At 64.0% G+C, this 55,501-nt stretch carries 57 protein-coding genes (1 of these 57 cut by a window edge); 31 read left to right on the top strand and 26 right to left on the bottom strand.

Features of this window, described 5'->3' with window-relative positions; all coding sequences use genetic code 11:
• A protein-coding gene (locus VF769_RS03020; protein ID WP_331006885.1) for an acyl-CoA synthetase crosses the window boundary here: on the top strand, positions 1-1,021 show its 3' portion. 518 nt of this gene lie to the left of the window's left edge; only the last 1,021 of its 1,539 coding nucleotides appear in the window; its start codon lies off the left edge, out of view; the stop codon is at positions 1,019-1,021.
• 351 nt (positions 1,022-1,372) lie between these two features.
• Positions 1,373-1,741, top strand: coding sequence for a hypothetical protein (locus VF769_RS03015; protein ID WP_331006884.1), 369 nt, complete (start codon positions 1,373-1,375; stop codon positions 1,739-1,741).
• Positions 1,742-2,411: 670 nt separating this feature from the next.
• On the opposite strand, the gene radA is transcribed toward VF769_RS03015, so the two are convergent.
• The gene (gene radA / locus VF769_RS03010; protein WP_331006883.1) at positions 2,412-3,779 is read right to left on the bottom strand and encodes a DNA repair protein RadA; all 1,368 of its coding nucleotides are present in this window, start codon (positions 3,777-3,779) and stop codon (positions 2,412-2,414) included.
• Positions 3,780-3,833: 54 nt separating this feature from the next.
• On the opposite strand from radA, the gene VF769_RS03005 reads away from it, so the two are divergent.
• From VF769_RS03005 to VF769_RS02995, 3 genes are read left to right on the top strand one after another with little or no spacing between them, the layout of a single operon-like run.
• Entirely contained in the window at positions 3,834-4,571 is a 738-nt protein-coding gene (locus VF769_RS03005) for a TMEM175 family protein (RefSeq protein WP_331006882.1), read from the top strand.
• Positions 4,572-4,577: 6 nt separating this feature from the next.
• Positions 4,578-5,057 carry a glutathione peroxidase gene (locus VF769_RS03000; RefSeq protein ID WP_331006881.1) on the top strand — a complete coding sequence of 160 codons (480 nt, stop codon included), beginning with the start codon at positions 4,578-4,580 and terminating at the stop codon, positions 5,055-5,057.
• Positions 5,054-5,461 carry an NUDIX hydrolase gene (locus VF769_RS02995; protein WP_331006880.1) on the top strand — a complete coding sequence of 136 codons (408 nt, stop codon included), beginning with the start codon at positions 5,054-5,056 and terminating at the stop codon, positions 5,459-5,461. The genes VF769_RS03000 and VF769_RS02995 overlap by 4 nt, the downstream gene beginning before the upstream one ends.
• Here VF769_RS02995 and VF769_RS02990 read toward each other — a convergent pair.
• The 11 genes from VF769_RS02990 to VF769_RS02940 all read right to left on the bottom strand — a co-directional run bounded on the left by VF769_RS02990 (position 5,458) and on the right by VF769_RS02940 (position 16,152).
• Entirely contained in the window at positions 5,458-5,940 is a 483-nt protein-coding gene (locus tag VF769_RS02990) for a hypothetical protein (RefSeq protein WP_331006879.1), read from the bottom strand. The two genes, VF769_RS02995 and VF769_RS02990, sit on opposite strands and share 4 nt — an antisense overlap.
• Positions 5,937-6,698, bottom strand: a complete 762-nt coding sequence (locus VF769_RS02985) for an ABC transporter ATP-binding protein (RefSeq protein WP_331006878.1) — start codon at positions 6,696-6,698, stop codon at positions 5,937-5,939. Before VF769_RS02985 ends, VF769_RS02990 begins: the two co-directional genes overlap by 4 nt.
• A gap of 6 nt (positions 6,699-6,704) precedes the next feature.
• Positions 6,705-7,478 (bottom strand): ABC transporter permease, encoded by a 774-nt coding sequence (locus tag VF769_RS02980; RefSeq protein ID WP_331006877.1) that lies wholly within the window; start codon positions 7,476-7,478, stop codon positions 6,705-6,707.
• A 109-nt stretch (positions 7,479-7,587) separates the two neighbouring features.
• The gene (gene alr / locus VF769_RS02975) at positions 7,588-8,625 is read right to left on the bottom strand and encodes an alanine racemase (protein ID WP_331006963.1); all 1,038 of its coding nucleotides are present in this window, start codon (positions 8,623-8,625) and stop codon (positions 7,588-7,590) included.
• Positions 8,626-8,644: 19 nt separating this feature from the next.
• Positions 8,645-10,108, bottom strand: coding sequence for a replicative DNA helicase (locus VF769_RS02970; protein ID WP_331006876.1), 1,464 nt, complete (start codon positions 10,106-10,108; stop codon positions 8,645-8,647).
• Between the two features lie 259 nt (positions 10,109-10,367).
• Complete coding sequence (locus VF769_RS02965) at positions 10,368-12,284, bottom strand: S9 family peptidase (RefSeq protein WP_331006875.1); 1,917 nt, start codon at positions 12,282-12,284, stop codon at positions 10,368-10,370.
• A 112-nt stretch (positions 12,285-12,396) separates the two neighbouring features.
• Positions 12,397-12,978, bottom strand: a complete 582-nt coding sequence (gene rplI, locus VF769_RS02960) for a 50S ribosomal protein L9 (RefSeq protein ID WP_331006874.1) — start codon at positions 12,976-12,978, stop codon at positions 12,397-12,399.
• A gap of 14 nt (positions 12,979-12,992) precedes the next feature.
• Positions 12,993-13,271, bottom strand: coding sequence for a 30S ribosomal protein S18 (rpsR, locus tag VF769_RS02955; RefSeq protein ID WP_331006873.1), 279 nt, complete (start codon positions 13,269-13,271; stop codon positions 12,993-12,995).
• 3 nt (positions 13,272-13,274) lie between these two features.
• Entirely contained in the window at positions 13,275-13,679 is a 405-nt protein-coding gene (gene rpsF / locus VF769_RS02950) for a 30S ribosomal protein S6 (protein WP_331006872.1), read from the bottom strand.
• A 148-nt stretch (positions 13,680-13,827) separates the two neighbouring features.
• Entirely contained in the window at positions 13,828-15,321 is a 1,494-nt protein-coding gene (locus VF769_RS02945; RefSeq protein ID WP_331006871.1) for a serine hydrolase domain-containing protein, read from the bottom strand.
• Between the two features lie 60 nt (positions 15,322-15,381).
• Positions 15,382-16,152 (bottom strand): helix-turn-helix transcriptional regulator, encoded by a 771-nt coding sequence (locus tag VF769_RS02940; RefSeq protein ID WP_331006870.1) that lies wholly within the window; start codon positions 16,150-16,152, stop codon positions 15,382-15,384.
• A gap of 117 nt (positions 16,153-16,269) precedes the next feature.
• On the opposite strand from VF769_RS02940, the gene VF769_RS02935 reads away from it, so the two are divergent.
• From VF769_RS02935 to mltG, 7 genes are all read left to right on the top strand, one after another.
• On the top strand, positions 16,270-16,977 hold the full coding sequence (locus VF769_RS02935; protein ID WP_331006869.1) for a hypothetical protein: 708 nt from the start codon (positions 16,270-16,272) through the stop codon (positions 16,975-16,977).
• A 523-nt stretch (positions 16,978-17,500) separates the two neighbouring features.
• Positions 17,501-18,442, top strand: coding sequence for an ACP S-malonyltransferase (gene fabD / locus VF769_RS02930; RefSeq protein WP_331006868.1), 942 nt, complete (start codon positions 17,501-17,503; stop codon positions 18,440-18,442).
• Positions 18,442-18,954, top strand: coding sequence for a DUF1697 domain-containing protein (locus tag VF769_RS02925; protein WP_331006867.1), 513 nt, complete (start codon positions 18,442-18,444; stop codon positions 18,952-18,954). The genes fabD and VF769_RS02925 overlap by 1 nt, the downstream gene beginning before the upstream one ends.
• Before the next feature lie 23 nt (positions 18,955-18,977).
• Positions 18,978-19,718 (top strand): 3-oxoacyl-[acyl-carrier-protein] reductase, encoded by a 741-nt coding sequence (gene fabG, locus VF769_RS02920; protein ID WP_331006866.1) that lies wholly within the window; start codon positions 18,978-18,980, stop codon positions 19,716-19,718.
• A gap of 129 nt (positions 19,719-19,847) precedes the next feature.
• Positions 19,848-20,084 carry an acyl carrier protein gene (locus tag VF769_RS02915; protein WP_135210639.1) on the top strand — a complete coding sequence of 79 codons (237 nt, stop codon included), beginning with the start codon at positions 19,848-19,850 and terminating at the stop codon, positions 20,082-20,084.
• Between the two features lie 16 nt (positions 20,085-20,100).
• Entirely contained in the window at positions 20,101-21,381 is a 1,281-nt protein-coding gene (gene fabF / locus VF769_RS02910; protein ID WP_331006865.1) for a beta-ketoacyl-ACP synthase II, read from the top strand.
• Entirely contained in the window at positions 21,381-22,442 is a 1,062-nt protein-coding gene (gene mltG, locus VF769_RS02905) for an endolytic transglycosylase MltG (RefSeq protein WP_331006864.1), read from the top strand. Before fabF ends, mltG begins: the two co-directional genes overlap by 1 nt.
• A gap of 78 nt (positions 22,443-22,520) precedes the next feature.
• On the opposite strand, the gene VF769_RS02900 is transcribed toward mltG, so the two are convergent.
• Positions 22,521-22,796, bottom strand: coding sequence for a hypothetical protein (locus VF769_RS02900; protein WP_331006863.1), 276 nt, complete (start codon positions 22,794-22,796; stop codon positions 22,521-22,523).
• Positions 22,797-22,901: 105 nt separating this feature from the next.
• Between VF769_RS02900 and VF769_RS02895 the strand changes: the two genes are divergently transcribed.
• The 4 genes from VF769_RS02895 to VF769_RS02880 all read left to right on the top strand — a co-directional run bounded on the left by VF769_RS02895 (position 22,902) and on the right by VF769_RS02880 (position 25,067).
• The gene (locus tag VF769_RS02895) at positions 22,902-23,771 is read left to right on the top strand and encodes a YicC/YloC family endoribonuclease (protein ID WP_331006862.1); all 870 of its coding nucleotides are present in this window, start codon (positions 22,902-22,904) and stop codon (positions 23,769-23,771) included.
• Positions 23,761-24,399 carry a guanylate kinase gene (gene gmk, locus VF769_RS02890; RefSeq protein WP_135210634.1) on the top strand — a complete coding sequence of 213 codons (639 nt, stop codon included), beginning with the start codon at positions 23,761-23,763 and terminating at the stop codon, positions 24,397-24,399. The genes VF769_RS02895 and gmk overlap by 11 nt, the downstream gene beginning before the upstream one ends.
• Positions 24,400-24,445: 46 nt before the next feature.
• Positions 24,446-24,727: a ribbon-helix-helix domain-containing protein gene (locus VF769_RS02885; protein ID WP_331006861.1), complete on the top strand. Its 282-nt coding sequence runs from the start codon at positions 24,446-24,448 to the stop codon at positions 24,725-24,727.
• 139 nt (positions 24,728-24,866) lie between these two features.
• Positions 24,867-25,067 (top strand): hypothetical protein, encoded by a 201-nt coding sequence (locus VF769_RS02880; protein WP_331006860.1) that lies wholly within the window; start codon positions 24,867-24,869, stop codon positions 25,065-25,067.
• Here the strand turns inward: VF769_RS02880 and VF769_RS02875 are convergent, their stop codons facing one another.
• Complete coding sequence (locus tag VF769_RS02875) at positions 25,068-26,528, bottom strand: M48 family metalloprotease (protein WP_331006859.1); 1,461 nt, start codon at positions 26,526-26,528, stop codon at positions 25,068-25,070.
• A 128-nt stretch (positions 26,529-26,656) separates the two neighbouring features.
• Here VF769_RS02875 and VF769_RS02870 point away from each other — a divergent pair, with 128 nt between their 5' ends.
• Positions 26,657-27,343: a YceI family protein gene (locus tag VF769_RS02870; protein ID WP_331006858.1), complete on the top strand. Its 687-nt coding sequence runs from the start codon at positions 26,657-26,659 to the stop codon at positions 27,341-27,343.
• Here VF769_RS02870 and VF769_RS02865 read toward each other — a convergent pair.
• The 6 genes from VF769_RS02865 to VF769_RS02840 all read right to left on the bottom strand — a co-directional run bounded on the left by VF769_RS02865 (position 27,327) and on the right by VF769_RS02840 (position 35,096).
• A complete protein-coding gene (locus VF769_RS02865; RefSeq protein ID WP_331006857.1) occupies positions 27,327-28,265 on the bottom strand; it encodes an rRNA adenine dimethyltransferase family protein in 939 nt (312 codons plus the stop codon). The two genes, VF769_RS02870 and VF769_RS02865, sit on opposite strands and share 17 nt — an antisense overlap.
• Positions 28,262-29,266, bottom strand: coding sequence for a 4-hydroxythreonine-4-phosphate dehydrogenase PdxA (gene pdxA, locus VF769_RS02860; RefSeq protein WP_331006856.1), 1,005 nt, complete (start codon positions 29,264-29,266; stop codon positions 28,262-28,264). Before pdxA ends, VF769_RS02865 begins: the two co-directional genes overlap by 4 nt.
• Positions 29,267-29,270: 4 nt before the next feature.
• Positions 29,271-30,503 (bottom strand): peptidylprolyl isomerase, encoded by a 1,233-nt coding sequence (locus tag VF769_RS02855; RefSeq protein ID WP_331006855.1) that lies wholly within the window; start codon positions 30,501-30,503, stop codon positions 29,271-29,273.
• Positions 30,504-30,519: 16 nt separating this feature from the next.
• Positions 30,520-32,763, bottom strand: coding sequence for an LPS-assembly protein LptD (locus VF769_RS02850; protein ID WP_331006854.1), 2,244 nt, complete (start codon positions 32,761-32,763; stop codon positions 30,520-30,522).
• A gap of 105 nt (positions 32,764-32,868) precedes the next feature.
• Positions 32,869-33,969 carry an LPS export ABC transporter permease LptG gene (gene lptG, locus VF769_RS02845; RefSeq protein ID WP_331006853.1) on the bottom strand — a complete coding sequence of 367 codons (1,101 nt, stop codon included), beginning with the start codon at positions 33,967-33,969 and terminating at the stop codon, positions 32,869-32,871.
• Positions 33,966-35,096 carry an LptF/LptG family permease gene (locus VF769_RS02840; RefSeq protein WP_331006852.1) on the bottom strand — a complete coding sequence of 377 codons (1,131 nt, stop codon included), beginning with the start codon at positions 35,094-35,096 and terminating at the stop codon, positions 33,966-33,968. Before VF769_RS02840 ends, lptG begins: the two co-directional genes overlap by 4 nt.
• A 170-nt stretch (positions 35,097-35,266) precedes the next feature.
• Between VF769_RS02840 and VF769_RS02835 the strand changes: the two genes are divergently transcribed.
• The 6 genes from VF769_RS02835 (at position 35,267) to ndk (ending at position 38,695) form a co-directional block, all read left to right on the top strand.
• The gene (locus VF769_RS02835; RefSeq protein WP_331006851.1) at positions 35,267-36,757 is read left to right on the top strand and encodes a leucyl aminopeptidase; all 1,491 of its coding nucleotides are present in this window, start codon (positions 35,267-35,269) and stop codon (positions 36,755-36,757) included.
• The gene (locus VF769_RS02830; protein ID WP_331006850.1) at positions 36,757-37,200 is read left to right on the top strand and encodes a DNA polymerase III subunit chi; all 444 of its coding nucleotides are present in this window, start codon (positions 36,757-36,759) and stop codon (positions 37,198-37,200) included. Before VF769_RS02835 ends, VF769_RS02830 begins: the two co-directional genes overlap by 1 nt.
• Positions 37,197-37,514, top strand: a complete 318-nt coding sequence (locus tag VF769_RS02825) for an I78 family peptidase inhibitor (protein WP_331006849.1) — start codon at positions 37,197-37,199, stop codon at positions 37,512-37,514. Before VF769_RS02830 ends, VF769_RS02825 begins: the two co-directional genes overlap by 4 nt.
• A gap of 21 nt (positions 37,515-37,535) precedes the next feature.
• Positions 37,536-37,856, top strand: coding sequence for an I78 family peptidase inhibitor (locus VF769_RS02820; RefSeq protein WP_331006848.1), 321 nt, complete (start codon positions 37,536-37,538; stop codon positions 37,854-37,856).
• On the top strand, positions 37,856-38,155 hold the full coding sequence (locus VF769_RS02815; protein ID WP_331006847.1) for an I78 family peptidase inhibitor: 300 nt from the start codon (positions 37,856-37,858) through the stop codon (positions 38,153-38,155). Before VF769_RS02820 ends, VF769_RS02815 begins: the two co-directional genes overlap by 1 nt.
• A gap of 117 nt (positions 38,156-38,272) precedes the next feature.
• Positions 38,273-38,695 (top strand): nucleoside-diphosphate kinase, encoded by a 423-nt coding sequence (ndk, locus tag VF769_RS02810; protein ID WP_331006846.1) that lies wholly within the window; start codon positions 38,273-38,275, stop codon positions 38,693-38,695.
• Between the two features lie 59 nt (positions 38,696-38,754).
• Here the strand turns inward: ndk and VF769_RS02805 are convergent, their stop codons facing one another.
• The 5 genes from VF769_RS02805 to purM form a co-directional block, all read right to left on the bottom strand.
• Entirely contained in the window at positions 38,755-38,886 is a 132-nt protein-coding gene (locus VF769_RS02805; protein ID WP_331006845.1) for a hypothetical protein, read from the bottom strand.
• A 66-nt stretch (positions 38,887-38,952) separates the two neighbouring features.
• Positions 38,953-39,762 carry a methyltransferase domain-containing protein gene (locus VF769_RS02800; protein WP_331006844.1) on the bottom strand — a complete coding sequence of 270 codons (810 nt, stop codon included), beginning with the start codon at positions 39,760-39,762 and terminating at the stop codon, positions 38,953-38,955.
• Positions 39,763-39,824: 62 nt separating this feature from the next.
• Positions 39,825-40,745, bottom strand: coding sequence for a tartrate-resistant acid phosphatase type 5 family protein (locus tag VF769_RS02795; protein ID WP_331006843.1), 921 nt, complete (start codon positions 40,743-40,745; stop codon positions 39,825-39,827).
• Between the two features lie 57 nt (positions 40,746-40,802).
• The gene (gene purN, locus VF769_RS02790) at positions 40,803-41,372 is read right to left on the bottom strand and encodes a phosphoribosylglycinamide formyltransferase (RefSeq protein WP_331006842.1); all 570 of its coding nucleotides are present in this window, start codon (positions 41,370-41,372) and stop codon (positions 40,803-40,805) included.
• Positions 41,372-42,403 (bottom strand): phosphoribosylformylglycinamidine cyclo-ligase, encoded by a 1,032-nt coding sequence (gene purM, locus VF769_RS02785; protein WP_331006841.1) that lies wholly within the window; start codon positions 42,401-42,403, stop codon positions 41,372-41,374. Before purM ends, purN begins: the two co-directional genes overlap by 1 nt.
• Before the next feature lie 84 nt (positions 42,404-42,487).
• On the opposite strand from purM, the gene VF769_RS02780 reads away from it, so the two are divergent.
• The 7 genes from VF769_RS02780 to VF769_RS02750 all read left to right on the top strand — a co-directional run bounded on the left by VF769_RS02780 (position 42,488) and on the right by VF769_RS02750 (position 52,728).
• Positions 42,488-43,558, top strand: coding sequence for a DUF2066 domain-containing protein (locus VF769_RS02780; protein WP_331006840.1), 1,071 nt, complete (start codon positions 42,488-42,490; stop codon positions 43,556-43,558).
• Positions 43,559-44,251 carry a hypothetical protein gene (locus VF769_RS02775; RefSeq protein ID WP_331006839.1) on the top strand — a complete coding sequence of 231 codons (693 nt, stop codon included), beginning with the start codon at positions 43,559-43,561 and terminating at the stop codon, positions 44,249-44,251.
• Between the two features lie 3 nt (positions 44,252-44,254).
• On the top strand, positions 44,255-46,462 hold the full coding sequence (locus tag VF769_RS02770; RefSeq protein WP_331006838.1) for an RNA degradosome polyphosphate kinase: 2,208 nt from the start codon (positions 44,255-44,257) through the stop codon (positions 46,460-46,462).
• Positions 46,463-46,474: 12 nt separating this feature from the next.
• Positions 46,475-47,971: a Ppx/GppA family phosphatase gene (locus VF769_RS02765; RefSeq protein ID WP_331006837.1), complete on the top strand. Its 1,497-nt coding sequence runs from the start codon at positions 46,475-46,477 to the stop codon at positions 47,969-47,971.
• Positions 47,968-48,219, top strand: coding sequence for a DUF3297 family protein (locus VF769_RS02760; protein WP_331006836.1), 252 nt, complete (start codon positions 47,968-47,970; stop codon positions 48,217-48,219). Before VF769_RS02765 ends, VF769_RS02760 begins: the two co-directional genes overlap by 4 nt.
• Positions 48,220-48,315: 96 nt before the next feature.
• Positions 48,316-50,310, top strand: coding sequence for a hypothetical protein (locus tag VF769_RS02755; protein ID WP_331006835.1), 1,995 nt, complete (start codon positions 48,316-48,318; stop codon positions 50,308-50,310).
• 108 nt (positions 50,311-50,418) lie between these two features.
• Positions 50,419-52,728 carry a TonB-dependent receptor plug domain-containing protein gene (locus VF769_RS02750; protein WP_331006834.1) on the top strand — a complete coding sequence of 770 codons (2,310 nt, stop codon included), beginning with the start codon at positions 50,419-50,421 and terminating at the stop codon, positions 52,726-52,728.
• 120 nt (positions 52,729-52,848) lie between these two features.
• Here VF769_RS02750 and rnd read toward each other — a convergent pair whose 3' ends face one another.
• A complete protein-coding gene (gene rnd / locus VF769_RS02745) occupies positions 52,849-53,997 on the bottom strand; it encodes a ribonuclease D (protein WP_331006833.1) in 1,149 nt (382 codons plus the stop codon).
• 169 nt (positions 53,998-54,166) lie between these two features.
• On the opposite strand from rnd, the gene murA reads away from it, so the two are divergent.
• Positions 54,167-55,444, top strand: a complete 1,278-nt coding sequence (gene murA / locus VF769_RS02740; protein ID WP_331006832.1) for a UDP-N-acetylglucosamine 1-carboxyvinyltransferase — start codon at positions 54,167-54,169, stop codon at positions 55,442-55,444.
• Positions 55,445-55,501 lie beyond the last annotated feature (57 nt).

Genomic DNA, 55,501 nt, shown 5'->3' with positions numbered 1-55,501 from the left:
GCGCGGCGTCGATATCGATGTCGCCGATGCGCTGACGGTGCTGCCGAAAGCGTTCTTCAATTTTCCGGATCAGAGCCGGTATCTCTCGCCCGCGCCGCTCTATCATGCGGCGCCCTTGCGTTGGTGCATGAGCGTGCAGCGTTTGGGCGGCACGGTTGTGGTGATGGAGAAATTCGATCCCGAACAGGCGCTGGCGCTGATCGAGAAACACAAGATCCAAACCGCGCAATTCGTGCCGACGCATTTCGTGCGCATGCTGAAACTGCCTGAAGACGTGCGCGCGAAATATGATGTGTCGAGCCTGGTGTCCGCCGTGCACGCCGCAGCACCCTGTCCGATCCCGGTGAAGGAGCAAATGATCGCCTGGTGGGGCCCGGTGATTTACGAATATTACGCCGGCACCGAGGGCAATGGCTTTTGCTATATCGGGCCGCAAGCGTGGCTGGAGCGCAAAGGCTCGGTCGGCAAGGCTGTCATCGGCGAAGTGCGCATTTGCAATGATGAGAACGAGCAAGTGCCGCCGCGCACCGAAGGCGTGGTCTATTTCGCGAACGGCCCGCCGCTCGCGTATCACAACGACCCCGGTAAAGCGGCGGAGAATACCAACCAGCATGGTTGGACGACGTTGGGCGATGTGGGTTGGGTCGATGAGGATGGCTATCTTTATCTGACCGACCGCAAGAGCTTCATGATCATTTCCGGCGGCGTGAACATCTATCCGCAAGAGATCGAGAATTTGCTGGTCACGCACCCGAAGGTGACGGATGTCGCCGTGGTCGGCGCGCCGGATGAAGAGATGGGCGAGAAGGTCGTGGCTGTGATCCAGCCGGCGGATTGGAATGAAGCGGGCGATGCGTTGCGCGAGGAATTGCTGGCCTATGCGCGGGCGAATTTGAGTCACGTGAAGGCGCCGCGCGTGTTGGACTTCATGGAAGAACTGCCAAGGCATCCGACGGGGAAATTGTACAAAAGGCTGATACGCGATGCGTATTGGGGGAAGACAGATTCGAAGATTGTGTAGCTCGGAAACCCTCTCCCTTGCGGAGAGGGTCGCGCGCAGCAGTTTTAGCGAAGGCGGGCGGGGTCAGGGGCGTTCAGCTGGCGCGCTCTTCACAGAATTAGCGCAACGCAGGCTCCCAAACTCTGAGCGAGCGGAACGCCCGTCACCCCTTGGCCCCCTCTCCGCAAGGGAGAGGGGGAATATGGAGCGTTGGCGTTCTCGCCCGCGATTTTTGTTACGCGCAACATTTTTGGCCGCATGACGCCTGGCTTCTCACGATCGGCTTGGCGTTTTCTAGACATTGCCAAGCGGACTCGCGGGCCGCAATTTGGGATAGGCGACCCGTGTTGGCCGCATATTTCGGGGCTTGGCATGAAGCGAATTGGCGCGTCCGCTTTTGTTTTCGTCTTGGCGTTGTGCGGCGCAAGCGAAGCTTTGGCGCAATTGGCGGATCGTCCGGCGCTCGATTTTTCCGAACGCGGGTCGGCTTCAGGTAACGGCGAAGGCAGCGCTTTCGCGCGCTCGGTGCATGCGCGCTATGCGGCGGGTGTCACGCGTGCGCAATTGCTGGCGGACCTTCGCGCGCAGGGCTTCAGCTGCGAGACGTCCGGCGCGTCGTGCACGCATGTGGCGATGCAGGAGGCGTGCGCTGATGTACGCACGGTGGATGTCGCGCCGGATGGCGCGATCAGCGCCAGCCAGGCCTTACGCTGCATGGGCGCATTGGCGGACGATGAATAGAGACGTTTGAGCGGCTGTTACTCGCCGGGAGCGGCCTTCCCCCTCCTGTCAGCTCTTTGCCGTTGTGGTCCCCACGCCACGCCACGCCAAGCCAATCCAAGAAGTCTCGCTGACTCTCAGCAAGCATTGACCTAGCAAGAAATTGGCGTGACGGCAGATCGCAGATCACGCCCGAAGACACCGCTCTCTGAAAGGCTTGCCGATCGCGCGGGTAGGTTCTGACAATGTTCAAATAGGGCGCGAGCGCCTGCGTGAGGCCGTGGCTCACATCGCTGCGCTCGATCCATGCTGAGTCCCGTAAAGTTGGGAAGTTGGCTGAGAAAGCGCAAAAAACGCCCAAACTTTCTCGTGTGATCGCATCTCGACCGCGAAGCCGCTCAAACTCCTGATCCACGAAAGAGAGCATAGCGTTGAGTTGGAGCGCCCCATACGCAAGGCGAAAGTACGGGGCAATCACGAGCGATATCTGCCCCGCAGCTACAAACGCATCGATCTTGCGAGGAGCTCCGCCCACTCTCACAAGTTCGCAGCTTTCATTCGCGAATGCATCTCGCGTCGCCTGAATTGCGATCTTGCGCGCGTCGGGGCCGTTCAACGCCATGCTTTACGCTAAACTATTTCAGATCGGTGTGTCACGTCGGCTCCGGGCCAAAAGGGGAAATTCTGCCAATCAATCCTCAACACCCAACGCCGCGGCTAGATCGGCGATGTGATTTAACTCGCGCAACTTTACGCCGCCTGCGCTGCCGCTCTTTTTTTGCGGGGGCGCGAAGGCGGATTGGAAGCCGAGCTTCGCGGCTTCTTTCAAACGCAAATCCGTACGGCCGGCGGGGCGGATTTCGCCGGAGAGAGCGACTTCGCCGAAGACGACGCTGTGTGTCGGCAAGGGGCGATCGACGAGCGCGGAGATGAGCGCTGCGGCGACGGCGAGGTCGGCGGCGGGTTCGGTGATGCGGAGGCCCCCGGCGACGGAGAGATAGACGTCGCGGCCCGAAAAGGAGAGGCCGCAGCGCGTTTCCAACACGGCGAGGATCATGGCGAGGCGCGCGCTATCCCAGCCGACGACGGCGCGGCGCGGCGTGCCATAGGCGGCGGGTGCGGCGAGCGCTTGGATTTCGACAAGCACGGGACGCGAGCCTTCAACGCCGGCGAACACGGCCGCGCCTGATGGGCGATCGCCAGCGCCGCCCATGAAGAGCGCGGACGGGTTTGGTGTTTCGACCAAGCCTTGCTCGACCATTTCGAACACGCCGATTTCGTCGGTGGGGCCGAAGCGATTTTTGACGGCGCGGAGAATGCGGAACGGCAGCCCGCGCTCGCCTTCGAAATAGATGACGGCGTCGACCAGATGTTCGACCACGCGGGGGCCGGCGATCTGGCCGTCTTTGGTGACGTGGCCGACGAGGATGAGCACGCTGCCGCTCTTCTTGGCGAAGCGCACGAGTTCGTGCGCGCAGGCGCGGACTTGCGCGACTGTGCCGGGGGCGGCTTCAACGCCATCGGCCCAGACGGTTTGAATGGAATCGACGATGACGACGTCGGGCTTGATGGCTTTGAGGCCGTCGAGAATTTTGCGGAGATCGGTTTCCGCCGCGAGTTGGACGGGCGCGTCGGCGGCTTTGAGGCGGCGGGCGCGGTCTTGGACTTGGGCTTCGGCTTCTTCCCCGGTGACGTAAGCGACGCGGGCGCCGGAGCGGGCGATGGCGGCGGCGGCTTGCAGCAGCAACGTCGATTTGCCGACGCCGGGATCGCCGCCGATGAGGATGGCGGAGGCTGGGACGAGGCCGCCGCCGCAGACGCGATCGAATTCGGAAATGCCGGTGGGCAGGCGTGGCGGGGGATCGGCTTCGCCGGCGAGTTCAACGAAGGCGAGGGCCTTGCTCTTTTTGCCGGTGGGCGCGGCGAGTGCGCCGGGCACGGCGGTGCGCGCGGTCTCCTCGACCAATGTATTCCATGCGCCGCACGCTTCGCACTTGCCGGCCCATTTGGGCCAGATCGCGCCGCAGGCCTGGCAGGTGAAGACGTGGTCTTTGGCCATTCTCGAATCCTTCGCCATTGAGCCTAGCGCGCCGCTTCTGCTAACGCATGTGGTATGACCAGTGTGCGCGATCTGCATCCGCTCAAGGGCGAGCCAAATTTCCGCTGGCGCGGGGGCAATCCCTCACGCGTGGAAGCGCTGACGGACATGGTGTTTGCATTCGCGCTTACACTCTTGGTGGTCTCGAACGCGCCCCCTGGGTCATTCGATGAATTGGTGACGCAGCTTTGGGGCTTTCCAGGCTTTGCGGCGGCGTTCGCGATGCTGCTTCTGCTGTGGCATTCGCACTACGTCTTCTTTCGCCGCTACGCGTTAGAGGATCAGTGGACCACGGTGCTGAACGCTGGACTGCTGTTCCTGATCGTGTTCTTCGTCTACCCGCTGAAATATCTGGCGACGATGTTGTCGCAATTTGTTCGTTCGATCGTGGCGGGCGCGCCGCAACCGCCGATGTCGCTGGAGCATGCGCGCGACGGTTTGGTGATAGTGTCGCTGGGCTATGCGGCAGTGTTCGCGATGTTTGCCCTGCTCTATGCGCACGCGCTGCGGCGGCGCGAAGAACTGGACTTGGATGCGCACGAAACGAAGCTGACGCGGTTTGGCGCCGCGCAGCATTGGGTGCATGTCTCGATCGGTGTGTTGGTGGCGATCAGCGCATCGGTGCTGCCGCTATTCTGGGCGCCGTTCTCCGGGTTCCTATACTGCTTGATCGGGCCGTTGATTTTTGCGACGGGCGTGGTGTTTGCGCCAAATGTGAAACACGCGCCAACGGCGCCGAAGCCTTCAATGTGAGGAACAATGACCAGCATCTATGATTTCACCGCGCGCGATATTGACGGCAAGGAGCGTTCGCTCAGCGAGTATCGCGGCAAGGTGCTGCTGATCGTGAATACGGCGAGCCAGTGTGGGTTCACGTATCAATATAAGGGCTTGGAAGAGCTGCATCGGAAGTACGCCGCGCAGGGCGTCGAGGTGTTGGGCTTTCCGTGCAATCAGTTTGGCAAGCAGGAGCCGGGCGACGCCGACGAGATCAAGAATTTCTGTTCGCTCACCTATAACGTGACGTTTCCGATGTTTGCCAAGATCGACGTGAACGGGCCGAATGCGCACCCGCTTTACAAATATCTGACCGAGAGCAAACGCGGCTTCCTCAGCACCAAGAACATCAAATGGAATTTCACGAAATTCCTGATCGATCGCGAGGGCCGTGTGCGCGGGCGCTTTGGTCCGACGACGAAGCCCGAAGCGCTCGATAGTGTGATTGCGCGGGCGCTATGAGTGGGCCGCCGAAGACGCCGCTGCTGACGGTCGATTGCGTCGTGTTCGATGCGTCGGGCGCGTTGCTGCTGATCGAGCGCGGGCATGAGCCGTTTAAGGGCTGCTATGCGCTGCCGGGCGGGTTCGTCGATGTGGGCGAGACGGTGGAGCAGGCGGCGCTGCGGGAGTTGAAGGAAGAGACGGGCGCTTCGGGGCGCGTGGTGCGGTTGATCGGCGTGTATTCCGATCCAGGGCGCGATCCGCGTGGGCACACTGTGAGCGCTGCGTTTGTTGTGGAATGGGACGGCGCGGCGGTGAGCGGCGGCGATGATGCAGCGTCGGCGGGGTTTGTGAGTGATTGGCGCGAGAAGCAGCTTGCGTTTGATCACGCGAAGATCGTGGCGGATGCGCTGAAGGGCGCTTAGGACCAGATATCCGCAACGTCCCAGAAGATGCTTTCTGCAGGCGGCAGGCCGAACTCAGCGCGTCGTAATTGGAGCCAGCGGCCGCGTTTGGAGATGCGGCCGGGCGGGTCGCCATTGGGCGGTGTGACGCCATCTGAGCCGTCGGGCCAGAGATCTTTCTCTTCGTAGGGCTCATCGATCCAGGCGCGGAACTTGAGTTCGCCGACGACGAAGAGTTCGGCGCGCACCCAGAAGCTGGGATCGATGCTGAGATCGATGTGGCCGTCGCCTTGATCAGAGACGAAGAGCAGGCGCGCGCTGGTTTTATCGACGCGCTGGCGCCAGATGCGGCCATTGGCGTGGCCGCGAAATTCGTAGGGCTCACGCACCCAGCCGGCGAGCGTGCTGATCAAACCGCTGGCGCAATCCTCGAGCGGCCAGCCGTGGTCTTCGTTGCCGACGTAGTATGGCGCGCGCGTCGGTGGCGTAGGCGCGATCACACCACAGCCTGGATCGGGCCATCGGCGCGGCCGGCGACGAATTGATCGACCATGGCGTTGCCGCTGGCGTCGAGCGTGCTGGTGAGCCCGCGCCACACGATCTTGCCGTTGTGGAGCATGGCGATTTCGTCGGAGATTTTGCGCGCGCTGGGCATGTCGTGCGTGATCGACACGGCGGCGCAATTCAGCTCTTTCACCATTTCGACGATGAGATCGTTAATGGCGTCGGCGGTGATGGGGTCGAGGCCGGTTGTGGGCTCATCGAAGAAGAGGATGTCGGGCTTGGCGATGATGGCGCGGGCGAGGCCTGCGCGCTTTTGCATGCCGCCGGAGAGTTCGATGGGCCGCACGTCAGCGAATTCGGGCGCGAGGCGGACTTTGCGCATCGTCTCGATGGCGCGCTCGCGCGCGTCCTTGCGGGGAATGTTGTCGGCGTAGATCAGGCGGAAGGCGATGTTCTCCCAGACGCTGAGCGAGTCAAACAGCGCTGCGCCCTGAAACAGCATGCCGAATTTGCGCATCACGCGGGCGCGTATCTCGGCGGGCATCTTGGTGACGTCCGCGCCATCGACCAGCACTTGACCGGCGTCGGGCTTCATCAGGCCCAAAGTGCATTTCAGCGTGACCGATTTGCCCTGGCCTGAACCGCCAATGATGACGAGCGATTTGCCGGGCGCGACGTCGAGATCGACACCGTCCAGCACTTGGCGGCCACGGAGCTTTTTCTTCAGGCCGATGAGTTGGAGTTTCGCGGTCATGTGCGCTTACTCCACGAAGAACGCGGTGATGATGTAGTTCACCGCCAGGATCAGCACGATGGCGCCGACGACGGCGTTGGTTGTGGCGCGGCCGACGCCGAGCGCGCCGCCCGAGCTGTTATAGCCCTGATAGGCGCCCATGACGGCGATGATGAAGCCGAACACGGCGGCTTTGGTGAGGCCCAGCACCACGTCCTGGGTTTCAAGAAAGTCCACCGTATTGCGCAGATAGGTGGCGCCGTTGAAATCGAGGCTGTTCACGGCGACGAGATAGCCGCCCATGACGCCGATCACGTCGGCGACCGCGACGAGCACCGGCAGCGTCAGCACGGCGGCGAGCACGCGCGGCGCGATCAGGAATTTGAACGGGTCGGTGGAGAGCGTGGTCATGGCGTCGATCTGTTCGGTGACGCGCATGGTGCCGATCTCAGCCGCGATCCCGGCGCTAACGCGGCCCGCGAGCATGAGGCCGGCGAGCACGGGGCCAAGCTCGCGCGTGATGCCCAGCACGACGATGTTGGGCACGAAGCTCTCAGCGTTGAAGCGCGCGCCGCCGACATAGATGTTGAGCGCGAGCGCTGCGCCAATGAAGACGGCGGTGAGGCCGATCACGGGCAGCGAGAGATAGCCGATCTGGAAGCATTGGCGCAGCAATTGGCCGGCGAAGATCGGCGGTGAGAAGATCGAGCCGATGGCGCGCGCCGCGAAGATCGAGAAGCGGCCAATCTCGGCCAGCATGCCGAGCGCAGTGCGGCCGATGGGGGCGAAAGGATTGATCATACGCCTGCCTTCGGACCGCCGGCGTCGAGCCGGCATCCGTTTGAAACGGAAAATTGGGTTTGTGTTGAAACACCGTGTGCCGGCTGGAAGCCGGCGGTCCGACAATCACTCACGCCCGCGCCCCTGTTTTACGAACGGTCCCGGCGAATGTGGTGAGGATTTCGTAGGATGCAGTCCCGGCCAGTGCGGCGATTTCATCCAAGGGCGCATTGGGGCCGAGAAATTCGACCATGGCGCCGGGCGCAGCTTCCGCGCAGCCGGTGACATCAATGATCGTCAAATCCATCGACACGCGTCCTAGAATTGGGCGTTTGCCGCCCCCCAGAACGCCATAACCGCGCCCGCCAAGCGATCGCAAGTAGCCGTCGGCGTAGCCGAGCGCGACGGTGGCGGTGCGCATCTTTTGTGCCGCAGTGAAGGTAGCGCCGTAGCCGAAGCTTTCGCCGGGCTCGACGTCGCGAACTTGCAGAATGGGCGCCTCGATAAGCGCTGCCGGGATGAGCTGCGGATTGTCCGCGTCGAGTCCGCCGGAGCCGTAGAGGCCGACGCCGGGCCTGATGAGATCGAAATGATACTCGGGGCCGATCAGTGCGCCGGCGGTGGCGGAGAGCGAGAGCGGCGCTTGCGGGAAGAGCGACGCGGCGTCGATGAAGCGTTTGAGCTGTGTGGCGTTCATCTCGTGCTTCAAATCAGAGCCGCAGGCGAGATGGCTCATGACGAGCGCCAGCGATGTGCCTTTGAGCGCGACCATGCTTTGCGCCAGCTCTTCGGGGCCGAGTCCAAGCCTGTTCATGCCGGTGTCGATGTGTAGGCCGGCGGGGCCGCGCGCGTTCCAGATTTTGATTTGCGCGATGGAGTTCAGGATCGGCGTGAGCTTGGCGTCGGCATATTGCGCGACGTCTTTTTCATTCGGGCCGTTGAGCACGAAGATTTGCGGGCCTTCGCCGAGCGCTTTGCGCACGCGGAGTGCTTCGCCAAAGGTGGCGGTGAAAAACACCCGCGCTCCGGCCTGCGCCAGCGCGCGTGAGGCCGCGACGGCGCCCAGCCCATACGCATCCGCCTTGACGACAGCACCGACGGCGGCGGTCGGCGCGCGCTTTTTGAAGAAGCGCCAATTTTCCGCCACGGCGTTGTAATCGACGCGCAGGCGCGCGAGCCGCGGCGGTTCAGCGGGCGATGGAGCTGAATCGGGTGAATTGACCGTGGAAATTGAGGTGCACCGTTTCGATAGGGCCGTGGCGGTTCTTGCCTATAATGAGCTCGGCCCTGTTCGCAACTGCGGCGCGCTTTTGCTCCCAGGCGAAGTGCGCTTCGGTGCCTTGTTCGGGCTCGGCGCGGCTCAGGTAATATTCCTCGCGATACACGAACATGACGATGTCGGCGTCCTGTTCGATCGAGCCGGATTCGCGCAGGTCCGAGAGTTGCGGGCGCTTATCTTCGCGGGCTTCGACTTGGCGCGAAAGCTGCGAAAGCGCGATAACCGGGACGTGCAAATCCTTGGCCAGCGCCTTGAGGCCCTGGGTGACTTCCGAGACTTCCTGCACGCGGCCGTCGGTCTTGCCGGAGCCGGTGACGAGTTGGAGGTAGTCCACGACGATGAGATCAAGGCCGGAGGTGCGCTTCAAGCGGCGCGCGCGATTGGTGAGCGCGCCAATGGAAATACCGCCAGTTTCGTCGACATGGAGCGGCAGCATTTGCAGTTCGGTCGCCGAGTCGGCGAGGCGCACATATTCGTCCTTGTCGATCTTGCCCTGGCGAATGCGATGCGACTCGATGCCGGCAAAGTCGGAGAGAATACGTGTCGCCAATTGTTCGGCCGACATTTCGAGTGAGAAGAAGCCCACGGTGCCGCCGAGATGTTCGGAATTGGGGTCTTCTTGGATTGCCTTCTGTTTGATGCGCGCGACGTTCATGGCGAGGTTCAACGCGAACGCGGTTTTGCCCATCGACGGACGACCGGCGAGGATGATCAAATCGGAACCGTGTAGGCCACCCATCAAATGATCGAGGTCGCGGAAGCCGGTGGAAATGCCGGAGACGTCGGAACCGCGGTTCTTCGCGGCGGTGGCCACCTCGATCGAAGCGGTGAGCGCGGTTCGGAAATCCTGGAAGCCTTTATTGGCGCCGCCGCTTTCGGCGAGCGTGAAGAGGGTGCGCTCGGCTTCCTCGATGATGTCCTTGGCGTCGTGACGCTCGGGCGGATTCTCAGCGAGATCAGCGATGACATTGCCGACGCGGATCAGTTCGCGGCGCAGCGCCATGTCGTAGATGAGCTCAGCGTAGGATTGCGCCTGCGCCGACAGCGGCGCGGCGAGATCCATCAGCTTCATCAGATAGACGGCGCCGCCGATTTCCTTGATGCCGCCGTCGCGCGCAAAGCGTTCCTTCAGCGTGACGCCGTCGGCGATGTGGCCAGTGGCGATCATCTCCTGGCAGGCGGCGAAGATGCGACCGTGGACGGGATCGTAGAAGTGCTGCGGGCGCAGCTGCTGCGTGATCCGGTTCAGGGTTTCATTGTCGAACAGGATTGCGCCGAGCAAGGCTTGCTCGGCTTCCAGATTGTGCGGGGTGACGCGCTGTTGCGGGGCCGGGGCCGGCGCGCCAAGCGGGAGCGCTTGTTGAGAACTCATGGGTGCATCTTGCGCCGATTCGGGCCGCCATTCGTTGACGGCCCGAAATCTTGACCCGTGCTTTTGCTGAGTCGTGCACGTGTTTTTGTTGTTGACGCGGAATGAGCGAATCTCTGCCACGCGTCCTCCCCCGCGCGCGGGGAGGTGCAGAGCGTAGCGAAGCGGAGGGGGACGTGCAGTCGTGGCGTGCACTCCCCCCTCAGTCATCGCGCTATCGCGCGCTGACAGCTCCCCCGCGCGCGGGGGAGCATAGCTGGCCTTAAGCCCCACCGCGGAGATATTGATCGAGGAAGCGCAGATACGCTTCCTGCGCGGTGATGCGGTTTTCCTTGCGCAGGAAGCCGTGGCCTTCGTCGGGGAAGAGCACGTACTCGACCGGCACGTTGTTGGCGCGCACGGCGGCGACCAGCTCGTCGCTCTCCACTTGCAGCACACGCGGATCGTTTGCGCCTTGCACGACGAGCAAGGGCTTGCGGATGTTCTGTGCGTGGAAGAGCGGCGAGATGCGGCGGTGACGTTCGGCGTCGGTCGCGGGGTCGCCCATTTCGTCATAGAGGGCTTCGCGGAAGCTTGCCCACCACGGCGGGATCGAGTTGAGCGTGCGCTCCCAATTGGTGACGCCGAAAATATTGACGCCGACATCGAACGCGTCCGGGCGGAAGGCGAGCGCTGCGGCCACCATGTAGCCGCCATAAGAGCCGCCCATAATGCCGATACGCTCGCCGTCCACCCAGTCGAGTGTTTCGAGATAGCGGCGCGCATAGACGATGTCGTCGAGATCGACTTCACCGTGGCGGCGATCATCCATGTGGAAGAAGGTCTTGCCGTAGCCGGATGAGCCGCGATTGTTGGCCGCGAAGACGGCGTAGCCGTGGTTCACGAGGTGTTGGATCATCGCCGAATAGCCGCGCCGGCTCTGTCCGCCTGGGCCGCCGTGCACGAGCACCAGCGCCGGGACGCGGTTGGTGCGGCTTGCGGTGCGCGGACGATAGAGGATGCCTGGAATCTGCAACCCATCGAAGCTCGGATAGCGCTCCACCGTGGCTTCGACGAGCAGAGCCTCATTAATCGCGGGATTGAGTGCGTGCGTGAGGCGTGTGGCCACGCCGGTGTTGAGCGGGGCGGTGAACACGTCGGCGGGCGAAGTGTCCGAGGCGACGGTGAACGCAATGCGGGTTTCGTCGCGGTTGAAGCGGACTTGGCCAAGATCGCCGGCGGGGACGCCGCTGAGACGGATCGGCGTATTGGTGCGCGTATCCAAAATGGTGACGTCGGTAGAAGCGTCGGCGTTGATGGCGGAGACGCGATAGCGCCCGGATGGCGAGTGCACCACGAACATCACGTCCCACTCGGCCTGGATCAGCGGCGTCTTCTCACCACTCGCGAGATCATACCGCCAAGCTTGATTGTATTCGCCGTGTTCGTCCGTGCCGTAGATGAGGGCCGCGCCGTCCGGGGTGAATTCGTAGACGCCGTAAGAGATGTTGCCGGTGTGCTGCGTGATCAGGCGTGGTTCACGCATGTCGCGCGCATGCAGGTTCACCAGGAAGATGTCGCTGTCGGCGCTGGTGCGCGGGCGCACGAGCGCCAGCCAGCGTCCATCCCGGGTGATGCCGGCGATTTCCATGCCGGGATTTTCATAGACGCGCGTGCGGGCGTACGTGGCGGCGTCATACTCGTAGAGATCGAACACTTGCGGGTCGCGTTCGTTCGAGGTGACCCAGAACGCATTGCCGTCGCCGCGCCAAGCAAGGAAATCGGCTTTGACGTTGTCGCCTGGCGTCAGATCGCGCAGCGTTCCGTCGCGCTCGCGCACATAGAGGTGGTCAAGTTCGTTGCCGCCTTGATCGGCGCCGACCAGGATGCGTTCGTCGTTCGGGAAATAGGAGACGGCGAAGGTCGCGTTGTCTGGCGATTGGGTGAGTTGTTGCGGCGCGCCGCCTTCGATCGAGAGGGCGTAAGCGTTAAAGACGCCGCTGGAATCATTCGCGATGAGGATGCGGCGACCGTCCGGAGAAAACCCGAGGCCGGCGGAGGCGGCCATGCTGTAGGAGGTCGTCTGGAAGAAGGTTTGGGCCGAGTAGGTCTGGTGCGGCAAGGCGCTGTCGGTCGTGCTCGCGCAAGCGGCGGCGAACGTCGCCGCGACGCCGGTCAGCAAGATGCGTCGGTTGATCATGGTGTCCCCTCGAATGGCTGGCGCGAGCTTAAACGCGCACGCACGCGGGGCGCAAAAGAAAAGGCCCGCGCATCGGGGATGCACGGGCCTTCGCGTTTGGATGCGGACGCGCTTATTCGGCGCGCGCCGACGGATCGTTGGTGATCGAATTGGCCGCGAGTTCCTTCGCCGCGGCTTCCGCCTCGGCGCGCTCGGCTTCGATCGCCGCGGTGATGACGTTCTCGCCCTTGGCTTGGCGCTCGGCTTCGTCGGCCGAACGGGCCACGTTGACTTTCACCGTCGCGTACACTTCCGCATGGAGGCGGACGCGCACGTCATAGACGCCAACCGTCTTGATCGGCTTGTCGAGCACAACCGCGTTGCGTTCGATCTTGGCGCCGGACTTGACGATTTCGTCGGCGATGTCGCGCGAAGAAACCGAACCGTAGAGCTGACCAGCTTCACCCGCTTGGCGGATGAGGACGTAGCTTTCACCATCGACCTTCTTGGCCGCCTTTTCGGCGGCCGCCTTGGCCTCGGCGTTCTTAGCTTCGAGTTCAGCGCGACGGCCTTCGAAAACCTTGCGGTTCGCGTCGGTGGCGCGGAGCGCTTTCTTTTGCGGGAGCAGGAAGTTGCGGGCGAAACCGTCGCGCACCTTCACTTCATCGCCAATGGCGCCGAGATTCTCGACGCGTTCGAGCAGGATGACTTGCATGTGACGAGTCTCCCTTACTGAACGGCGAACGGCAGAAGCGCGAGTTCGCGAGCCAGCTTAATGGCGCGCGCGAGTTCGCGTTGCTTCTTGGCGGAAACGGCGGTGATGCGCGCCGGGACGATCTTGCCCTTTTCGCTGATATAGCGTTGGAGCAGCTTCACGTCCTTGTAGTCGATCTTCGGCGAGGCGCTGCCCGAGAACGGGCACACTTTGCGACGACGGCCGAAGGGGCGACGGGCCGGAATGTTCGAGATGTTGAACTTCGGAGCGCCTTTTGCAGCTTTAGCAGCCATGGATTAGTCCTCCGCACCGTCAAAATCGACGCCATCTTCACCGTCGCGACCGCCTTCACGGCGTGCGCGGCGGCGCTCCTCGCGGTCCCGGCGGGCCAGGATCGGGGACGGCTCCTCGTCGAGTTCCTCAACGCGGATGGTCTTGAAGCGCATGATGTCTTCGTTGATGCGCAGGCGCCGCTCAAGCTCGTGCACGGCCGGGGCCGGGGCGTCGATATTGATCAGGGCGTAGTGGCCCTTGCGGTTCTTGCGGATGCGATAGGTCAGATTGCGCAGGCCCCAATACTCGGTCTTGGTGGTCGTGCCGCCCAATTCCTTGATTGTATTGGTGATTTCTTCGACGATCGTGTCGACCTGTTGCGGCGAGATTTCCGGCCGCGCGATAAGCACGTGTTCGTAATAAGCCATATTGTCCTCTTCCATGGACCCGCGGCGCTCGGACCGGGGAAGAACCGGCCAAAACGATGGACCCCGGACGGCGGATGCCTCCGGGGCCGCGGATCGCGAAGGCGCGGAAAATACGCATTTCGGCCCCGGAAGCAAGGGGAGGCCTGTTTCAGACCCGCTGGAATTGGCCAAAGCGCGTGCGGAGACCGTCCGGGCGCTCGCCTCCCCCCTCGAACTGAATCGGCTCGCCGCGGCCGGGGACGAATTCCACCCGAACGGAATCTGGCTGGGTGAAGGGTTCGGCGACCGCTTGCAGCGCGCCCTGGCGGAGGTGGAGGCGCTCGCCCTGCGCCGCGACCTCGATGCGCCCCCAAGCTTCGCTCTCATAGGCCCCGGCATAGGCGGTGCGCGCGCGTGTGAGGGTCCAGGTTCGGGTGGCGCGGTTGGCGCGGTCGGTTGAGATGGCCGCGGCCATGCGATCCCTCCGCGCGGCGACGTTGGCCAAGGCTTCGTCGAACCGCTGCTGTGCGTCGTCGGCGCCTCCAGTGCGGTCGTAGATGTAATTGGCGATGGCGTCGGTCAGACCTCCGCCTTGGTCGCTATTGACGAACGCCGCCACGCCCACCCCGCGGGCGGGGCTGAAGGAGACGTGGGCGCGGAAACCGGCGAAACCGCCGAAATGGTGCACGAGGCGATCCTCGCGATAGGGGCCAAGATACCAGCCCAGGCCGTACGCCTCGCGAACATAACCTTCGAATTCCGACCCGACTTGCGCATGCGGCTGCTGCACGGCGGCGATCACCTCTGGCGCGACCACTTGCCTGCGCCCCACGCGTCCGCGCTCGACCATGAGTTCGAGCCAACGCAACGCGTCTTCGGCGCTCATGATGATTCCGCCGGCGGATTGCATGGTTTCGTCGGTTTTTTCGAGATAGGCGCGTTGCGCCGCCCCCTCTGGAGTGAGGGTGTGCGGTTTGGCGACTGACCAATCGGCGGCGCGCGACATCCGCGCGCTGGCGCGGGCCATGCCGGCGGGTGCGAAAATCTCGCGCTCCAGCAGATCTTGCCAGGCTAAACCAAGCCCGCGATCGGTCAGCACGGTGGCGATGTTGTAGCCTTCGTTGGTGTAATCGAAGCGCCCACGCGGCGCCTCGTCATTGGTTTCGCTGTACGCAAGCAAGCGCCAGAGCGTTTCGGGATCGTGCTGGCCGGTGAACGCGAGCCGATATCCGATCGGCCCGTTTTCTACGCCGCCGGTGTGCGAGAGGAGATCGCGAAACCGCGTCTGGTCCGCTTGAATTGCAGCGGGGAACGGCGCCGTCGGCGCGTAGGCCGCGAGTGTCGCATCGAGGTCGAACGCGCGACGGTGATGCAAATTGGCGAGCGCCAGTGCGGTCAGCGGTTTGGTGGAAGAGGCGATATAGAATGCGGTCGCTGTGCTGGCGCGTTCGCCCGTGCCGATATCGGTGACGCCAACACCGCGGACAAATGCGCCTTCGCGTGTGTAGACGGCAAGCGCGAGGCCGGGCGCGGCGTTGAGCGCCATGGCGCGGGCGATGGCGACGTCGAGGTCGGCGGCGAGGGCGAAGTCACGCCGTGGCGCGGTGGCGCAGCTGACGAGGCCGGTAGCGGCCGCAGCGGTGAGAAAGGCGCGTCGGTTCATGGTCAAGCTCCGTAATCGGCGTGACGCTATGTCGATGCGCGTGGCGCGTCTTGGACGCTTTTAACATGCCGCCGCGAGCAGTGCGCGTTGTTGGCGCGGCGTGCGCCCGATCACGCGGCGAAACACGCGACTCATATGACTCTGATCGTAGAAGCCGGCGCTGAGCGCTATCTCGCTTAGCGCCAAGGGGGATTCTGCAAGCGACGATAACGCGCGCCGGACGCTCTGAGCTTGCGCATATTCGGTGATGGATTGGCCGTAGCATTGTCGGAATAAGCGTGAGGCGTGCGCGGGATGAGCGCCGGCTTCGTGCGCGCGCTGCGATACGGATATGTCCGCGAGACGCCGTTCCTCAAGCTCCAGCTTCAGGCTTTTCATCCAAGCTGGCGGCGTCATGCGTCTCGTGTCGTCGTCGAGGCACGCGCTCACCAGGTCGACGCCAGCCGCGCTTGCGCCTTCAAGGTCGCCTTCGAGCGCCGCGCTTAGGAATGCGTTGGCGTGGCGAAGCGCGAAGCCGTCGGTGCGACGCCGCCACAAATCCGTCGCGCCCGGGGCGTCAAACGGGTCGAGGGTCAAGAATTCGAGTGCGACGAGCGTGGCGCCTGCTTCACCGAATTCGTCCTCATGGAAGGCGCGCTGCGATTTGACCAGGACATCGCCGGGCCGCATCGCGATCGCGCCGGCGCGGTTCTCCTCGCGGTAGCCGCCCCGGACGACGAAGCTCACGCGTGAGAACGCGTCCGCATGGCGACCATGACGTTCGCCGGGCGGGTAGCTGCAGACCGACACCGCCAGTTGCGGCGATGAGAAGAGCGCGCGCTTCATGTTCATGAGATGCCCGGAAATCCGTTTCGGATGCGACCGGGGTGCGTATGGTCCATAATGCGCGTCTGAGCGGTGTTGGGGCGGCGTACAAAGATGATGTTGCAGCGGAATGGGGAGCGGCTGATGCGTGCGATAGTGGCCGTTTGCGCGGTCTTGGCGCTTTGCGGGGCGACGGCGGCGTGGGCGCAAACCGCGCACGATGGGACGCGGACGGTTGATCCAGGAGCCCCGCCACGCCTGCTGTCGCCCACCTGGCTGCAGCGGCCAAGTGCCGAGGATTTCAGTCGTTATGTGCCCGAGGCGGCGCTCGTCGCCGGAGTCAGCGGACGCGTCGTCCTCGACTGCATCGTTGGCGCTGATGGTAGTCTGACCTGCACCGTGGCGAGCCAAGATCCCGAGGGATACGGATTCGGGGACGCTGGACTCTTGGTCGCCCGTCATTTTCGTATGGCTCCCACCGCGGATGACGGCGCCCCGACCGAGGGTGGCCGAGTTCGCGTTCCCGTGCGTTTTGTCGTGCCTGAGCGTGGCCCGCCGCCCAATGCATTGTCGGCCACGCCAGAGCGCGGGGATGGCGCGGAATTGATGCTTCGCTATTACCCTGTCGTCGCCGAGCGCGAGGGTGTCGAGGGGCATGCGGTTCTGGAATGCGAGCCGCAATCCGATCAAACGGCGGAATGCAACGTCGTGAGCGAGTCCCCGGCGGGATACGGATTTGGCCATTCGGCCTTGCTGATTTCGCGGCATTTTCGCGTGCCTGCGCCGACGCGCGGATCACGCGCCGGGGGCGGCAGTTTCCGCCGTACCATTCACTTCACGTTGCCTGAATAGGCGGGGCATAAACGATCGGGTTCATTTCGTCGGAAGGCGACGCGGCGAACATCGGCATCGCTGCTTCAACTCGTGCGCTCAAGCGGGCGTATTGGGGAAGCGATGATGAAGAAGACGACGTTTGGGGCGGCGGCTGCGGGATTCGCCTGGGGCATTTTGCGTCGCCCTTCTTGCCGCACGCGGCTCTCTCAACTAGGTGGCCCAGGGCGTTTGTCAGTTGGCCGCAATGCGATGTTTGGTATCGTTTGGATAGTCGCTGTTGCGCTTTGGCCGTCCTGGCGCACCTGGTTGCTCGGTCTTGGCGGATATGTCTTGGGATCGTTTGCGCTTCATGCGTTTATTGTTCTCCGCCCCGAGTATTCTTGGCCTGTTGATTGGGTTCATTGGTTCCGTTGGATAGGCAGACAAGCGTCCCATTTTCTGATTGCCGGCGCGATTGCCGGGCTGATCGTTTGGGTTCGAAGGCGCAAGGGGCAGTCTTGAAACTTGCCCTAACCAAAAGAGGCGGCTACGCCGCCGCCCCATGAGCATTTCCTTTATCTTCCCCGGCCAGGGGAGCCAGGCGCCCGGCATGGGCAAGTCTCTGCACGACGCGTTCGGCGCGGCGCGCGAAGTATTCCAGGAAGTCGACGAGGCGCTGGGCGAGAAGTTGTCGAAGCTGATCTTCGAAGGCCCGGCCGATGATCTGACGCTGACGGCGAACGCGCAGCCGGCGCTGATGGCGGTGAGCTTGGCGGCGATGCGGGCGCTGGAACGTGAGTTTGGCGTGACGGCTGGTAAAGCCGCCTTCGTGGCTGGGCATTCGCTCGGCGAATATTCCGCGCTCGCGGCGGCGGGTGCGCTGACCGTGACAGACGCAGCGCGTCTGTTGCGGACGCGGGGCAATGCGATGCAGGCGGCCGTGCCGGTCGGCGAGGGCGCTATGGCGGCGTTGATCGGCAAGGTCGATGTGGCGCTGGCCGAAGAGATCGCGGCCAAAGGCGCCGAAGCTGGGCCGTGCGTGGTCGCCAATGACAACAATGTCGGCAATGTCGTGATCTCGGGCTCGAAGGCGGGCATCGATGCGGCGCTGGCGTACGCGAAGGAAAAAGGCGCGCGCGCGATTGCGTTGAACGTCTCGGCGCCGTTTCACTCGCCGCTGATGCAGCCGGCCGCGGACGCGATGGCGGAAGCTTTGGCGGGCGCGTCGATCGCGCCACTCGCGGTGCAATTGGTGGCGAACGTGACGGCGCGTCCGGTGAACGAGCCGACGACGATCCGCAAGCTTCTGGTGGAGCAAGTGACGGGCCGCGTGCGTTGGCGCGAGAGCATCGAGTGGATGGCGACAGAGGGCGGCGTTGCGCGCTTTGTTGAAGTGGGCGCGGGCAAGCAGCTTTCAGGCATGGTGAAACGCAATGCGCCAGACGCGGAAACGCTGGCGCTGAATGAGCCTGGCGATTTGGAAGCGTTCGCGAAGAGCGTTTGATGCGCCAGGTCGCGCTCTTGCGCGGCGTGAACCTGGGCAAGCGCCAGGTGGTCATGGCGGACCTGCGCGCGGTGCTCGAACACGCGGGGTTCGCCAACGTGCGCACGCTGCTGGCGAGCGGCAATGTCGTGCTCGACGCCAAGCTCAAGGGCGCGAAGCTTGAGGCTAAGCTTGAGCAGGTAATTCTCGATGCGCTCGGGCTGACCACAGACGTGCATGTGCGCGACGCGGATCAGCTGGAGGCCATCATCGCGGCCAATCCATTCAAGGCGTTCGGCAAAACCAATCCGAATTTCCTAGTCGTGCATTTCATGCGCGCGCCCGTGAGCGCGGCGGAATTCGAGGTGATGGAGAAGACCAGGGCCCGCGAGGAATGGAGGCAGGGCGAGAACTGCCTCTATATCAAGTTCCCCGATGGGCAGGGGCCGTCGAAGCTCAAGACGCCCAAGCTGGCCACGGCGCGCAATTGGAACACGGTCACCAAACTTGCGGCGGCGGCGTGCGCGGCATAAGGGACCGGCTAGAAGAGGGTTTCATGTTCAATCTTGCAGGCAAAACCGCGCTCGTGACGGGCGCTTCGGGCGGCATTGGCGGGGCGATCGCCAAGGCGTTGGCGCAGCAAGGCGCGAAGGTTGCGCTTTCGGGCACACGCGTGGAGGCGCTGGAGAAGGTGAAGGCCGAGCTTGGCGGCGATCACGTGATCACGCCGTGCAATCTCTCAGATCCGGCCGCGGTCGATGCGCTGATCGGCCAAGCCGAAACGGCGCTCGGGGGGCGCTTGGACATTCTGGTGGCCAATGCGGGCATCACCAAGGACGGCCTGCTGCTGCGCATGAAGGACGAGGATTTCCAGAACGTCTTGAAGATCAATCTGGAGAGCTATTTCCGGCTCTCGCGCGCGGCGCTGAAGAACATGATGAAGAACCGTTGGGGCCGGATCATCGGCATCACCTCGGTTGTGGGCGTCACTGGAAACCCCGGACAGGCGAATTACGCGGCCTCGAAAGCGGGCATGATCGGCTTTACCAAGGCGTTGGCCGCCGAGGTGGCCAGCCGCAACGTCACGGCCAATTGCATCGCGCCGGGCTTCATCAGCTCGCCGATGACGGACGTGCTCAACGACGCGCAAAAATCCGCGCTTTTGGGCAAAATTCCCGCCGGTCGACTGGGGGAGGGCTCTGATGTGGCGGCCGCTGCGGTCTATCTGGCCAGCGACGAGGCCGGCTATATGACCGGCCAGACCCTCCACGTGAATGGCGGCATGGCCATGATCTGAGGCGCCTTCAAGGGCGCCGAAAGAGAGAAAAAGGCTTGCGTGGCGGGCCGCGTGTGGTCAAAAGGCCGCTCACAAGCGTTCTTCGGAACGTGAACAATTATTCAGCCCAATCTTCAAGGCGAGGCGTGCATGTCGGAAGTTTTTGAGCGCGTTAAGGCGATCGTGATCAAGCATCTCGAAGCCCCGCCGGAGAAGGTGGTCGAGAAGGCTTCGTTCATCGATGACCTCGGCGCGGACAGCTTGGACAACGTCGAGCTGGTCATGGCGTTCGAAGAAGAGTTCGGCATCGAGATCCCGGATGATGCGGCTGAGCACATCCAGACGGTCGGCGATGCCGTGAAGTTCATTTCCGAAAAGCAGGGCTAAGGCTCTGAATACGCGCATGCGGCGCGTCGTCATCACAGGGATCGGGCTCGTCACCCCGCTCGCGGCCAATGCGCCGGCGACGTGGGAGCGGCTGATCGCGGGCAAGTCCGGCGCGAACAAGATCGAACACTTCAAGGTGGACGATCTAACGTGCCGGATCGCTTGCATGGTCCCGCGCACGGACGGCCGCGCTGGCGGCGCGGGCGATCCGCATGCGTTCAATCCAGACAACACGCTCTCGCAGAAAGAGCAGCGGCGTATCGAGGACTTCATCCTCTATGCGATCGCGGCGGCTGATGAGGCGGTGGTCGATTCCGGTTGGAAGCCGGATGACGACGAAGCCAAGAACCGAACCGGCGTTTTGATCGGTTCGGGCATTGGCGGTCTCGATGCGATCGGCAACAACGCGCTCATTCTGGAGAAGGATGGGCCGCGTAAGATTTCGCCGTTCTTCATTCCGAGTGCGCTAATTAATCTGGCCTCGGGCCAAGTCTCCATTCGTCACGGGTTCCGTGGACCAAACCACTCGGTGGTGACCGCGTGTGCGACTGGGGCCCACGCGGTCGGCGATGCGGCGCGTTTGATCGTGCATGGCGACGCTGACGTGATGATCGCGGGTGGAGCGGAAGCGGCGGTGTGCCGTCTGGCGATGGCCGGCTTCTGCGCGTTGCGCGCGCTTTCCACCGAATACAACGAAACGCCTGAGAAGGCGTCGCGTCCGTACGATAAGGGCCGCGACGGCTTTGTCATGGGGGAAGGCGCGGGCTGCCTGGTGCTGGAAGAGTACGAGCACGCGAAGGCGCGCGGCGCGAAGATCTACGCCGAAGTGAAAGGCTATGGCCTTTCGGGCGACGCCTATCATATCACGGCGCCCGCCGAGGATGGCGATGGCGGCTTCCGTGCGATGACGGCTGCATTGAAAGACGCCGGCATGAACGCCGCTGACATCGATTACGTCAACGCGCATGGCACCTCGACCCCGCTGGGCGACGAGATTGAGCTGAAGGCGATCGAACGCCTATTTGGCAGCGCCGCGGCCCAGCTCTCGGTATCATCGACCAAGTCGGCGATCGGTCACTTACTCGGCGCGGCCGGCGCCGTGGAGACGATCTTCTGCGCGCTCGCGATCCGTGACGGTGTGATCCCGCCGACGCTGAACCTGGAAAATCCGTCGGTCGAGACCGCCATAGATTTGACGCCGCTGGCGGCGAAGAAAAAGCCTGTGAAGGCGGCGATGTCGAACTCGTTCGGGTTCGGCGGCACCAACGCCGCCGTGATCCTGACCGCGGTGGATTAATGGCACGGGCGCAAGCGCCAAGCCGCAAGGGCGGCTTTACGTCTTTTCTGTTTTGGGCTGCGGTTTTCGTCGTACTCGCGGCGGTGTTCGCGGGCGCTTTTTTCTACAGCGCGATTTCGCGGCCGGGTCCATCCACGCAGGACACCGCGTTCATGGTGGAGCGAGGCGCGAGCGGCGCGTCGATCGCCGCCGATTTGCAGCGCGAAAACCTCATCACCGACCCGCTGCTCTTCCGCATCGCAAACCGCATCTTTGCATCGGGCTCGACGCTGCAGGCGGGCGAGTACCAAATTCCCGCGGGCGCCTCGGTGCGCCAGATCGTCGAGATGATGGCCAGCGGCGACGCGCTCCAGCACGCCATCACCTTCCCAGAGGGCATCACCATCCGCGCGGTGATGAAGATCATCGAAGAAAGCGACGTGCTGACCGGCGATATGCCGGAGACGCCGCCCGAAGGGTCGATCCTGCCGGACACCTATCACGTTCAACGCGGCATGACGCGCGCGGCCTTGCTGCAGCAAATGCGTGACGCGCATGATGCGGCGGTCGCCGAGATTTGGGCTAATCGCGCGCCGAACCTGCCGTTGGCGACGCCAGCCGATCTGGTGAACCTCGCTTCGATCGTCGAGCGCGAGACGGGCATCGCCGAAGAGCGGCCCATGGTGGCGAGCGTGTTCATCAATCGCTTGCGGCGGCCGATGCGGTTGGAAACCGATCCGACGATCATTTACGGCGTGTGCCTGCGTTATCCGGATCGCTGCGTCGACGGCCGGCTTGTGAATGCGCAAGGCCAGCGCCGCACCATTCGCCAAAGCGAGATCGCGCTCGATACGGGCTACAACACGTATCGCATCGATGGATTGCCGCCGACGCCGATTTCGAATCCGGGTCGTGCCGCGCTTGAGGCGACGGCCAACCCCGCCGAAAGCGATGCGCTCTTTTTTGTCGCCGACGGCTCGGGCGGACACATTTTCGCGTCGACGCTGGCGGAGCACAACGCAAACGTTGCGCGCTGGCGCGTGATCGAGGCTGAACGCTTGGCGCAGGAACGCGCCAATTAGAGTTCAAAAGAAAACGCCTCCCGAAGCGGCGGGAGGCGTTGAAGGTGCGGCCGGGTCGGTGGCCGCGGGGCTGTTAGCTCAGACGAGCGCTGTGAGCGCATTGTGAAAGAAGGCGGCGAAGAGCGCGCCGACGAAGAGGCCGGCGAATGCGCCCGACAGAGCGGCTTTGGCGTTGCGTGCGCTGAAGAAGGCGCCGACGCCCGCGCCGATCAGGGCCTCAAGGCCGCCATGGAAAAACAGCGCGGCGCAGATCGCGGCGGCGATAACAAAAAGCGTCAGGTCAAGGGAATAGCCGGTGCGCGCCAGGCGAAGGCGGCGTGGCGATGGTGCGGATGTGGTGGTCGCCAATGTCATGGCTGGCCCCTGTCTGACCCGCGCGCTGGATGCCTGAGTCGCATAAAGGCCGCGTGACACTTGGGCCAAAAATACGCGACAAGAGCCCCCATGACGATTTCAGGCATGACAGGATTCGCCCGCGCCGAGGGCGAGCACGCCGGCCAGCGCTGGATATGGGAAGTGAAGAGCGTCAACGGGCGCGGGCTGGATTTGAAGCTGCGACTTCCGCCGGGGTGGGACGCCCTCGAGCCGGCGGCGCGCGCCGCGGCGAGCGCGAAATTCAAGCGTGGCTCGTTGCAGGCGTCCTTGAATCTGGCGCGGGATTCTTCTGCGGCGGCGCTGCTGAAGGTCGATCTCGCGCTGGTGGAGCGCCTGCTGCAGATCGGCGAGACGTTTGGCGACCGAGTGCGCAAACCGTCCTGGGATGGTCTCTTGGGCGTGCGCGGCGTGGTGCAGACCGAGGACGCGCAGGAGCAGAGCGAGGAAGAACGCGCCGCGTTTGAAGCAGCGTTGCTCGCGGGTTTCCAGGATGCGCTGGCGAAGCTTGCGGAAGCGCGTCAGGCCGAGGGCCGCGCATTGCGCGCTGTGTTCTCCGAGGCGGCGGATCGTATGGAGGCGCTGATCGCGGCGGCGCGGGCGTCTGCTGCGGCGGCGCCGTCGGCGGCGTTGGAGCGGATTAAGCAGCGGCTTGAGTCGCTGTCGCCGGAGGTAAAGCTCGATCCGGGGCGCGTGGCGCAGGAGGCGGCGATCGCGGCGACGCGGGCGGACGTACAGGAAGAATTGGAGCGGCTCGCGGCGCATACGTTGGAGCTGCGGCAATTGTTGACGAAGCCTGAACCAGCAGGGCGTAGGCTCGACTTTCTAAGCCAAGAGCTCACGCGCGAGGCCAACACGCTGTGTTCGAAATCGGCCGATCTCGAACTGACGCGGATCGGGCTCGATTTGAAAACATTGGTCGATCAGATCAAGGAGCAAGCCGCCAATGTTGAATGAGCACGTCGCGCGGCGCGGGTTGATGTTCGTGCTGTCGAGCCCCTCGGGCGCCGGCAAGTCCACCTTGGCGCGGAAGCTTTTGGAGTCGGACGACAACATGTCATTGTCGGTGTCGGCCACGACGCGCGCGCCGCGGCCGAGCGAGGTCGATGGCCGCGAATACAAATTCATGCAGCGTGAAGCGTTCGAGGAAATGGCCGATCGCGGCGAATTTCTCGAACATGCCTTGGTGTTCGGCAATCATTACGGCACGCCGCGCGCGCCCGTCGAAGCGATGCTGATCCAAGGCAAGGACGTGCTGTTCGACGTCGATTGGCAAGGCGCGCGCGCGTTGCGCGCGGCTGAGCCGCAGGACGTGGTCGGCATTTTCATCCTGCCGCCGTCGATGGCGGAACTGGAGCGGCGCTTGCGTGCGCGCGCTGAAGACAGCGAAGAAGTCATCAATTCGCGCATGGCCCGCTCGCTGAACGAGATCAGCCATTGGGAAGAATACGATTACGTGCTGGTGAACACGCTGCTTGAGCAGACGCTGGCGCAAGTGAAGCAAATTCTCGCGGCTGAGCGGCTGAAGCGTAACCGCCAGCTCTGGCTCAAGCTGCATGTGGAGCGGCTGAAGCAGGGGATTTGAACGCTCGGGTCGACAAATCGACCCTTTGGTGCTACTTAGTCATACTATGACGGTGAAGACCTCGATCTCGCTGACGGATGCTCAGGAAGCTTATGCGCGCGGACTGGTCGAACAGGGCCGGTATCCGAGTTTGAGCGCGGTGCTGCAGCAGGGGCTGGAAATGCTCCGCTCCGAGACCGAGGCCAAGGACGCCGAGATCGCGGCGCTGCGCGCGCTGCTCGAAGAGCGCGCCAAGGGCGAGTTCATCTCGATGGAAGAGGGCCGCAAGCAGACCGAGCGGATGATCGCGGAATTCAACGAACGCGATCTCTATGACGACGAGCTATAAACTCGAACGCTCGCCGCAAATCGGGCGGGACCTGCGCGCCATATTGCGGTTCTTGATGCGGAGCAATGTTCAGTTTGGCGAACCGTTTGAGCGGGCTAAGTCACGCGCGGCTGCGCGAGTTCAACGTATAGAAATTGATATGGAAAAGCTCGCGGAGGTCCCACATCAGGGCACGCTCTATCCGCAGCTGATGCCCAGCCTGCGCAGTGTCACCAAGGATCGTGCGATCTTTTATTTCATCGTTGATGACGAGGCGCAGCTGGTGCGCGTGCTCGCCGTGTTTTTCGGCGGGCAGGATCATCAGCGATTGATGTTGCGCCGCTTGCTCGGCGGCGCGTGATCAGCGCGCATAAGTGACGATTTTCACGGTTTCGCCGGCGCGTAGCGGGGTTGCGCTGTCGCGGCCGTTGAGGACGAGGAAGCGCTCCAATTGATAATCGTCGAACGCCATGCGGCGGGCCACGCTTTGAGCTGTGTCACGGGCGCCGACCTGCGCCAGCTCAATACGGCGAGGGCGCAACGCGGCAGCCTCTTGCGTCGTGAGCGTTCGCATGGACCGCAGCATCGGCGTCATCGTCCCGCCGCCGCCGGCTGGCGCGAGCGTGAGGAAGTGATAGGCGCGGTCATTCACGCGGTACGCCGCGACTGAGACATCGACGACTTGGCCCTGCTGCGTTTGCGCGCGTGCGGGGATGGTGACGGTCTCCAGCCCATTCGTCGTGCTGCGTTGCGGTTGGCCGATTTGCGCGGGGGCCTGACCGATCAACTGGCGCAGACGAGCGGCAGCGTAGGCCTCAAGCCCCTCTTGCGGCAGCGCGCCGCCTGAGAATTGCGCACGCGCATTGTTGGGCCCTGAGACCAACACTGCCGTTGTCGTGTTGGTGAGCGTGAAGCCCTGCGGCGCTTCAAACGCGACGCGCATGGTGGGGTGCGCGAAAGTGCGGCCGTTGACGAAGCCCTGTTCGGGGTCGTCGCCGTAGATCATGCCGCTGATGGCTTGCAGATAGGGTTGGGCGCGTTCTGGCGGCACATCGCGCACGGCGCCCGCCGCCTGGGCGCGCCCGGTCGCACGCGTGACGCGATCGGCCGAGAGCGGATGCGTCCGCGCCCACGCCGGGATGGCGCTGGCGGCCTGACGATTGCTGGTGCGCGTGGTGAGTTCATCGTTCAGACCAAGCGAATGCAGCATGTCGGCGGCGGCATAGGCGTTGTAGCCAGTCGCAAGCAGATAGCGGACGCCGAGATCGTCGGCCTCGTATTCCTGGTCGCGTGAGTAATTGAGCGCATAGAGTTGGCCGACTTGGCTCGCGGCCTGCGCGATGTCGCCTGAGCCGGTGAGGATGCCCGCGACGATGGCGCCAAGGCCCGCCATAGTGGCTGTGTTTTGTCGCCGCGCCGAATGGTCGGCCACCACGTGTCCCACTTCGTGGCCAAGCACGGATGCCAGTTCGTCTTCAGAATTCATGATCGCGAGCAGGCCGCGCGTGATGTAAATATAACAACCGGGCACGGCGAAGGCGTTGACGACGTCTGAATTGATCACCGTGAACGTGCATTGCCCGGGAATGCCGGCCGCTGTGGCGATACGGTCGCCGACGCCATTGACATAAGTCCCAAGCGGGCCGTCCACCGCCCCGCCGAATTGGGCGACGATCTGCGGGTGCTGTTGGCCGGCGCGGGCGCGGTCGTTCGCGGTCACAGAGGGAGCGTCCGCGGTGGAGTCGATTGTCGCGCATGCAAGCAGCGGAAGTGAAAGCGCAGCGAGGATCACGCTGCGGATGAGATTGTGCGTACGCGACATGGCGGACCCCTGCGCTGTCAGGCGAAGAATACTAGGCGCGTCCGCGTCGTGGCGAAAGGCGCCGTCCTTCTTTGCAGGCGATTGTCGGGCGCCTGGCCCGTGGTCCGTCCTTGGCGTAGGAGGCCTACATGAAACGTTTGATTTTGGCTCTGGTTTTCGCAAGCGCCGGATGTGGCGCGCCCACGCAAGCGCCGCCCGCCCAACCGCCGACGGTGGAATCCGCGGTGGCGCACACCGCGCCGTCAGGCGCGTACAGCTTAGACAAATCCCACGCGAGCTTGATCGTCCGCCTTAGTCACATGGGTTATTCGCAGTTCACCGCGCGGTTCGAGAGCTGGGATGCAAGGCTCGATTTGGATACCGCCGCGCCCGAAAATTCCTCGATCCACGTGACGATCGATCCGCGCTCGATCGCAGCGGACAATCCACCGCCTGGCTTCATCGACATCATGCGCGGCGCCGATTTTCTCGACGCGGCGCGCTATCCAGAGATCAGTTTTCGCTCAACGCTCTTGGAGCGCACTGGGCCCAATACTGCGCGCGTAACCGGCGAGCTCACGCTGCACGGCGTAACCCGGCCCGTGGCGCTCGATGTGCGGTTTAACGGCGGCTATGCGGGTATGGAACTCGATCCAAACGCGCGCGTGGGTTTCTCGGCGCGCGGTGTGTTCAATCGCTCCGATTTCGGCATGGCGTACGGCATTCCGCCCGAGGGCTCAAACATGGGTGTAGGGGACGCCGTCGAGGTGATTATCGAGACTGAGTTCAGCGGTCCGGCCTGGGCGCCGGCAGAGGGGCCTACGCCGACGCCCTGAGACGCCATGCGTCCGCAAGTCGACGGAATCCGGCTTGATCGATCTCTTCGGCGCGCGCGGTGGGCGCCAGTTGCGCCATGCGTAACAAGTCTTCCGCATCCGGCGTGAGTGATCGCAGTGCTGCACGCAGCATTTTCCGGCGCTGGCCGAAGGCGGCGGCGGTCACGCGCTCCAGCGCATCGAGGTGAGGGTAGGGATCGGCGAGATCGGTAAGGCGCACGATTGCCGAGGCGATCTTCGGCGGCGGCGTGAACGCGCGCGCCGGAACCGTGAATTCGAGCCGGCAATTGCAGCGTGCTTGCGCCAGCACGGCGAGACGTCCGTACGCATCACTGCCGGGCTTGGCGACGATGCGTTGCGCGACTTCCTTCTGGAACATGAGAATCATGTCGCCGCGCCAGGGGCCGGCCTTGAGCCATTTCACCAGCAGCGGCGTGCCGACATTGTAGGGAAGGTTGGAGACGATCGAGGCTCCCTCGTTTGCGGACGAGCCGTCAAGCGCGTCGCGCGAGACGGAGGAAGGCGCGGGCAACGCGCCTCTCCGCGTCGCTTCGTTCAGCACCTGCCCCGCAAGCGGGCGAGCATCAAGTAGCGCAGCCTCGTCCACTTCTAGTGCGTCGCCTTGGACGATGCGTAGGCGCCCTTCGCTCCATTCGATCAGCGGTTCGAGCAAAGGCACAAAGCGTGGATCTTTTTCAATGACGATGAGCGGGTCGGCGCCGGCTTCGAGCAGGGCGCGGGTGAGACCGCCGGGGCCTGGGCCAACTTCGATCACGGGCTTGCCGGCAATCTCGCCAGCGGTTTTGGCGATGCGGCGGGTGATATTGAGGTCGAGCAAGAAGTGCTGGCCGAGACCCTTATTGGCCCAGAGTCCATGCGCCTCGAGTTCGTCGCGCAATGTCGGCAGATCGTCCGCGTTCATGCTTCAGCGCGGCGTTCGGCCATTTGCCAGGCCATGCGGAGGGCGGCGCGGAAGCTGTCGGCGCGCGCAACGCCTTTGCCGGCAATGTCGAAGCCGGTGCCGTGATCTGGCGAGGTGCGGATGATAGGCAAGCCGAGCGAGATGTTCACGCCGTCCCAGAAGTGCAGCGTTTTGATCGGGATAAGACCCTGGTCGTGAAAGAGCGCAATCGCGGCGTCGTAGGTCTTGCGCGCCTCTTCGTGGAAGAGCGCGTCGGCTGAGCGGGCGTTCGTGATGTCGATGCCTTCGCCGCGAAGCTGCTCGGCGGCTGGATTGACGATCTCGACCTCTTCGCGGCCGATATGCCCGTCCTCACCGGCATGTGGATTGAGACCGCAAAGCGCGATGCGCGGATTGGCGACGCCAAAATCGCGACGCAACGCCTCGGCCACCACGCGCGCCGTGTGAAGCACGCGGTCGCGCGTGAGCGCTGCAGGCACGTCTTTCAGGGGTGTATGGATCGTCGCCAGCGCCACTTTGAGTGCGCCGCCCGCGAGCATCATCACGGGGCCGCGCGTATGTGGCCACGCATCGTTTGCCGTGAGATGGGCAATGAACTCCGTGTGGCCGGGAAAGCCGAAATCCGCCGTGTGCAGCACCGACTTGGCGATGGGCAATGTCACAAGGCCGCTTGCCGCCCCGTCGTGCACCGCCGCGACGCCGCGCGCGATCGCGGCGATCGTGGCGCCGGCGTTGACGGGATCGGGTTCGCCAGGCGTCTCCTCGATCGCGAGCGGGGTTTGCAGCACGCAAAACGCGTCGCCCGCATCAGCTTCGGCGGCGTTGGCGATCACGCGCAGATTGGGCTGGGGCAGGCCGAGGCGGGCGCCCGCGCGCTGAAAGGCGTCAGCATCGCCGACCAAGAAGAAGGGTGGCGCGCCTTGGCGATCCGCCCAGACTTGCGCGGCCAGTTCGAGGCCGATCCCGGCGGGATCGCCCATCGAAACGGCGAGCGGCTTCATGGCATTATTGACGCGTGATAATCGTCGCTTCGCGGCGCAGATTGCGCAGGTAGCGATCGGAGAGCATGGCGAGTTCTTGCTCGCGCAGGCGACCAGCGATTTCATCGCGGCTCGGCAGACCGTCGCCGCCCGTCTCGCGTGCGCATACCACGATAATGTTGATCTGGTCGCCATCGATCACGATCGGCGTCGCGCGGCCCGAGGCTATGCCGGTAATGCGGTCGCGGATGGCCGGCGAAAGCTCGGATTCTTGTGTCTGGCCTAGGTCCAACACGCTCGCGCCGTCGATGTTCGCGACTTCACGATCCAGGTTGCCGCAGCCATCCACGCGCCGCTGCACGCGCTCAAGCGCATTGCGGCGCGCCGCAGGAGCGACGATCTGGCGAAGCGAGGCGATAGTCGTGGCGCCGGTCGGGGCGCCCGCGCGGCGATCGCGCATAGCGATGATGTAAACTCCGTTGCTCGTGCGGACGGGCAGCGAGACTTGCCCTGGCTGCAGACGCTCGGCGATCGGTTGCAATTCCGGCGCAAGTTCGGGCGCGGCGATCCAGCCGATGTCGCCGCCGGCGGCCGCGGACGGGGCCTGCGAGAATTGGCGCGCGACCATCGGGAACGGCGCGCCGCGCTGCATCTGCTCAAGCAAACGCATGCCGCCTTGTTCCATCTCGGCGAATTCCTGCTCGGTTTCGGCGGGCAGGAAGATCTCGGAGATCTGATATTGCGGCCGTGTGGCGTTGGCGGCGATCCGCTGCTGCGTCTCGGCAATCTCAACTTCGGACACGCGCACGCGCGAGCCGTACATGCCGGAGATCAGCCGCTGCCACGCGATGTCTGCCTCGATCTGGCTGCGCAGCGTCGAGATGGAGACGCCGGCGCGAGCAAGCTGTGCTGCAAATTGTTCAGGCGTCGTCTCGTTCTGACTGGCGAGGTCGGCGATGCGGCGGTCGATCTGCGCCGGTTCGATCCTAATCTCGAAACGGCCTGCCTCTTCAATCTGCAGACGCTCATCGACCAAGTCGCGGAGGGCCTGCGCGCGGGCGCGTTGCTGCAGCTCGGGCGTGGCCTGCATGCCAGCGGAAATCAGCAGCAAGGTCGCGCGCTGGCGAACGTCGAAGGTGGATATGACCTGATCGTTGACGATCGCGGCGACACCTTCGGCGTTTTGCGCCGTCGCCGGGCCGGTCGCGCAAAGCGCCGCGGCCAAAGCCGCCGCGGCGGATACGTGCTTCCAGTTCATACTCATTCAGCTCCGCTCAGCTCCCGCCGAATACGCCCAGAGAGCGCAATCCGATCCGGATCTGCAGGCCCTCGTCAGGGCCGATGGTCCCGCGCTGCGTCTCGGTGCGGGTATAGGAAATTTCGAAGAACGTGCAGTCGTCCTCGTAAATGGCGCGGATGTCCTGACGCAGATTTATGTCTGAATCTAGGTCGCGGGTCAGGCCGGCCTGCAGACGCCAGCCGCGGGCCAGATCCATGCCCGCCAGGGCGGTAAGTTCACGGTTCGGGTCGTCCGGATCGAGCAGCAGCTCTTCGTCGGTTTCATAAAACCGGATTTGGCCATGAAACCGGCCCACGGCGCCGCGCACCCGCGCATCGATGCGTTGCACCTCCAGCGAATCCTGATCGAGTCGAACCCGGCCCTCGGCGCCGAAATTCCGGCCGAGATCAATTTGGCCGGCGGCGACCCAATCCGAGGTTTCGCCTGCCAGGTTATTCCTTTCAGTGAAACCGTCGGCCTGTTCTTCGCGCCAGCGGCGTCCGAAGATGAGCGAGGCGCTTTCGCCAGTATGTGCGCGCGCCGTGGCGCGCAGACCGACGCTGACGCGCGGGCCAGGTTCCCAGAGATCGTAGTTCGGCGCGGCGTTCGGGCGGAACAGATTTGAATCGTCGAGTTCGAACGCCAAGCTGTCTTCGTTGACGACGCGGTCGTCTTCGGCCGCGTCGGTCGCGACAGCGCCCATCACCACCGGCTCGACAATCATGTCGAAGCGCTCGCCCGGTCGCATGAAGGGCCAGCTGATTTCAGCGCCGGCGAGGCCGAGGCCGCGGGTGAAAGTCTCGTATTCCTCTTCGGTAGTCTCGACCGAGAACACGTCGCCGCGCACCTGCGCGAACGGACTGAACACCATGCCGGGGCCGAAGATGGCGTCCCGACGCCAAGTGGCGGTGAGCGACATGCGCCCGTCATTGCCCTGGAAGGGGCCAACGCCGTCGTCGTTGCGGCGCAGGGCCGCGAGGTTCGCCTGCAAACGCACTTGGCCGTCGAACAACGGCTCCTGCAACACTTGCTCGGTTTGCGCGAACGGCAGGATCAGCGGCAGCAATTCCGAGGTGTCTTCTTCACGCAGGCCCTGGAAGTTCACGAACGCGACGGAGCTATAGGAATTCTCGTCCTGGCCGATCGCGTAGATTTGTGAAATCAGGCGCGTGTCGCGGCCGATATAAGGACCACGGCGCTCACCGGCGCCATCCACATCATAGCGGCGCAGATATTGGTCGTCGTAAGCGCTTTCGACGCCGAACCCCCAAATCCAATCCTCGTTGATGTCGAAGCGGCCTTGGGCAAAGACGCTGTAACGGAACAATTCCTCGTCGAAGCGTTCGCCATCGCTGTCGAACAATTGTTCGTTGGTGAAAGTGGTGTCGATCGAGAGTTCGCCCGACCAGAAGCGCTTGCGATAATCCAGGCCAATCAGCGGATTGACGTTGCCATGCAGGCGCAGCGATGCGGTCAAATCCTGCGACGGCGAGATCGCCCAATAATAGGGCTGCGCGTAGAAGGTGCCGAGGCGACGGTTGCGCCCGATATTCGGCGGCAGGAAGCCCGACGCGCGGCCGACGCTGGGATCGGGGTGGGCGATGAACGGCAGATAAAGCACCGGCACGCCCACGACTTCGAGCACGGCGCCTTGATACGAGATTGTACGCGTCTCGCGATCCTGCACGGCGCGGCGCGCACGCAAGCTCCACGTCGGCGGTTGGTCGCCAGTCTCGCAGACCGGACAGCTTGTATAGATGACGTGCTGTAGCTCGCTGGAATCCTCACCGCGACGGATCGCGGCGCGAGCAGCGAGTGTGCTGGAATCGCCGAGGCGCGCGCGCAATTCGCTGGCGGCGCCGACATTCATGGCTTCGTCGGCTTCGACCGCGTCCGCATAGGTCGTGGAACCGTCTTCGAGGACGATCTGCACGTTGCCGATGGCGCGGATTACCCCGGTCTCAAGATTGTAGACGAGTTGGTCGGCGCGCATCGTGCGGCCTTGGTAGCGCACCTGGACATCGCCCTGCGCCGTGACGGTGCCGGCGGCCTCGTCATTGATGACTTCGTCGGCTTCAAGCAGGACATTTTCGCTGGGCGCGGCGGTGACCGGCTCCGCGGCGGGCGTCTGGGCGATCGCGACGGTGCTCACGCTCATGGCGAGCGCGGCCGCAAGAGCGGCGACGCCAAATGGCGCGCGCTCGGCCTGACGATCGGCCATCTCCCCCGAACGGCGCATCCGCATCCCTCTAGTGCGACTCCCCAACCTACCTAGCCGGCCCCGCCACGGGGCGTCCAGCGCCGGACGCCGCCCGGGCGAACCGTTTCGCCAGTGTGTGGCGCCTTAGCCGTCCTCCATGAAGGCGATCATGGCCAGGGCCACGAACATGCCCGCCAACGGCGGGCTCCAAGCAGCCACGGCGGCAGGGACGGTCTGGCTTATGGCGAACGCCCCGGCGAGCTGCCCGTAAAAGAACAGGAAAAGGCCGATGGCGACGCCCGCCGCCCCCCAGCGGGCCAGATTTCCAAGGCGTTGCAATTGAAGCGAGAAGGCGGCCCCGAGCCCCGCCATAACCGCCAACAGCAGTGGATAAGCGAGCAGGCTCTGCCATTTTAGTTCGTAGCGCGTGGGGGCAAAGCCCGCCGAGCGCGCCTCGTGGATGAAGCCGGGCAGCGACCAGAAGGACAGTGTCGCGGGCGTAACGAAGCGGTTGATCAGCTCCGTCGCGTCGAGCGTCGTCGGAATGGCGAGGTGCTCCTGGCGGGTCGGACGATTGCCGGGCGTGGCTTCGAGCAGATTGGTCAATTGCCAAAAGCCGGGTCTGAGTTCGGCCTGTTCGGCGCGAATGCGCCGGGTGAAGCGCAGCGCCTCGTTGCGCGTTTCGAAGAACATGAAGGTTGCGCCCTGCAGCACGGTGCCGCTGGAATCGACGCCGTCGGCATGGATGACGACTTGTCCGTCCGGGTCGCCCTGGCGAATCCAAACGCCATTGCGTCCCGCTTCAGCGCCCTCAACCGCCATGGCCGCATCGCGGCCAGATTCGAATTGCGCGTAAAAGTGCGCGCCAAGCGGGTTGAGCGCGGTGATGGCGAACAGGCCGAGCACGGCGCCGACCAACGCCGCCGGGGTCAGGAAGCGCCACGCGGAAATGCCGGCGGCGCGCATCGCCACCAATTCGCTCGAGCGATTGAGACCGATAATGGCGACCATAGTGCCGGCGAGTACGACGAAGGGCAGCGTCTGCTCGATCAGCATAGGCGTCTTCAGCAAGGTGAGCCGCAGTGCGCCCAACAGGCTGAGTTCGGTGCGGTCGCCGACCGTGCGCATCTGCTCGACCATGTCGATCAGAAGGATGGCGGCCAGCACGGCCGACATGACGATCAACACGCCGACGAAGATACGCCCGATCACATAACGGCCGAGCTTGGAGAGTAAGAACCTCATGCCGCCTCTCCCGCGAGCACGGACGGGCCAACCGAGTGGCGCTTTTTGCGCGGGCTCTTGCCGGTGAGCATGGCGCTGGCGATCAGGATGACGATGATCGGCAGCGCATATTGCAGCGCGTTCAACGACGGCTCGTCGGTCGCTGCCGATTGCAGCCCCACCGAGAGCAGTCGGACGACAAGCGCGATCACCGAGGCGATGATGATGCGCCGCCCATAGCCGCCGCGCTGGAATTCGCCCAGCAGAACCCCCGCGAGCGCAATGAAGGCCATTGCGATATTGAGCAGCGGCGTCGCCAAACGCGCGTGCCCTTCGGCCAGGAATTCGTCGACATTGTCTTGGTCGTAGTGCGCCGTCTTGTCTGGAAAAAAGAGGTCATAGAGCGAGCGATCCGAGGGCTTTAGGAAGAAGAGCTCGGGCTCTTCCAGCGTCGCGCCCATTTGCAGGACATAGCGGTCGAAATCGAGCACATCGACTGCGCCATCTTCTGTTTGGCGTTGCACCTGGCCGTCGCGAAGCACCATCGCCGGGCGGCCCTCGATCGTCACGATCGCGCCCGCGCGGGCTGTGTAGGTGATCGGCAGGTCCTGACGCGCATCATTGATCAGGACATCGCGCAATTCGCCGCTGCCGCCGCGTTCGCGGGCGTAGAGTGTGAGGTCTTCAGTCGGGTAGGTGAAGGCGCCTTCTTCAATCAGGCTCGACGCGATGTCGGTGCGCAGATCGTAAAGCACTTCGCGCCGCTCAGTGAAGGACGCGGGTTGAATGACAACATTGATGGCCAGATGCACGAGCGCGGCCAGCACGGCGAGCTGAATGATCGGGCGCGCGATGCGCTGGCGTGAAACGCCCGCGCCGTACATGACGGCGATCTCGCTATCGCTCTGCATCCGGTTGAGCGCGTATACGACGGCGATGAATACCGCCATCGGCAGGATCAGCGAGATGAGTTGCGGTAGAGCCAGGACCACGACCCAAGCGAAGGCTAGGCCTGCGCGGCGGTTGGTGACGATGATGTCGAGCTGGTTCAGGCCCTGGGTCAGAATGGCGATCGCCGCCAGCGCGCCAAGGATAGCGAGCAGCGGGCCGAGGGCTTGGCGGAAAACATAGGCCGAGAAGGTGTTCATGCCGCTCCCTGGGGTCGGGCTGCCTAAACTGGCCGCGCCCGCCTCATATCGCTTCCCTAGCCGCGCCGGTCAGCTTTTCAATTGCTTCGGGCATGGCTACCACTGCGCCGACCGAGGTTGAAGCGGGCCTGTGGGCTCCTCGACCCCCGACATCTTCCCCAGGGGACTTTATGGACATCCGATTTGTGACCGCCGGGAGCGGCGAGGTTGTGGCGGTTATGGCGACCGAGGGCGGCGAGCTCTTGGCGGCCGGCAAGGCGCTCGATAGCGCCAGCGGCGGTCGTATCGTAAAAGCAATGAAGGCGGCGGGCTTCAAGGGCGGCGCAGGCCAGATTGTCGAGGTGCTGGCCCCAGACGGCGTGGATTTCCAGCGGGTGCTGGTGATCGGTTTGGGCAAGCCGGAAGCGGCGGACGGCATGGGCGTGGAGCGCTGGGCCGGCCACGCCGTGAAGCGGACGCTGACGGCGGTGGAGAAATTGGTGTTGCAGCCCGACGCACTGCCGGGCGTGGCGATCGCGGAGGCCGGCGCGCATGCCGCGATGGGCGCGCGTCTCGCCTCCTATCGATTTGACACCTATCGCACCAAGCTGAAGCCGGAACAGAAGCCGACCTTGAAGGCGGTTGAGGTTGTGCTGGAACACACCGCCGCCGCGAAGGCGCGCGCGGAAGTGGATGCGGCGATCGTGGAAGGCGTGTTCTTCGCGCGCGATCTCGTGAGCGAGCCGCCGAACGTGCTGTATCCGGAGAGCTTCGCCGAACGCCTGCGCGATCTGGAGACCATTGGCGTCGAGGTCGAAATCCTTGAACCGGCGGCGATGGAAAAGTTGGGCATGGGCGCGCTTTTGGGCGTGGCGCAGGGTTCGGCGCGTCCCGCGCGTCTGGTGGCGATGAAGTGGAACGGCTCTTCGGTGAAGAAGCAGAAGCCGTTCGCGATCGTCGGCAAGGGCGTGACCTTCGATACCGGCGGCATTTCGCTGAAGCCGGGCGCTGGTATGGACGAAATGAAGGGCGACATGGGCGGCGCCGCCGCTGTTGCGGGCGCGATGAAGGCGATCGCGCTGCGCAAGGCGAAGGCGAATGTCGTCGGCATCGTCGCGCTGGTGGAAAACATGCCGGGCCCGAACGCGATGCGTCCCGGCGACATTGTGAACACGATGTCGGGCCAGACCATCGAAGTGCTGAATACGGACGCCGAAGGCCGGCTCATTTTGTCGGACGCGGTTTGGTACGCACAGGATAAGTATGAGCCGGTGGCGTTGGTTGATCTGGCGACGCTGACGGGCGCGGTGATCGTGGCGCTGGGCCATGAGCATGCGGGCATGTGCGCGAACGATGAAGACTTGGCGCACGCGATCACGAACGCGGCGAATGCGGAGGGCGAGCCTGTGTGGCGCCTGCCGCTCAGTGCTGCGTACGACAAGCTGATCGACACGCCGAACGCTGACATGAAGAACATCGCCGGCAAGCCCGTGGCAGGCTCAATCATCGGCGCGCAATTCATTAAGCGCTTCATCAAAGACGACACCCCCTGGGCGCATTTGGACATCGCCGGCACGGCCTGGAAGCCAGGCCCCTACGAAGATCCGCTCTCCCCCGCATGGGCGACGGGGTATGGCGTGCGTTTGCTGAATCGTTTGATTGCGAACAAATACGAGGACTGATGGCTGAACTTTGGTTCTACCATCTCGAGCGCTCGGAGCTTTCGCGAGCGTTGCCGCCACTGTTGGAGAAATCCCTCCAACGCGGCTGGCGGGCGCTGGTGCGCGGCGGCTCGCCGGAGCGGCTCGATGAACTCGATGCGGTGCTGTGGACGTATCGCGATGACAGCTTCTTGCCGCACGCGCGCGAAGGCGATCCGAGACGCCAGCCGGTATGGCTGACAAGCGAGGGCGGCAATCCGAACGGCGCGCAGGTCTTGTTCCTGCTTGACGGCGCCGAGCCTGGCGATCTCTCCGGCTTCGAGCGCGCCTGCCTCATGTTCGACGGGCGCGACGAGGCTGCCTTGGAATTGGCCAGATCGCGCTGGAAGCAGGCCAAAGCAGACGGAATCGTCGCTTCGTATTGGCGCGAAAGCGCGGGCGGCAAATGGGAGAAGCAGGCATGATGCGTTTGATGATCGCGGGTTTGGTGCTGTTGGCGGCGGCCTGTACGTCGCAACCGCAGACCTATCGCGATCTCGAGCGCATCGCCAACGAGCAGCAGCGCGAAGCGATCAGTCGCCCGCCGCCAGATACGTGTCAGATGGCGACGCACCGCAATCTGATCGGTCGCGAAGGCGCATCGATCGACCGCAGTACGCTGCCGGCGAATGCGCGCGTGATCTGCCACAATTGCCCCGTGACGCTGGATTACAGCGCCGACCGGCTCAATGTTCAGCTTGGGGCGGACGGAAAAGTCGCGAGCCTGCGCTGCGGCTGAGCGACAAGAGGAGGAACAAACATGCGTATGATGATCATCTCGGCCTTGGCTGTGCTTGCGCTGGCCGCGTGCGGCCAAACCGCGGAACCGCCTCCGCCCGCGCCGGAACCGGAAACGCCGGTCGTCGCCGCGCCAACGAATGCCGAGGAAGCCACCGCGCAAGATACGTGCGGCGCCTCGCAATATGCGTCGATGGTCGGCACGCAGATCGCAGCCGCGACCTTCCCGGAAGGCGTGCGCACCATCGCGCCGGACACGGTCGTCACGCAGGATTTCCGCGCCGATCGCCTGAATGTGCTCGTCGACGCGAACGGCGTGATCACCGGCTTCCAATGCTATTGATGAAGCGGGCGTTGCTGACTTGTCTCGTGGCGCTTGCCGCGTGCGCGGCGCAGGACCGTCCTGCGCCGCAAGCCAGCGCGCCGCAGAACGCCGAAGAAGCGACGCGGGCCGATCTCTGCGGCGCGACGCGTTTCATTGGTCTGATCGGCGTGCCTGCCGATCAGATCGACCGCACCGCCTTGCCGGCCGGCGCCCGGGTGCTGACGCCTGATATGATGGTGACCGCCGATTTCAGGGGCGATCGGCTCAACATCATCGTCGGAACGGACGGCAAAGTGGGCTCGCTCCGTTGCTTTTGAGGCGAGCTTCTCGCGCCTAAAGCTAGAATTCCGCGAAGCATTTCTGACGCACTTGGCGGAGCCGGGGGCTGCGGCTATAGACCCCGCTCCAATTTCCTTCCCCGGAGTCTTGAGACAATGCCCGCCGAACGCACGCTTTCCATCATCAAGCCGGACGCGACCAAGCGTAACCTGACGGGCGCCGTGAATGCGGTGATCGAGAAGGCCGGTCTGCGCATCGTCGCGCAAAAGCGCATCTGGTTGTCGGAAGGCCAAGCCGAAGGCTTCTACGCCGTCCACAAAGAGCGCCCGTTTTTCAAGGACCTCGTCAGCTTCATGATCTCGGGCCCGGTCGTCGTCCAAGTGCTCGAAGGCGAGAACGCTGTCGCCAAATATCGTGACGTGATGGGCGCCACGAACCCGGCCAACGCCGCCGAAGGCACGATCCGCAAGCTGTTCGCGGAATCGATCGAAGCCAACACCGTGCACGGCTCGGACAGCCTTGAGAACGCCGAGCGCGAGATCGCGTTTTTCTTCAACGATCAAGAGATCGTTGGCTGAGCTAATCGGCTAAGCTGAAAAATAAAAAGGCGGGTAGCGATCGCGCTGCCCGCCTTTTCTTATTTCTTCTTCTTGTCGAAGCCGGGGTTCGGCTTCACGGGCTTGGCGTCCGCACCGCCGGCTTGGGCCGGGCCCTTTTGCGTTGTGCCGGTCTGCTTCGGCGCTGGGCCGCCGCCTTGCTTTTGAGGCATGAGACACTCCTTGAAGAATTCCCCGCGTGTCGAGCTTAGGCGCTCTTCCAGGGAAAGCTAGCGCGGCTATTTCCGCGCGATGATCTCCAGCACGAGCGGCGTCACCATCAACGTGCCCGGCTGTTGCGAGACGCGATCGAACTCATCGCGCATGTCCTTGGCCATTTGCGGGGTGATGCGGTTGAGTTCGAGCAGGCGGTCGATGTGGATTTCGAAAAAGCCGATCGGCCAGCGCCACACATTGTCGCCCTTGGAGACGACATCGACGTAGGGCTTCAGGCTTTCGACTTTGACGCCCATTTCATCGAGCCATGCCGGCAGGTGGCGGGCGATGTCGGGCTCGCCGCCGGAGGCGCGCCAATTGGCAGAAACCTCGTCCACGAATTTCTCGAAGTTCGGCGCCGGCGGCGCAAGCTTCCAGGTCTGGTAATCGATGTATTCGTGGAAGACGAGCGCGCCGCCGGGACGGACGCTGTCGACGAGCTTCTTCAGCGCCGCCTTTGGATCGGGCAGAAACGCGAAAATCCAGCGCGCCCATGCGGCGTCGACTTTCTTCGCCGGGATCGCATCGGTGACGACGTCGATCTCGTGCGCTTTCACTTGGGAGAAGCCGCGCGCCTTGGCTTGCGCTTCCAGCGTATCAAGAAAGCGCCGCGAGCGTTCGAGCGCGTGCACCTCGCCGGTGGGGCCGACGATCTCGGCCAGGTCCATCGTGGCGAAGCCCGGCCCTGCGCCAAAGTCGATAACCTTACAGCCGTCGCCGATGCGCGCGCGCTGCCACGCATCGAGCGCGCGCGGGCGCCAAACCCGGTGCTGGTAGCCAAGCCGGTAGATTTCGTCGTCATGCGTGCCAAGCACGTAATCGCGTTCCGCCATGGGGCGTCTCCTTTGGTGGAGATATAGGCCGCGACGGCGCGAACGTCCCGCCGAAAACGGACTTAGACGCGATTGAGGATGGCGTCGTAGACGACCGCCCGTTCCGCACTGAAGAAGCGCAGTTGGAGCGCATCTCTGTTCAGATTGCAGCTCGCGAACCCTGGTTGCGCGAGCGCGAAGCGCGATTCCGGCACGGGGTGGACATCACGCGATTCCGATCCGGAACCCGAGCAAATATAATCCACGCCGTTCGCGTGCAGATGCTCAAGGTCATGATCATGGCCGTTGAAATACGCCTGCACGCCATAGCGCTCCAGCAAGGGGCGCACATGGTGCGCCAGCGTCGCCGAAGCGCCGTGCCGGCCGCTGGAGAGGATCGGGTGATGGCCGACGACAATCTTCCAATCCGAGGTGCAAGACGCGAGCACACGTTCGAGCCACATCAGCTGATCGCGCGCGCCGAGATCGGCCTGCGGCACAGCACTGCGGACGCCGCTGAGCATCGTGATCGGCGTGGTGTCGAGGAAGAAGAAGGTGGCGCGAGCGCCATCGGGCAGGCTCATGTCCTCGCGAAAGTAGCGCGCGGGCATGCGCCAACGGCTGCTCTCGCGCGAGTAGGCGACTTCGGCGCCGGGTGAGCCCTCGTAATCGTGGTTGCCGAGCACTGAATACCACGGCGTTTGCAGCGACGGGGCGTTGTACACACTCTCGAAGGTGTCGCGCCAACGCGGGTCGCCGACAGACTCAACGCCGCCATGATAAAAATTGTCGCCGGTGGAAATGACGAAGGCGCTGTGGTCGCGCGCGGCGACCTCGCCCATCGCCTCGGCGACGGCGCGTTGGACGCCCGCGTTCGGGTCGCCCCAATCGCCGACGATCAGAAATGGGAGACCTGCTGCATCGGCGTGCGCGGTGCGCGGCCACAGCAGCGCACCGCTGGCGCCGGCGCTGGCTAGAAGGAAGTTGCGACGCGATAGGCTCATGGCACGCTCCGAAATCGCGCAGCCATTTGTTCCGTATTCGCGGCGTTTTTGTGGGCCTTAGCTGCGAGTGCGAGCGAGTTGCGCGAGGCAGCGCGGGTAGAGGTCATGTTCGAGCGTAAGCACACGATCCGCCAGCGTCTCGGGCGTGTCGCCCGGCAGGATCGGCATGCGGGCTTGGCCGAGGATTTCGCCGGAATCGACCTCTTCGACCACCATGTGCACTGTGCAGCCGTGTTCGCTCTCCCCTGCGTCGAGGGCGCGTTGGTGCGTTTTCACGCCGGGGAATTTCGGCAGCAGCGAAGGGTGGATGTTGACGAGGCGACCCGCCCAGGCGCGCACGAAGAAGGGCGTCAGCACGCGCATGAAGCCGGCGAGGGCGACGATCTCGATGTTGCGTTGCACGAGCAGCGCGTCGAGATCGCGCTCGAAGGCTTCGCGGTTCGGGCCATAGGGCTTGTGATCGAGCGCGATGGCCTCAACCCCCGCCGCGCGCGCACGATCAAGGCCGGCGGCGCTGGGGACATTGGAGACGACGAGCGCGATCTCGTAAGCGTCTTGCTCGGCGTCGAGCAGCGCCTGCAGATTGCTGCCTCTGCCAGAGATCAGAACAGCGACGCGCTTGCGCATCACGCGGCTTTCAGCACGCCGATCTTGAACGCTTGTTCGCCTGCGGCGTGCAGCTGCGCGACGACGTCGTCCGCCTGCGCGGGATCGACGATCAGCACCATGCCGATGCCGAGATTGAAGGTGCGGCGCATGTCGGCTTCGGGCACGCCGCCGGTGGCTTGCAGCCATTCGAACACGGGGGGCCGTGTCCACGCATTCCAATCGAAATCGGCTTCGAGGTGGTCGGGCAGTGCGCGCGGGGTATTTTCAACCAAGCCGCCGCCGGTGATGTGCGCTGCGCCCTTGGCGAGCTTGGCGTCGAAGATCGGCTTCAGCGCTTTGGCGTAAATGCGCGTTGGCGTGAGCAGCGCTTCGGCGAGCGTTTGGCCGGCGGCGAAGGGCGCGGGCGCGTCCCAAGCGAGGCCGGAGCGCTCCACGACTTTGCGCACGAGCGAATAGCCGTTCGAATGCGGACCGCTGGAGGCGATGCCGACGATGACGTCGCCCGCTTGCATGTCACTGACGCGCGGCAGCAGCGTGCCGCGCTCGGCGGCGCCGACAGAGAAGCCGGCCAGGTCATAATCGCCCTTGCCGTACATGCCCGGCATTTCCGCCGTCTCACCGCCCGCGAGCGCCGCGCCCGCTTGGCGGCAGCCTTCGGCAATGCCGAGGACGACCTTGGCCGCTTCCTCGGCGTTCAATTTGCCGGTGGCGTAATAGTCCAGGAACATGAGCGGCTCGGCGCCCTGGGCCGAAAGGTCGTTCACGCACATGGCGACGAGGTCGATGCCGACCGTTTCGTGGCGACCGCTTTCGATGGCGATCTTGAGCTTGGTGCCGACGCCATCCGTGGTGGCCAAGAAGATTGGGTCCTTGAAGCCGGCGGCCTTGGGGTCGAAGACGGCGGCGAATCCGCCCAGAGCGGCCTCGGCGCCGGGGCGGGCTGTGGATTTCGCGGCCGGCTTAATCAGGTCGACAAGGCGCTCGCCCTCGTCGATATCGACGCCGGCGTCGCGGTAGGTCAGGCCGTTGGTTCCCGAGGTATTGGTCACGTGATGAGTCCAGAAGCCGCCACATTGATAGGCGATTCCGCGCCGGGTAGGTTCGCCCATCCCCGCGCGCAACGAGGTTTCCGCATGAAAGCTACGCCACTGGCCGCCTTCGCTGCTGTGTTCTTGGCGGCCTTGTGCGCGTTTGCGCCTGGGCTCGCAAGCGCCCAGGCCCGCGACAATGTCTACGCCGTCTCGGGCGTTCGGGTGGATGAAACCGCCGCGAACGCCGCCGCCGCGCAGACCGCCGGCTTTGCCGCGGCCCAGCGCGCCGGCTTTGAGCGGCTGGTGCGCCGCCTGACCGTGCCATCCGAAGTCGCGGCGCGGCCGCTGCCGCAGCTGGACGCGAGCGCGATCGAAAGCCTGGTGCTGAGCGTGGACGTTGAGGAAGAGCGCCGGTCGGGCAACCGCTATATCGGTCGCTTAACCGTACGCTTCGATCCCACAGGCGTGCGGACGTTGCTGCGGCAGAACAATCTGACCGTGGTGGATACGCGCACCGCGCCGGTGCTGGTGGCGCCAATCACGTCCTCCGGTTCTCTGGAAGAGACATCCGCGATTTGGCGCGAGGTTTGGGCGCAAGGCGGCTTTGGCGGCGAATTGGTGCCGCTGAACGTGGCGCCCGAGGGTTTGCAGGGCGCGCCAGCCTGGGATGCAGCCGCGCCGTTCGCGCAGGCGGCGGGGTCAACCTCGGTGCTTTATGCGACGCTGCGCGTACAGGGATCGACCGCGACGGCATCGTTAGTGGAAGTCGATTCCAACGCGCGCCGCGACCGCGGCGAGGTAACGGCGCGGGCGAATGGCTCGGACGCGGCGGCCCTGCGCACGGCGCTGGCGTCGCTGGCTGAGCAAGCCAGCACCCGACTGCAAAACGATTGGAAGGGCCGCATCGCCGTGGGCGGCGGTCAGCGCTCCCGGATCGCGGCGTCGGCCCTCTACAACAGCCAAGCGCAATGGGAGCAAATCAAGGATGCGCTCGAAGCCTCGGCGCAGACGTTGATTTCGGAGATCCGTATCGAAGCCGTGGGCCGCCAAGGCGCCCTGGTGTCGTTCACCTTTGCGGGCGACCAATCCCAACTCGCTGCGGAGCTGAATCGGCGCGGCGTCCGGCTGGAGAACACCGCCGACGGTCAAATACTTCGCGTCGCCGGGAGATAGATGAGCGCGCAGCCCCGCCTGTTTGAGTTTCGGATGGGCGAACGCGCCCCCGAAACACTGGTGGTGGCCGAAGCCAATCGTGACGCCGCCCGCCTGCTGACGGGGTGGCGCGACTGGCCGGGCGGTGCGCTGGCGCTGGTCGGCCCTAAAGGCTCCGGTAAGACCCATCTCGCCCTCGCCTGGGCGCTAGAGGCGGGCGCGCGCCAGATTGCGCCCATCATCACGCCGGACGCTGGGGCGGCCGCCTTTCAGGAGGCCGAGGGCCGGCTGCTGATCGACGACCCCGATCTGGCGCGGGACGAGGACATGCTCTGGCGGGTGCTGGATCTGGCCAAAACGAGGGGCGGCGCGGTGCTTCTGGTGGGGGCGTCTGCGCCTGGAACTTGGCCTGTTGCGATCCCAGATTTGAGGTCCAGGCTGGCGGCTTTGCCTGTGGCGCGGCTCGGGGAGCCCGATGAAGCGCTGATGGACGTGATTTTGCGCCGCATTTGTCGCGAACAATTCATTCAATTGAGTGACGATGCCGCCCGGTTTCTCGTGCGCCGCCTGCCGCGCACCTTCGAGGCGGCCCGTTTATGGGCTGCGGCGTTGGATGCGGAATTAGAACAGGGAGCCAAGCCCGTTAGCCTAAAATTGGCGCGGAAGGCTTATGAACGGGCGCGTACGGGTTGGGGTGAAGGCGGAGACGGTTAATCAATGGCAAAGACGTCGCGCAAGAAAACGCGCGCGCCGGCGCAGAAGACGCCGATGCTGAAAAGCCCGCAGCGTTTCATCAATCGCGAGCTCTCATGGCTCGCATTCAACACGCGCGTGCTCGAAGAGGCCGAGAACCCGAACCATCCGCTGCTGGAGCGGTTGCGCTTTCTGTCGATCTCCGCCTCGAACCTCGATGAATTCTTCATGGTCCGCGTGGCCGGCTTGCACGAGCAGGTCAAAGCGGGCGCCACGGTGCTGAGCCTCGATGGGGCGACGCCCACCGAACAGCTCGCGCGCGTGCATGCCGCGGCGACCCAGTTGATCGAGCGCCAGCAAACACGCTGGGCCGCCTTGCGCGCTGAGTTGCGCGGCGTCGGCATTTCGGTGCTGGGGCCGGAGGAATTGACCAAGGACGAGCGGAGCTTCCTCAAGCTCCTGTTCATGACCGAAGTGTTTCCGCTATTGACGCCGCTCGCGGTCGATCCGGCGCACCCGTTTCCGTTCATTCCCAATCTGGGGTTCGCGATCGCGCTTAAGCTGCGGCCGAAGAGCGACGGTCGCGCGTTGAACGCGCTGATTCCGGTGCCCAGCCAGGTCGCCCGCTTTATCGACATCACGTTGGCGCATCCGAAAATGGCGGCGCCGGGTGAACGCATACAGCGCCGCTTCCTGACGCTGGAAGACACCATCACGCTCTTCTTGGACGAGTTGTTTCCAGACTACAGCGTGGAAGCGCAGGGCTGCTTCCGCGTGGTCCGCGACAGCGACATCGAGATTCAGGAAGAAGCCGAAGACCTGGTCCGAGAGTTCGAGGCGCGCCTGAAGGAGCGTCGCCTCGGCGACATCGTGCGCTTGAAGATCGAGGCGCGCATGCCTGAGGATTTGCGCGCCTTCATTATCCGCGAATTGGAAGCCGACGCCCGCGATGTGATCATCGTCGACGGCATGTTGGGCATGTCGGCGCTATCGGCGCTGGTGAGCGAAGAGCGGCCGGAACTGAAATTTCCCCGCTACGAACCGCGCTTTCCGGAGCGAATCAAGGATTTCGGCGGTGATTGTTTTGCGGCGATCCGCGCCAAGGACATGCTGGTCCACCACCCGTTCGAGTCATTTGATTCAGTGGTGCAATTCGTCCGCCAAGCCGCGGCGGATCCCGCCGTGGTCGCGATCAAACAGACGCTTTATCGGACCTCAAGGGATTCTCCCATCGTCGCCGCGCTGGTGGCGGCCGCCGAAGCTGGCAAGAACGTCACGGCGCTGATCGAATTGAAGGCGCGCTTCGATGAAGAGGCCAATCTGAAGCTGGCGCAGACGTTGGAGCGCGCGGGCTGCTCGGTCGTCTATGGCTTCATCGATTACAAGACGCACGCGAAGGTGAGCTTGGTGGTGCGGCGCGAAGCGGACGGCTTGCGCACCTACACGCATTTCGGCACCGGCAATTATCACCCGATCACGGCGAAGGTTTATACGGATCTCTCGCTCTTCACCTGCGATCCGGCGCTCGGCCGCGATGCGGGACGGCTGTTCAATTTCGTCACCGGTTATGCGCGTCCGGCGGGGCTCGAGAAGATCGCCATGTCGCCGCTCTCAATCAAGTCGACGCTGTTGCAGCTGATCGAGGACGAAATCGCGCATGTGCGCGCGGGCCGCGATGGCGCGATTTGGGCCAAGCTTAATGCGCTCGTCCATCCAGAGATCATTGACGCGCTTTATCGGGCCTCGAACGAGGGCGTGAAGATCGAATTGGTGGTGCGCGGCATTTGCTGCTTGCGTCCGGGCGTGCCGGGCATGTCGGAGAACATCCGGGTCAAATCGATCGTGGGGCGCTTCCTGGAGCATGCGCGGATCGTCTGTTTCGGCAATGGAGCGAAATTGCCGAACCCGAACGCCAAGGTCTTCCTCACCTCGGCCGATTGGATGCCGCGGAACTTGGAGCGGCGGGTTGAGGTCATGTGTCCGGTTGAAAATCCCACCGTTCGCCAGCAGGTACTGGACCAGATCATGGTCGCGAACCTCAATGACGAGGCGCAATCCTGGTATATGAACCAGGACGGGGTATTTAAGCGGGTCGATGTTTCGAAGCTTCCGGACGAGCCGTTCAGTGCGCACAATTATTTCATGCGCAACCCGAGCCTCTCGGGCCGCGGCCGCGCGGGTAAGGGCGATGCGCCCGCCGCGTTCGACCATATCGGCGCACGCACCAGCTAAGGCGCTTGAACAATGAGCCGGGCCGCGCTGCGCGACGGCCAGGAGGCGGCGGTCATCGACGTCGGCTCGAACTCGGTGCGTCTGGTTATCTACCGCATCGACGGCCGCGCCATGACGCCGATCTTGAACGAGAAGGTCATGGCTGGGCTTGGCCGCGACCTCCCGCGCACGGGCGCGTTGTCTAAGGATGGCGTCGAGCAGGCGATGCGCGCGCTGAAGCGCTTTGCGACCCTAATCGAAGCGGCCGGCGTGCGCAGCGTGTTCGCCGTCGGCACAGCGGCGGTGCGTGATGCGAGCGATGGGCAGGCGTTCGCCGCGCGCATGCAGGCCGAAACGGGTATTGCGCTACGCATTCTCGATGGCGCCGATGAAGCGCGCCTCTCGGCGTTGGGTGTGAGCGCGGGCGTCGCCGACGCCAAGGGCGTTGTCGGCGATCTGGGCGGCGCGAGTCTCGAACTCATTGAAGTCGGCGCGAAGGGCGTTGGGCGCGGCGAGACCTTCCCGCTAGGGCCGTTGAGTCTGATCGACGGCAAGGAATTCGACTACGACGACATTACCAAGCGCGTGAACGCGAGCTTGAAGAAATCAGCGGTGCTCGGCAAAACGCGCGGTAATTTCTACGCGGTGGGCGGCGCTTGGCGCGCATTGGGGCGCATCGACATTGCGCTCTCCAACCACCCGCTCGGCGTTCTGCATTTGCACGAGATGAGCCGCAGCGAAGTGCTGAAGGTCGTCGATGTCGTGCGCAAGCAGAGCAAGCGCTCGCTTGAGAAACTGGAGGAAGCGGCGGCGAAGCGGGCGGATTCTTTGCCCTATGCGGCGGTCGTGCTGGAGCGTGTGATGCTGGAGGGCCAGTTCGATCGCGTCTTCCTTTCCGCTTTCGGCTTGCGCGAGGGCGTTCTGATCGAGCGCATGAGCGAGGCGGCGCTGCAGGAAGACCCGCTGATCGCGACGGCCGAGGCGCTCGCCGGGCGCATGTCACGCACCCGCAAGTTTGGCCCGGCGCTCGAACACTGGATCGCGCCGATGTTTGACGGGCAGGCCCCGGTGTTCCCCGAAAAGCGCGAGCGGGTGCTGCGCGGGGCTGCGGCGCGGTTGGCCGATATTGGCGGCCCGCTCCATCCCGATCAGCGCGTCGAGGTGATCTTCGACCTGGTCCTGCGCGCGCCCTTGGCGGCCGTCAGCCACGCCGAGCGGGCGTTCCTGGCGGCGGCCATCCACCACCGCTACGCCAAGGGCCAGCCGCGCCATGCGGAGGCGTATCTGCGCCTTCTGAACGAGGATCAGCAGGCGGCGGCCGCCGGTTTGGGCGCGGCGCTGCGCCTTGGCGCTGATCTTTCCGGCCGCAGCGAGGCGCTGTTGGCCAACTTTGAGCCGCGGGCGGTTGACGGCAGGCTCCTGCTTCGGGTGAAGAAGGGCGCAGCCCATCTCTTCACCGAGACGGCGCAGCGGCGATTGGATTACGCCGCCGCCACGCTCGGCCTGGCATCGGAGACGAAGATCGTATGAGTGACACCCCGCCTGACCGCCTCGCGGTCGATCCAGACAGCCCCTATCACAACGCTGAGGTGCTCGAGCGCGGCGTGGGCGTGCGCTTCAACGGCAACGAAAAGACCAATGTCGAGGAATATTGCGTGTCCGAGGGCTGGGTGCGCTTGGCCGTGGGCAAGACGCTGGACCGCAAGGGCAAGCAGCTGACGATCAAGTATTCGGGCAAGGTGGAGCCCTATTTCCAGGATACCCCGAGCGAGACCTGATCGCCCGGGATAAGTCCGCGCTGGCGGGCGGATGGGCGCTCGGTCCATAATGACGCGGTGAGCGAGGAAATCGGACCCAGAAAGCTGGCGGCGATCATGTCGATCGACATCGCCGGCTATTCGGCGATGACCGAAATCGACGAGGCGCAGGCGGCGTCCATGGTGTCGACGCTGCGCGGCGCCTTGGAGGGCGCGGCGCTCGTGCATGGCGGGCGCATCTTCAACACGGCCGGCGACGGCTTCATGCTGGAGTTTTGCAGCGCGGCCGGCGCGCTGAGCGCGGCCGAATTGCTGTGGTCGAACATCGAGCGCGGCAGCGTGCGCGTCGGCGTGCATATTGGCGACGTGCTGGTGACGCCGACTGGCGATCTGCTCGGCCACAGCGTCAATGTGGCGGCGCGTTTGCAGCAGGTGGCGCAGCCCGGCGCCACGATCGTATCGATGGATGTGCGGCGCGCCGTGCGAGGCAAACTCGCCCAACGTCTGCATCCCGCTGGCGCGGTGCATCTCGACAAGATGGCCGAGACGATCGAGATATTTTCGCTCGAACCGGTGGCCTCGGCCAAGCCACGCACGCGCAGGGCCGAACCGGTGCTGGCCGTACTGCCGTTCGACAACGAGAGCGACGAGCCGGAGATGGATTATTTCTCCGACGGCGTCGCCGACGAGATCATTCTCACATTGCTGCGGCAATCGACGGTCAAGGTGATCGGCCGCACCTCCGCCTTTCAGTTTCGTGGTGAGCGCAAGATGGAGGCCGCGCGGGCTCTGAAGGCTTCGCACGTGCTGGATGGTTCGGTGCGCTGTAGCGGTCCTCGGCTGAGGGCGAGCATTCAATTGATTGATGCAGGCAGCGGCATGGCGCTGTGGAGCGAACGCTATGAAGGCGATCGCGGTGACGCGTTCGCGCTCGAGGATGACATCGCCGGCCGCGTCGCCGCTTCGCTACGCCGTTCGCTGACGCAGGTGGAACGCGCCCATCCGATCGATCCAGCGGCCTACGAACTCTATCTGCGCGCGCGTCAGATCTGGCTGCTGATGAGCGATGTCGAGGAAGATCAGGCCTCGGTCCTGCTCGAACGCTGCGTTGCGCTGGCGCCTGATTTCGCCATCGGCTGGGCCACGTTGGCCAGTGTGCGGGCGTTGTTGCTGCCGCGCGACCGCGACGTGATCGGCTCGCCGGAGCACGATGCGGCGCTAGAGGCGGCGCAGCGTGCGCTTGAACTCGATCCGGAATGCGCGCAGGCGTTGACAGCGCTGTCGCTGCTGAAGCCGGCGTTTGCGGAACATGGCGAAAAGCTGCGGCTGGTGAACGAAGCTTTGAAGCGCACGCCGAACGATGCGTCGCTGCACGTGGCCCGCGCCGCATGGCTCTATGGCGTCGGCCGGTTGAAGGATGCGGCCAAGGCGCTGGAGACCGCGAGCCTGCTCGATCCGCTTGGGCCGGCGGTTGAAGGTTTGCGCGCAAGTCTGATGACCGCGCGCGGCGAGGTGCAGACCGCGTACGAGATCATAAGCGCCGCGTGGCGGCGTTGGCCGGATTCGCCGTTCATCTGGTATTTGATGTGGACGACGCTCTGTGCGGCCAAACGCGCAGATGAAGCCGAAGCGTTGGCGGCGCCCGGCGTGCCGCCGCGTTGGGGCGTGACGGAGGCCGACGTCGGCGTACTGAGAAATTATGCGGCGATGCTGCGTCTGCCGGATGCGGAGCGACAACAATGGTGCGCGCGCATGCTCGACATGCTTGCGCAGAGCGATGAGCCCTTGCCGCTTTCAACGGTTCTGGTGGCGGCCGGCGCCGGCTGCGCGGATCAGGCGTTCGACCTGATTGACGCCGCGCTCGATTCCGGCCGTGCTCTGAAGCCCGATAACCATAAAGGCTTCGGCATGGCGCGCGCGCAAGCGCCGCTGCAACTGTTCGTGAGCACGGGCGGCGCGCCGATTTGGCGGTTCGAGCGCTTCCCGGCGCTCGCCGCACGGCTTGGGCTTGCGCAATACTGGATCGAGTCCAAGCAATGGCCCGATTGCGCCGCGTTCGTGGACTATGATTTCAAGGGGCTGTGCGCAGCCGCCGTGCGGAGGCACGCATAGCCGCCTTGCGCGCGAGCGATGCAATTTGACGAGTCCATCACGGAACTGAATCCGAAGTGTCACAAACCCCTTCTAAGGCCCGCTCGCTGCCATCAGAGGGGCTGATCCATGGGTTTTCGTACCAAGTTCGCGCTGGCGCTGGGCGTCGCGAGCGCTGCACTGACGCTGGGCGCCGGCGCACAGGCGCAACAAGCTTCCGAGCAGGAAGTGACGACAGCGCAGGACATCGTCGTCCTGGGCAATATTCAGTATCGCAACCGCGTCGACGGCGCGCCGCCGGTGCTCGAATATGATACCGAGTATTTCCAGCGTTTCGAACCGCTGACGGTCGGCGACGCGCTGAAGCGCGTGCCGTCCGTCGCGTTCCTGTCGGACGTGCTGGAGAGCGACGGCGTGCGTCTGCGGGGCCTCGATCCGGCCTACACGCAAATCCTCATCAATGGCGAACAAGTGCCGGGTTCGGGCGACAGCTCGGGCGCGTTCGGCAACGGCGCCGATGGTTCGTTCTTCGTCGACCGTATTCCCGCCGAATTGATCGATCGCGTTGAGATCGTGCGCAGCCAGTCGGCCAATCGCTCGGGCGACGCCGTCGCGGGCGCGATCAACATCATCCTGCGTGATGCTTACAATCTCGACGGCGGCTATATCCGCGGCGGCGTGATGAATTGGCAGAACGACGGCAATTGGGGCGAGACCCTGGGCGGCGTCTGGGGCGGCGAAGTAGGCGGCGGACGCTTGCTCATCGGCGCCAACATGCAAGACCGCCACAACCCGAAGGACAAGCTCAGCCTGCGCTACGACGAGCCGGGTGGGACGCTGGACAACAGCGAAGTCCAGACCGACGTCCGCGATGGTACCGACTATTCAGCGAACTTCTCCTACCAACGCGAGTTCGGCGCCATCGATGCCCGTATCGACGGCTTTTACGTGCATACCGACCGCTTTCAGAATGAAGACTCCATCGAGTATGCGGATGGCGTCGTTGATGCTCTGAACATCCAGACGATCAACAACAACGATGTCGATATTGAGCAGGATAGCTATTCACTTAATGGCCGCTTGGACTTCGACATGTTCGGCGGCGAAACCCGCGTGAAGCTTGGTTATGCGAGCTTCACCAACGACTCATACGAATTTGAAGACGAAGTGGAATTCCTGCGCGACGCCAATCCGTATCCGGAGGGCGACCGGTTCACGCGTGATTCCACGCTGACCTCACTTGAGGATAGTGAGTTCAAGTTCAAGCTTGAGCATGAGCGTGACTTGGGCGCGTTCGATATCGAGTTCGGCGTTCACTACGAGAGCAAGGAACGCGAGAACCTCGTTCAAGAGACGCCGCGAATCCGCTTCAACTTGGCGGGCGGAACTGTAGTCAACGGGTCAGCTCCGGACGATTCCCTGATCCCAGCCTTCGGCGCGTTCGCCCCGGTTCCCGGCGGCGACAACACCATTGAGCGTGAACGTATCGACCCATTTGTCATGGTCTCTGGCGATGTGGGCTCTGTCGATTGGGAAGCTGGTCTTCGCTATGAAACGACTGAGGTGACCATCGATGATCGTACGACTGGTACGTCGAACAACAGCTCGTACGAGATTCTGCTGCCGTCCGCGCACGTCAGCTGGCACCTGACCGACAACGATCGTATCCTCGCTTCGGTGGCGCGCACGGTTCGCAACCCGAGCTTCACCTTCCTCTCGCCCGCGACGCTGGAAGAAGAGCTTGGCGATAGCGATTTCGTGGGTGTTGTGGACCTTGAGCCGGAAACAGCCTGGGGCCTCGACATCGGCTATGAGCGCCGCTTGGGCCGCACCGGCATTGTCGGGGTCAATTATTTTTACCGCGATGTCAGCGACCTGATCGAAATCTACAATACCGGCGTTGTCGGCAGCGCTGGAGCGGGCACGTGGGTCTATTCCGCGCGCAATACCGGCGACGGCTCAGTGTGGGGCGTCGAGTTCGATCTTTCGACTTCTCTCGCCGCAATCGGCTTGGATGATACGGGCGTGTTCTTCAACTATTCGTGGCTCGACAGTGAGGTCGACGACGAACTGGGTTCGCGCCGGTTCAACGACCAAGCCGAGTCGATCTTCAATGTCGGCTTCATTCAAGACTTGCCAAGCTGGAATTCATCGTTTGGCGTCACTTATCGCGATCAAGGCTCGGCGTTCAGCCGCGTCGTGGCGGAAGAAGTGACCACCGAATACGGCGCAGATTTGGAAATGTTTATTGAACATCGCTTTGGCAGCAATTTTACGGTGCGCCTCACCGGCTCGAACTTGCTTGACGAGTCAAAGGACGAGTTCTTCGACAAGTTCGAAAATTTGGCCGATCAAGTCGCGCGCGACTACGACGAATACGAAGTCGAAAGCGAGAGCGCCGGTCCGGTGTTCCAGCTCGTGGGCCGTTACGCGTTCTAAGCGCTGACGAACCAAGGTTAAGCAGAGCGGCGTCCAGCGAAAGCTGGGCGCCGATTGCTTTCGCGGATGACGAAATAGGACCGCCGGCGCCCCGCCGACATGCAGTCGATCGTTCGCGGATCAGACCTCCTCGACCGCGACCTTCCCGTTCTTGAGCTTCAGCGCGAGTTTGCCGTGCTTCAGCGCCAACGCGCGTTCGCCGAACACTTCGCGCCGCCAACCGCGCAGGGCTGCGACATCGGCCTCGTCATTGGCGGCGATCGCTTCCACGTCGGATGCGGATGCGATCAAGCGCGGTGCGACGCCATGCTCGTCGGCCTCATAGCGCAGCAGCACCTTTAGCAACTCGACCGTCGGGCCCACGCTGGATGGCAAGGGCGGCGGGCGCACATGTTTATACACCGGCCGGTCGGGATCGGAGAAGGCGCGGTCGAGCGCGTGGATCAAGTCCTGGGCTGCGCGCGAATTGCCGAACCCGCGCGGCACGGCGCGCATGCGATCGAAGTCAGCGGCGTTCCTTGGGCGATGCTCGGCGATCTCGTAAAGCGCCTCATCCTTGACGATCCGGCCGCGCGGCACATCGCGCGCCTGCGCCTGCCGCTCGCGCCAAGCGGCGGCGACTTGCAGGCCCAATACATAATCCGCCGTCGTCTTGCGCAGCTTCAGCCGCTCCCACGCATTCTCGGGCGTGGTGTCGTAGATGGCGGGGTTGGAGAGATTGGCGTGCTCTTCGTCGAGCCAATGTAGGCGATTATCCTTCGCCAGCTTCTCATGCATGCGCGGATAGATGTCGCGCAGGTGCGTGACGTCGGCGAGCGCGTAGGTAAGCTGGTTTTCCGAGAGCGGCCGGCGGCTCCAATCCGTGAAGCGCGAAGATTTGTCCAAGCGGCGCTTCAGCACCTGCTGCACCAGGGCGTCATAGGCGATGGTGTCCCCATAGCCGCAGGCCATCGCCGCGATCTGGGTGTCAAACAGCGGCTTGGGCAACGCGCCGCCCAGGTTCAGGAAGATTTCGAGGTCCTGGCGCGCGGCGTGAAAGACTTTGAGCACCGCTTCGTTGGCCATCACGCGAAAGAAACTGCTCAGATCAATCCCTTCCGCCAGCGGATCGATCACGGCCTCAACGCCGGGGGCCGCCGCCTGGATCAGGCAGAGCTTCGGCCAATAGGTCGTTTCGCGCATGAATTCGGTGTCGACCGCGACGAAGGGCTGGGCGGCGATCTCGCGGCACAGGGCTTCCAGTTCAGCGGTTTTGGTGATGACCAGCATTTAGATGGGTGGTTGGGGTGTGCCGGCGGCCGGGTCAAGTGCCGCGGCGGCGGACGGGGCGGTGGAAACGGCCCGATAGACGGTAAAAGCGCGCCGTCCGCGCCTTGCTTACGCCGTTCCCGCCCCCCATAACCCGGCCAAAGGCGGGGGCCGCCGTCGAAAGAGCCATATGGATCGTATCGTCATTACGGGCGGGTCGCCGCTCCATGGAACTATCCCGATTTACGGGGCCAAGAATTCGGCGCTGAAACTGCAGGCGGCGGCGTTGCTGTCGGGCGATCCGCTGATCCTCGAGAACATGCCAGACCTCGCCGACACGCGCTTCATGGCCCAGCTGCTGGCTTCGCTGGGCGTCGAGATCACCTGGATCAAGGAAACGCGGACGCTGCGGATGCATGCGGCCGAGATCGCTTCGACCATCGCGCCGTATGATCAGGTACGGAAGATGCGCGCCTCCTTCAACGTGCTGGGGCCGCTGCTGGCGCGTGTCGGCCACGCGACAGTGTCGTTGCCGGGGGGATGTGCGATTGGCGCGCGCCCGGTCGATTTGCACTTGAAGGCGTTCGAGGCGATGGGCGCCGATATCGTCATCGAGCAAGGCTACGTGAAAGCGGCGGCGCTACGCGGGCTAAAGGGTGCGGAGATCGAGTTTCCCTTCGTCTCCGTGGGCGCCACCGAACACGCGATGCTGGCCGCGGTGCTGGCGCAGGGCGACACGGTGCTGAAGAATGTCGCGCGCGAGCCGGAGATCGCCGACCTCGCCGATTGCCTGAACGCGATGGGCGCGCGCGTCGAAGGCGCGGGCACCAGCGAAATTCGCATCAAGGGCGTGACCTCGCTCAAGGGCGCCAAACACCCCGTGGTGGCGGACCGGATCGAGGCCGGCACCTATGCGTTGGCGGCCGCGACGGCGGGTGGCGACGTCCTGTTGAGCGGTGCGCGCGCGGAGCACCTGGGTGCGCTGATCGAGGTAATGAAGGCGGCGGGCGTCGAGGTGATCAGCGAGGCGCGCGGGCTGCGCATCAAGCGCGACGTGGGCAAGCGCCTCAAAGCGGTGGACTTCGAAACCGAGCCATTCCCCGGCTTTCCAACCGATCTGCAGGCGCAGACGATGGCGATGCTGTGTTTTGCGGATGGTCAGTCGCGGATTCGCGAAACCATTTTCGAGAATCGCTTCATGCACGCGCCGGAACTAGCTCGTCTGGGCGCCCAGATCGCGGTGCACGGCAATGAAGCGGTGGTCACAGGCGTCGAGCGTCTGATCGGCGCGCCAGTGATGGCGACTGATTTGCGGGCGTCGGTGAGCTTGGTGATCGCTGGCCTCGCGGCTGAGGGTGATACCATCGTCAACCGCGTGTATCATTTGGATCGCGGCTTTGAGGGCTTGGAGGGCAAGCTTTCGGCCTGCGGCGCCCGGATTGTGCGCCAGAAGGAAGAACAGGCGTAAGCGGGCTGATGAGCGGCATGCTGAAACTGATGGCCGAAGATGCGGCCGACCTCGAAA

It is taken from the genome of Vitreimonas sp. (assembly GCF_036392335.1).
In the GTDB taxonomy this organism is placed as follows: domain Bacteria; phylum Pseudomonadota; class Alphaproteobacteria; order Caulobacterales; family Aquidulcibacteraceae; genus Vitreimonas.
This window is presented reverse-complemented; position numbering and strand designations above follow the sequence as displayed.

Bases quoted from the DNA above. Each gene is read 5' to 3' on its own strand.
- VF769_RS03015 (WP_331006884.1), top strand. From the start codon at position 1,373: ATGAAGCGAATTGGCGCGTCCGCTTTTGTTTTCGTCTTGGCGTTGTGC.
- radA (WP_331006883.1), bottom strand. From the start codon at position 3,779: ATGGCCAAAGACCACGTCTTCACCTGCCAGGCCTGCGGCGCGATCTGG.
- VF769_RS03005 (WP_331006882.1), top strand. From the start codon at position 3,834: ATGACCAGTGTGCGCGATCTGCATCCGCTCAAGGGCGAGCCAAATTTC.
- VF769_RS03000 (WP_331006881.1), top strand. From the start codon at position 4,578: ATGACCAGCATCTATGATTTCACCGCGCGCGATATTGACGGCAAGGAG.
- VF769_RS02995 (WP_331006880.1), top strand. From the start codon at position 5,054: ATGAGTGGGCCGCCGAAGACGCCGCTGCTGACGGTCGATTGCGTCGTG.
- VF769_RS02985 (WP_331006878.1), bottom strand. From the start codon at position 6,698: ATGACCGCGAAACTCCAACTCATCGGCCTGAAGAAAAAGCTCCGTGGC.
- VF769_RS02980 (WP_331006877.1), bottom strand. From the start codon at position 7,478: ATGATCAATCCTTTCGCCCCCATCGGCCGCACTGCGCTCGGCATGCTG.
- VF769_RS02970 (WP_331006876.1), bottom strand. From the start codon at position 10,108: ATGAGTTCTCAACAAGCGCTCCCGCTTGGCGCGCCGGCCCCGGCCCCG.
- VF769_RS02965 (WP_331006875.1), bottom strand. From the start codon at position 12,284: ATGATCAACCGACGCATCTTGCTGACCGGCGTCGCGGCGACGTTCGCC.
- rplI (WP_331006874.1), bottom strand. From the start codon at position 12,978: ATGCAAGTCATCCTGCTCGAACGCGTCGAGAATCTCGGCGCCATTGGC.
- rpsR (WP_331006873.1), bottom strand. From the start codon at position 13,271: ATGGCTGCTAAAGCTGCAAAAGGCGCTCCGAAGTTCAACATCTCGAAC.
- rpsF (WP_331006872.1), bottom strand. From the start codon at position 13,679: ATGGCTTATTACGAACACGTGCTTATCGCGCGGCCGGAAATCTCGCCG.
- VF769_RS02945 (WP_331006871.1), bottom strand. From the start codon at position 15,321: ATGAACCGACGCGCCTTTCTCACCGCTGCGGCCGCTACCGGCCTCGTC.
- VF769_RS02940 (WP_331006870.1), bottom strand. From the start codon at position 16,152: ATGAACATGAAGCGCGCGCTCTTCTCATCGCCGCAACTGGCGGTGTCG.
- VF769_RS02935 (WP_331006869.1), top strand. From the start codon at position 16,270: ATGCGTGCGATAGTGGCCGTTTGCGCGGTCTTGGCGCTTTGCGGGGCG.
- fabD (WP_331006868.1), top strand. From the start codon at position 17,501: ATGAGCATTTCCTTTATCTTCCCCGGCCAGGGGAGCCAGGCGCCCGGC.
- VF769_RS02925 (WP_331006867.1), top strand. From the start codon at position 18,442: ATGCGCCAGGTCGCGCTCTTGCGCGGCGTGAACCTGGGCAAGCGCCAG.
- fabG (WP_331006866.1), top strand. From the start codon at position 18,978: ATGTTCAATCTTGCAGGCAAAACCGCGCTCGTGACGGGCGCTTCGGGC.
- VF769_RS02915 (WP_135210639.1), top strand. From the start codon at position 19,848: ATGTCGGAAGTTTTTGAGCGCGTTAAGGCGATCGTGATCAAGCATCTC.
- fabF (WP_331006865.1), top strand. From the start codon at position 20,101: ATGCGGCGCGTCGTCATCACAGGGATCGGGCTCGTCACCCCGCTCGCG.
- mltG (WP_331006864.1), top strand. From the start codon at position 21,381: ATGGCACGGGCGCAAGCGCCAAGCCGCAAGGGCGGCTTTACGTCTTTT.
- VF769_RS02900 (WP_331006863.1), bottom strand. From the start codon at position 22,796: ATGACATTGGCGACCACCACATCCGCACCATCGCCACGCCGCCTTCGC.
- VF769_RS02895 (WP_331006862.1), top strand. From the start codon at position 22,902: ATGACAGGATTCGCCCGCGCCGAGGGCGAGCACGCCGGCCAGCGCTGG.
- gmk (WP_135210634.1), top strand. From the start codon at position 23,761: ATGTTGAATGAGCACGTCGCGCGGCGCGGGTTGATGTTCGTGCTGTCG.
- VF769_RS02885 (WP_331006861.1), top strand. From the start codon at position 24,446: ATGACGGTGAAGACCTCGATCTCGCTGACGGATGCTCAGGAAGCTTAT.
- VF769_RS02880 (WP_331006860.1), top strand. From the start codon at position 24,867: ATGGAAAAGCTCGCGGAGGTCCCACATCAGGGCACGCTCTATCCGCAG.
- VF769_RS02875 (WP_331006859.1), bottom strand. From the start codon at position 26,528: ATGTCGCGTACGCACAATCTCATCCGCAGCGTGATCCTCGCTGCGCTT.
- VF769_RS02870 (WP_331006858.1), top strand. From the start codon at position 26,657: ATGAAACGTTTGATTTTGGCTCTGGTTTTCGCAAGCGCCGGATGTGGC.
- VF769_RS02865 (WP_331006857.1), bottom strand. From the start codon at position 28,265: ATGAACGCGGACGATCTGCCGACATTGCGCGACGAACTCGAGGCGCAT.
- pdxA (WP_331006856.1), bottom strand. From the start codon at position 29,266: ATGAAGCCGCTCGCCGTTTCGATGGGCGATCCCGCCGGGATCGGCCTC.
- VF769_RS02855 (WP_331006855.1), bottom strand. From the start codon at position 30,503: ATGAACTGGAAGCACGTATCCGCCGCGGCGGCTTTGGCCGCGGCGCTT.
- VF769_RS02850 (WP_331006854.1), bottom strand. From the start codon at position 32,763: ATGCGCCGTTCGGGGGAGATGGCCGATCGTCAGGCCGAGCGCGCGCCA.
- lptG (WP_331006853.1), bottom strand. From the start codon at position 33,969: ATGAGGTTCTTACTCTCCAAGCTCGGCCGTTATGTGATCGGGCGTATC.
- VF769_RS02840 (WP_331006852.1), bottom strand. From the start codon at position 35,096: ATGAACACCTTCTCGGCCTATGTTTTCCGCCAAGCCCTCGGCCCGCTG.
- VF769_RS02835 (WP_331006851.1), top strand. From the start codon at position 35,267: ATGGACATCCGATTTGTGACCGCCGGGAGCGGCGAGGTTGTGGCGGTT.
- VF769_RS02830 (WP_331006850.1), top strand. From the start codon at position 36,757: ATGGCTGAACTTTGGTTCTACCATCTCGAGCGCTCGGAGCTTTCGCGA.
- VF769_RS02825 (WP_331006849.1), top strand. From the start codon at position 37,197: ATGATGCGTTTGATGATCGCGGGTTTGGTGCTGTTGGCGGCGGCCTGT.
- VF769_RS02820 (WP_331006848.1), top strand. From the start codon at position 37,536: ATGCGTATGATGATCATCTCGGCCTTGGCTGTGCTTGCGCTGGCCGCG.
- VF769_RS02815 (WP_331006847.1), top strand. From the start codon at position 37,856: ATGAAGCGGGCGTTGCTGACTTGTCTCGTGGCGCTTGCCGCGTGCGCG.
- ndk (WP_331006846.1), top strand. From the start codon at position 38,273: ATGCCCGCCGAACGCACGCTTTCCATCATCAAGCCGGACGCGACCAAG.
- VF769_RS02805 (WP_331006845.1), bottom strand. From the start codon at position 38,886: ATGCCTCAAAAGCAAGGCGGCGGCCCAGCGCCGAAGCAGACCGGCACA.
- VF769_RS02800 (WP_331006844.1), bottom strand. From the start codon at position 39,762: ATGGCGGAACGCGATTACGTGCTTGGCACGCATGACGACGAAATCTAC.
- VF769_RS02795 (WP_331006843.1), bottom strand. From the start codon at position 40,745: ATGAGCCTATCGCGTCGCAACTTCCTTCTAGCCAGCGCCGGCGCCAGC.
- purN (WP_331006842.1), bottom strand. From the start codon at position 41,372: ATGCGCAAGCGCGTCGCTGTTCTGATCTCTGGCAGAGGCAGCAATCTG.
- VF769_RS02780 (WP_331006840.1), top strand. From the start codon at position 42,488: ATGAAAGCTACGCCACTGGCCGCCTTCGCTGCTGTGTTCTTGGCGGCC.
- VF769_RS02775 (WP_331006839.1), top strand. From the start codon at position 43,559: ATGAGCGCGCAGCCCCGCCTGTTTGAGTTTCGGATGGGCGAACGCGCC.
- VF769_RS02770 (WP_331006838.1), top strand. From the start codon at position 44,255: ATGGCAAAGACGTCGCGCAAGAAAACGCGCGCGCCGGCGCAGAAGACG.
- VF769_RS02765 (WP_331006837.1), top strand. From the start codon at position 46,475: ATGAGCCGGGCCGCGCTGCGCGACGGCCAGGAGGCGGCGGTCATCGAC.
- VF769_RS02760 (WP_331006836.1), top strand. From the start codon at position 47,968: ATGAGTGACACCCCGCCTGACCGCCTCGCGGTCGATCCAGACAGCCCC.
- VF769_RS02755 (WP_331006835.1), top strand. From the start codon at position 48,316: ATGTCGATCGACATCGCCGGCTATTCGGCGATGACCGAAATCGACGAG.
- VF769_RS02750 (WP_331006834.1), top strand. From the start codon at position 50,419: ATGGGTTTTCGTACCAAGTTCGCGCTGGCGCTGGGCGTCGCGAGCGCT.
- rnd (WP_331006833.1), bottom strand. From the start codon at position 53,997: ATGCTGGTCATCACCAAAACCGCTGAACTGGAAGCCCTGTGCCGCGAG.
- murA (WP_331006832.1), top strand. From the start codon at position 54,167: ATGGATCGTATCGTCATTACGGGCGGGTCGCCGCTCCATGGAACTATC.